56 protein-coding genes, 1 tRNA gene and 1 riboswitch (2 of these 58 running past the window's edge) are annotated in these 55,680 nt (G+C 64.9%); of the genes, 24 read left to right on the top strand and 33 right to left on the bottom strand.

Annotation, left to right across the window (positions count from 1 at the left end; all coding sequences use genetic code 11):
- The 20 genes from mce to FJW10_RS16025 form a co-directional block, all read right to left on the bottom strand.
- Positions 1–284 carry the 5' portion of a methylmalonyl-CoA epimerase gene (gene mce, locus FJW10_RS16120; protein ID WP_140829314.1) on the bottom strand. 121 nt of this gene lie to the left of the window's left edge, so the window shows 284 of its 405 coding nt (coding positions 1–284); the start codon lies at positions 282–284; the stop codon falls past the left edge of the window.
- A 133-nt stretch (positions 285–417) separates the two neighbouring features.
- Positions 418–2,088: a ribonuclease J gene (locus tag FJW10_RS16115; protein ID WP_140900846.1), complete on the bottom strand. Its 1,671-nt coding sequence runs from the start codon at positions 2,086–2,088 to the stop codon at positions 418–420.
- A 94-nt stretch (positions 2,089–2,182) separates the two neighbouring features.
- Complete coding sequence (locus FJW10_RS16110; protein ID WP_140829312.1) at positions 2,183–3,004, bottom strand: biotin--[acetyl-CoA-carboxylase] ligase; 822 nt, start codon at positions 3,002–3,004, stop codon at positions 2,183–2,185.
- Positions 3,005–3,008: 4 nt separating this feature from the next.
- Entirely contained in the window at positions 3,009–4,445 is a 1,437-nt protein-coding gene (gene nuoN / locus FJW10_RS16105) for an NADH-quinone oxidoreductase subunit NuoN (protein WP_140900845.1), read from the bottom strand.
- Positions 4,446–4,459: 14 nt separating this feature from the next.
- The gene (locus FJW10_RS16100; protein WP_140829309.1) at positions 4,460–5,965 is read right to left on the bottom strand and encodes an NADH-quinone oxidoreductase subunit M; all 1,506 of its coding nucleotides are present in this window, start codon (positions 5,963–5,965) and stop codon (positions 4,460–4,462) included.
- On the bottom strand, positions 5,965–7,938 hold the full coding sequence (gene nuoL / locus FJW10_RS16095) for an NADH-quinone oxidoreductase subunit L (RefSeq protein ID WP_140900844.1): 1,974 nt from the start codon (positions 7,936–7,938) through the stop codon (positions 5,965–5,967). The genes FJW10_RS16100 and nuoL overlap by 1 nt, the downstream gene beginning before the upstream one ends.
- Positions 7,939–7,949: 11 nt before the next feature.
- A complete protein-coding gene (gene nuoK / locus FJW10_RS16090; RefSeq protein ID WP_040982022.1) occupies positions 7,950–8,258 on the bottom strand; it encodes an NADH-quinone oxidoreductase subunit NuoK in 309 nt (102 codons plus the stop codon).
- 1 nt (position 8,259) lies between these two features.
- Positions 8,260–8,880, bottom strand: a complete 621-nt coding sequence (locus FJW10_RS16085) for an NADH-quinone oxidoreductase subunit J (RefSeq protein ID WP_041007645.1) — start codon at positions 8,878–8,880, stop codon at positions 8,260–8,262.
- Positions 8,881–9,007: 127 nt separating this feature from the next.
- Positions 9,008–9,499 carry an NADH-quinone oxidoreductase subunit NuoI gene (nuoI, locus tag FJW10_RS16080; RefSeq protein ID WP_042643165.1) on the bottom strand — a complete coding sequence of 164 codons (492 nt, stop codon included), beginning with the start codon at positions 9,497–9,499 and terminating at the stop codon, positions 9,008–9,010.
- A complete protein-coding gene (locus tag FJW10_RS16075) occupies positions 9,496–9,753 on the bottom strand; it encodes a hypothetical protein (RefSeq protein WP_140900843.1) in 258 nt (85 codons plus the stop codon). The genes nuoI and FJW10_RS16075 overlap by 4 nt, the downstream gene beginning before the upstream one ends.
- Positions 9,753–10,796 carry an NADH-quinone oxidoreductase subunit NuoH gene (nuoH, locus tag FJW10_RS16070; RefSeq protein WP_140829297.1) on the bottom strand — a complete coding sequence of 348 codons (1,044 nt, stop codon included), beginning with the start codon at positions 10,794–10,796 and terminating at the stop codon, positions 9,753–9,755. The genes FJW10_RS16075 and nuoH overlap by 1 nt, the downstream gene beginning before the upstream one ends.
- A gap of 2 nt (positions 10,797–10,798) precedes the next feature.
- Entirely contained in the window at positions 10,799–12,880 is a 2,082-nt protein-coding gene (gene nuoG, locus FJW10_RS16065; protein WP_140900842.1) for an NADH-quinone oxidoreductase subunit NuoG, read from the bottom strand.
- A gap of 73 nt (positions 12,881–12,953) precedes the next feature.
- Positions 12,954–13,634 (bottom strand): NADH-ubiquinone dehydrogenase, encoded by a 681-nt coding sequence (locus FJW10_RS16060; protein ID WP_140900841.1) that lies wholly within the window; start codon positions 13,632–13,634, stop codon positions 12,954–12,956.
- Positions 13,635–13,708: 74 nt separating this feature from the next.
- Positions 13,709–15,013: an NADH-quinone oxidoreductase subunit NuoF gene (nuoF, locus tag FJW10_RS16055; RefSeq protein ID WP_140829290.1), complete on the bottom strand. Its 1,305-nt coding sequence runs from the start codon at positions 15,011–15,013 to the stop codon at positions 13,709–13,711.
- A gap of 10 nt (positions 15,014–15,023) precedes the next feature.
- On the bottom strand, positions 15,024–16,367 hold the full coding sequence (locus tag FJW10_RS16050) for an NADH-quinone oxidoreductase subunit E (RefSeq protein WP_140900840.1): 1,344 nt from the start codon (positions 16,365–16,367) through the stop codon (positions 15,024–15,026).
- Positions 16,368–17,558 carry an NADH-quinone oxidoreductase subunit D gene (locus FJW10_RS16045; protein ID WP_140644315.1) on the bottom strand — a complete coding sequence of 397 codons (1,191 nt, stop codon included), beginning with the start codon at positions 17,556–17,558 and terminating at the stop codon, positions 16,368–16,370.
- 66 nt (positions 17,559–17,624) lie between these two features.
- On the bottom strand, positions 17,625–18,002 hold the full coding sequence (locus tag FJW10_RS16040; protein ID WP_140653640.1) for a four helix bundle protein: 378 nt from the start codon (positions 18,000–18,002) through the stop codon (positions 17,625–17,627).
- A gap of 34 nt (positions 18,003–18,036) precedes the next feature.
- On the bottom strand, positions 18,037–18,639 hold the full coding sequence (locus FJW10_RS16035) for an NADH-quinone oxidoreductase subunit C (protein WP_140900839.1): 603 nt from the start codon (positions 18,637–18,639) through the stop codon (positions 18,037–18,039).
- A 4-nt stretch (positions 18,640–18,643) separates the two neighbouring features.
- Positions 18,644–19,225, bottom strand: coding sequence for an NADH-quinone oxidoreductase subunit B (locus tag FJW10_RS16030; RefSeq protein ID WP_015317338.1), 582 nt, complete (start codon positions 19,223–19,225; stop codon positions 18,644–18,646).
- Positions 19,216–19,581 (bottom strand): NADH-quinone oxidoreductase subunit A, encoded by a 366-nt coding sequence (locus tag FJW10_RS16025; RefSeq protein WP_140644309.1) that lies wholly within the window; start codon positions 19,579–19,581, stop codon positions 19,216–19,218. Before FJW10_RS16025 ends, FJW10_RS16030 begins: the two co-directional genes overlap by 10 nt.
- Positions 19,582–19,915: 334 nt before the next feature.
- Here FJW10_RS16025 and FJW10_RS16020 point away from each other — a divergent pair, with 334 nt between their 5' ends.
- From FJW10_RS16020 to FJW10_RS15985, 8 genes are all read left to right on the top strand, one after another.
- Positions 19,916–21,115 (top strand): winged helix-turn-helix domain-containing protein, encoded by a 1,200-nt coding sequence (locus FJW10_RS16020; protein ID WP_140900838.1) that lies wholly within the window; start codon positions 19,916–19,918, stop codon positions 21,113–21,115.
- A 29-nt stretch (positions 21,116–21,144) separates the two neighbouring features.
- A riboswitch (cobalamin riboswitch) is annotated at positions 21,145–21,348 on the top strand.
- 39 nt (positions 21,349–21,387) lie between these two features.
- Entirely contained in the window at positions 21,388–21,819 is a 432-nt protein-coding gene (locus FJW10_RS16015; protein ID WP_140900837.1) for a DUF1636 family protein, read from the top strand.
- Positions 21,816–22,853: a cobalamin biosynthesis protein CobW gene (gene cobW / locus FJW10_RS16010; RefSeq protein ID WP_140829272.1), complete on the top strand. Its 1,038-nt coding sequence runs from the start codon at positions 21,816–21,818 to the stop codon at positions 22,851–22,853. Before FJW10_RS16015 ends, cobW begins: the two co-directional genes overlap by 4 nt.
- 18 nt (positions 22,854–22,871) lie before the next feature.
- The gene (gene cobN, locus FJW10_RS16005; RefSeq protein ID WP_140900836.1) at positions 22,872–26,294 is read left to right on the top strand and encodes a cobaltochelatase subunit CobN; all 3,423 of its coding nucleotides are present in this window, start codon (positions 22,872–22,874) and stop codon (positions 26,292–26,294) included.
- Positions 26,291–27,772, top strand: coding sequence for a precorrin-3B synthase (cobG, locus tag FJW10_RS16000; protein ID WP_140900835.1), 1,482 nt, complete (start codon positions 26,291–26,293; stop codon positions 27,770–27,772). The genes cobN and cobG overlap by 4 nt, the downstream gene beginning before the upstream one ends.
- A complete protein-coding gene (locus FJW10_RS15995; RefSeq protein WP_140900834.1) occupies positions 27,773–28,405 on the top strand; it encodes a precorrin-8X methylmutase in 633 nt (210 codons plus the stop codon).
- Positions 28,402–29,151, top strand: coding sequence for a precorrin-2 C(20)-methyltransferase (locus FJW10_RS15990; protein WP_140900833.1), 750 nt, complete (start codon positions 28,402–28,404; stop codon positions 29,149–29,151). The genes FJW10_RS15995 and FJW10_RS15990 overlap by 4 nt, the downstream gene beginning before the upstream one ends.
- On the top strand, positions 29,148–29,912 hold the full coding sequence (locus FJW10_RS15985) for a precorrin-3B C(17)-methyltransferase (protein WP_140644293.1): 765 nt from the start codon (positions 29,148–29,150) through the stop codon (positions 29,910–29,912). The genes FJW10_RS15990 and FJW10_RS15985 overlap by 4 nt, the downstream gene beginning before the upstream one ends.
- Here the strand turns inward: FJW10_RS15985 and FJW10_RS15980 are convergent.
- Complete coding sequence (locus FJW10_RS15980) at positions 29,876–30,643, bottom strand: cobalt-precorrin-6A reductase (RefSeq protein ID WP_140900832.1); 768 nt, start codon at positions 30,641–30,643, stop codon at positions 29,876–29,878. The genes FJW10_RS15985 and FJW10_RS15980 overlap by 37 nt on opposite strands.
- Before the next feature lies 1 nt (position 30,644).
- Between FJW10_RS15980 and cbiE the strand changes: the two genes are divergently transcribed.
- Genes cbiE through cobT form a run of 7 tightly spaced genes read left to right on the top strand, consistent with a single transcriptional unit; the run spans position 30,645 to position 36,969 of the window.
- Complete coding sequence (cbiE, locus tag FJW10_RS15975; RefSeq protein ID WP_140900831.1) at positions 30,645–31,886, top strand: precorrin-6y C5,15-methyltransferase (decarboxylating) subunit CbiE; 1,242 nt, start codon at positions 30,645–30,647, stop codon at positions 31,884–31,886.
- A complete protein-coding gene (locus FJW10_RS15970; RefSeq protein WP_140900908.1) occupies positions 31,883–32,269 on the top strand; it encodes a cobalamin biosynthesis protein in 387 nt (128 codons plus the stop codon). Before cbiE ends, FJW10_RS15970 begins: the two co-directional genes overlap by 4 nt.
- On the top strand, positions 32,266–33,030 hold the full coding sequence (gene cobM / locus FJW10_RS15965; protein WP_140900830.1) for a precorrin-4 C(11)-methyltransferase: 765 nt from the start codon (positions 32,266–32,268) through the stop codon (positions 33,028–33,030). Before FJW10_RS15970 ends, cobM begins: the two co-directional genes overlap by 4 nt.
- Positions 33,027–33,842, top strand: a complete 816-nt coding sequence (gene cobA, locus FJW10_RS15960; protein ID WP_140900829.1) for a uroporphyrinogen-III C-methyltransferase — start codon at positions 33,027–33,029, stop codon at positions 33,840–33,842. The genes cobM and cobA overlap by 4 nt, the downstream gene beginning before the upstream one ends.
- A complete protein-coding gene (locus tag FJW10_RS15955; protein ID WP_140900828.1) occupies positions 33,839–35,155 on the top strand; it encodes a cobyrinate a,c-diamide synthase in 1,317 nt (438 codons plus the stop codon). The genes cobA and FJW10_RS15955 overlap by 4 nt, the downstream gene beginning before the upstream one ends.
- On the top strand, positions 35,152–35,919 hold the full coding sequence (gene cobS / locus FJW10_RS15950; protein WP_140900827.1) for an adenosylcobinamide-GDP ribazoletransferase: 768 nt from the start codon (positions 35,152–35,154) through the stop codon (positions 35,917–35,919). The genes FJW10_RS15955 and cobS overlap by 4 nt, the downstream gene beginning before the upstream one ends.
- Before the next feature lie 24 nt (positions 35,920–35,943).
- Positions 35,944–36,969, top strand: coding sequence for a nicotinate-nucleotide--dimethylbenzimidazole phosphoribosyltransferase (gene cobT, locus FJW10_RS15945; protein ID WP_140900826.1), 1,026 nt, complete (start codon positions 35,944–35,946; stop codon positions 36,967–36,969).
- 237 nt (positions 36,970–37,206) lie between these two features.
- Here the strand turns inward: cobT and FJW10_RS15940 are convergent, their stop codons facing one another.
- From FJW10_RS15940 to FJW10_RS15930, 3 genes are all read right to left on the bottom strand, one after another.
- Positions 37,207–38,349, bottom strand: a complete 1,143-nt coding sequence (locus FJW10_RS15940; RefSeq protein ID WP_246674279.1) for a hypothetical protein — start codon at positions 38,347–38,349, stop codon at positions 37,207–37,209.
- Positions 38,350–38,435: 86 nt separating this feature from the next.
- A tRNA-Lys gene (locus FJW10_RS15935) sits at positions 38,436–38,511 on the bottom strand.
- Between the two features lie 160 nt (positions 38,512–38,671).
- Positions 38,672–39,574, bottom strand: a complete 903-nt coding sequence (locus FJW10_RS15930; protein ID WP_140900825.1) for a PhzF family phenazine biosynthesis protein — start codon at positions 39,572–39,574, stop codon at positions 38,672–38,674.
- A gap of 132 nt (positions 39,575–39,706) precedes the next feature.
- On the opposite strand from FJW10_RS15930, the gene FJW10_RS15925 reads away from it, so the two are divergent.
- Genes FJW10_RS15925 through FJW10_RS15915 form a run of 3 tightly spaced genes read left to right on the top strand, consistent with a single transcriptional unit; the run spans position 39,707 to position 42,919 of the window.
- Entirely contained in the window at positions 39,707–40,993 is a 1,287-nt protein-coding gene (locus tag FJW10_RS15925; protein WP_140900824.1) for an efflux RND transporter periplasmic adaptor subunit, read from the top strand.
- Positions 40,994–40,997: 4 nt separating this feature from the next.
- Positions 40,998–41,705: an ABC transporter ATP-binding protein gene (locus FJW10_RS15920; RefSeq protein ID WP_140900823.1), complete on the top strand. Its 708-nt coding sequence runs from the start codon at positions 40,998–41,000 to the stop codon at positions 41,703–41,705.
- Entirely contained in the window at positions 41,702–42,919 is a 1,218-nt protein-coding gene (locus tag FJW10_RS15915; protein WP_140900822.1) for an ABC transporter permease, read from the top strand. Before FJW10_RS15920 ends, FJW10_RS15915 begins: the two co-directional genes overlap by 4 nt.
- A 34-nt stretch (positions 42,920–42,953) precedes the next feature.
- On the opposite strand, the gene FJW10_RS15910 is transcribed toward FJW10_RS15915, so the two are convergent.
- Both FJW10_RS15910 and FJW10_RS15905 read right to left on the bottom strand, forming a co-directional pair.
- Positions 42,954–43,670 carry a hypothetical protein gene (locus tag FJW10_RS15910; protein ID WP_140900906.1) on the bottom strand — a complete coding sequence of 239 codons (717 nt, stop codon included), beginning with the start codon at positions 43,668–43,670 and terminating at the stop codon, positions 42,954–42,956.
- Positions 43,671–43,675: 5 nt separating this feature from the next.
- Entirely contained in the window at positions 43,676–44,788 is a 1,113-nt protein-coding gene (locus tag FJW10_RS15905; RefSeq protein ID WP_140900821.1) for an endonuclease/exonuclease/phosphatase family protein, read from the bottom strand.
- Between the two features lie 166 nt (positions 44,789–44,954).
- Between FJW10_RS15905 and FJW10_RS15900 the strand changes: the two genes are divergently transcribed.
- Positions 44,955–45,536 (top strand): BA14K family protein, encoded by a 582-nt coding sequence (locus FJW10_RS15900; RefSeq protein ID WP_140900820.1) that lies wholly within the window; start codon positions 44,955–44,957, stop codon positions 45,534–45,536.
- 187 nt (positions 45,537–45,723) lie between these two features.
- Positions 45,724–46,008 carry a PilZ domain-containing protein gene (locus FJW10_RS15895; protein WP_140900905.1) on the top strand — a complete coding sequence of 95 codons (285 nt, stop codon included), beginning with the start codon at positions 45,724–45,726 and terminating at the stop codon, positions 46,006–46,008.
- A gap of 126 nt (positions 46,009–46,134) precedes the next feature.
- On the opposite strand, the gene ilvC is transcribed toward FJW10_RS15895, so the two are convergent.
- Both ilvC and FJW10_RS15885 read right to left on the bottom strand, forming a co-directional pair.
- The gene (gene ilvC, locus FJW10_RS15890) at positions 46,135–47,154 is read right to left on the bottom strand and encodes a ketol-acid reductoisomerase (protein ID WP_140900819.1); all 1,020 of its coding nucleotides are present in this window, start codon (positions 47,152–47,154) and stop codon (positions 46,135–46,137) included.
- Positions 47,155–47,180: 26 nt separating this feature from the next.
- Positions 47,181–47,834 carry a TetR/AcrR family transcriptional regulator gene (locus tag FJW10_RS15885; RefSeq protein ID WP_140900818.1) on the bottom strand — a complete coding sequence of 218 codons (654 nt, stop codon included), beginning with the start codon at positions 47,832–47,834 and terminating at the stop codon, positions 47,181–47,183.
- Between the two features lie 120 nt (positions 47,835–47,954).
- Between FJW10_RS15885 and FJW10_RS15880 the strand changes: the two genes are divergently transcribed.
- The gene (locus FJW10_RS15880) at positions 47,955–48,389 is read left to right on the top strand and encodes a DUF1772 domain-containing protein (RefSeq protein ID WP_140900817.1); all 435 of its coding nucleotides are present in this window, start codon (positions 47,955–47,957) and stop codon (positions 48,387–48,389) included.
- An 18-nt stretch (positions 48,390–48,407) separates the two neighbouring features.
- Here FJW10_RS15880 and FJW10_RS15875 read toward each other — a convergent pair whose 3' ends face one another.
- Positions 48,408–48,863, bottom strand: coding sequence for a MarR family winged helix-turn-helix transcriptional regulator (locus FJW10_RS15875; protein WP_140900816.1), 456 nt, complete (start codon positions 48,861–48,863; stop codon positions 48,408–48,410).
- A 96-nt stretch (positions 48,864–48,959) separates the two neighbouring features.
- Here FJW10_RS15875 and FJW10_RS15870 point away from each other — a divergent pair, with 96 nt between their 5' ends.
- Together FJW10_RS15870 and FJW10_RS15865 are read left to right on the top strand one after the other, a co-directional pair.
- Entirely contained in the window at positions 48,960–49,265 is a 306-nt protein-coding gene (locus FJW10_RS15870) for a Rieske (2Fe-2S) protein (RefSeq protein ID WP_140900815.1), read from the top strand.
- A gap of 1 nt (position 49,266) precedes the next feature.
- Positions 49,267–49,986, top strand: a complete 720-nt coding sequence (locus FJW10_RS15865; protein ID WP_181177548.1) for a glutathione S-transferase family protein — start codon at positions 49,267–49,269, stop codon at positions 49,984–49,986.
- Here FJW10_RS15865 and FJW10_RS15860 read toward each other — a convergent pair.
- Together FJW10_RS15860 and FJW10_RS15855 are read right to left on the bottom strand one after the other, a co-directional pair.
- Positions 49,940–51,169 carry an NAD(P)/FAD-dependent oxidoreductase gene (locus FJW10_RS15860; protein ID WP_140900813.1) on the bottom strand — a complete coding sequence of 410 codons (1,230 nt, stop codon included), beginning with the start codon at positions 51,167–51,169 and terminating at the stop codon, positions 49,940–49,942. The genes FJW10_RS15865 and FJW10_RS15860 overlap by 47 nt on opposite strands.
- Before the next feature lie 72 nt (positions 51,170–51,241).
- Positions 51,242–51,652: a helix-turn-helix domain-containing protein gene (locus FJW10_RS15855; RefSeq protein ID WP_140829210.1), complete on the bottom strand. Its 411-nt coding sequence runs from the start codon at positions 51,650–51,652 to the stop codon at positions 51,242–51,244.
- Positions 51,653–51,820: 168 nt separating this feature from the next.
- Between FJW10_RS15855 and FJW10_RS15850 the strand changes: the two genes are divergently transcribed.
- A complete protein-coding gene (locus tag FJW10_RS15850; protein ID WP_140900812.1) occupies positions 51,821–52,714 on the top strand; it encodes an SDR family oxidoreductase in 894 nt (297 codons plus the stop codon).
- Between the two features lie 38 nt (positions 52,715–52,752).
- Here the strand turns inward: FJW10_RS15850 and FJW10_RS15845 are convergent, their stop codons facing one another.
- Positions 52,753–53,787, bottom strand: a complete 1,035-nt coding sequence (locus tag FJW10_RS15845) for an aldehyde reductase (protein ID WP_140900811.1) — start codon at positions 53,785–53,787, stop codon at positions 52,753–52,755.
- A gap of 73 nt (positions 53,788–53,860) precedes the next feature.
- Positions 53,861–55,680 carry the 3' portion of a potassium transporter Kup gene (locus tag FJW10_RS15840; RefSeq protein ID WP_140829204.1) on the bottom strand. 97 nt of this gene lie beyond the right edge of the window, so only the last 1,820 of its 1,917 coding nucleotides appear in the window; its start codon lies beyond the right edge, outside the window; the stop codon is at positions 53,861–53,863.

The following is a 55,680-nucleotide window of genomic DNA, read 5'->3' as shown; positions in this document are numbered from 1 at the left end:
TTCAAATGATCGCGGGCGGCCAGGATATCGTCGACCTCGTAGCAGACGTGATGCATGCCGCCGGACGGATTCTTCTCAAGGAACGCGGCGATGGGCGATGCCTCGCCCAGCGGCTCCAGCAACTCGATCTTGGTGTTGCCGACATCGACGAACACCACGCTCACACCATGCTCCGGCAGCGCCTGCGGCTCGCTCAACCGCGCGCCCAGTGTATCGCGATAGGCGACCATTGCCGCGGCCAGATCCGGCACGGCAAGGGCGACATGGTTCAGGCGTCCAAGCATTGGCGGTTTCCCTAGGCAGTAGGCAGTAGGCAGTAGACAGTAGACAGTAGACAGTAGACAGTAGAGAAGAAGCAAATTTGGCGAGCTAAAAAGCAATCGCTTTCCTATTGCCTACTGCCTACTGCCCTACCCTTCATCTCGTCACAAACACAGTCACCAGCGGCTTCTTGCCCCAGGCTTCGTTGGCGGCAGCGCGCACGGCACGGCGCACCGCTTCCTGCACCAGGTCGAGGTCTTTTCGGCGCTGGCGTGGAATGGAGTCCACCGCGCCGATTGCCGCATCGAGCATCAGGTCTTCCAGCGTCTCGCCGCTGGCATCGGCCTCGGCGACGCCGATCGCCACCAGGTCGGGGTCGCCGGCAAGCTCATATTTGTCGTCGAGCACGACATTGACGGCGACATGGCCGGCGAAGGAAAGCTTGCGGCGGTCGCGTATGCCCATCGCCTGGTCGGTGCCGATCAGCGAGCCATCCTTGTAGAGCCGGCCGAACGGCACCTGATCGATGATCGTCGCCGGGCCGGGCCAGAGTCTGAGCATGTCGCCGTCGCGCACCTGCGCCACCTGGCCGATGCCCGACATCGACATCAACGAGCCCTGCGCCACCAGATGCGCCGCCTCGCCATGCACGGGAACGCCGATCTGCGGCCGGACCCATTCATACATCTTGCGCAACTCGCTGCGGCGCGGATGGCCCGAGACATGCACCAGCGCATCGCCGTCCTCGACGATCTTCATGCCGAGATCGATCAGCCGGTTCTTGATCTCGAGGATCGCCTTCTCGTTGCCGGGAATGGTGCGCGAGGAAAACACAACGGTATCGCCGGCCGTCAGCGCCACCGACTTCATCTCGTCGCGTGAGAGCTTGGCGAGCGCGGCCAGCGGCTCGCCCTGGCTGCCGGTGCAGATGATCACCAGGTTCTCGCGCGGGATATAGCCGTAGTCTTCCTCGGCGATGAACTCCGGCAGGCCATCCATGTAGCCGAGCTCGCCCGCCACGTCGATGACGCGCTTCAGCGAGCGGCCGAGCACCAGGCATTGCCGGCCGGCATCGCGTGCCGCCCTGGCGATCGAGACGATGCGCCCGACATTGGAGGAGAAGGTGGTGACGGCAACGCGTCCCTTGGCTTTCTCGATGACGCCCTTGAGGCCTTCGCCGACCGCGACTTCCGAGGGCGACTCCCCTTCCCTCAACGCGTTGGTGGAATCGCAGATCAGCGCCAGCACGCCCTTGTCGCCATAGGCGCGGAAACGCGCCTCGTCGGTCTTCGGGCCGACCGTCGGCGCCGGGTCTATCTTCCAGTCGCCGGTGTGGATGACGGTGCCGGCGGGCGTGGTGATCGCCAGCGACATCGGTTCGGGGATCGAATGCGCCACTGGAATAGCTTCGATCTCGAACGGTCCGACGGTGAATGTCTCGCCGGCCCGGTAGATCGACGCCGGAATCTTCGGGGCATTCTGCTCGCCCTGCCGCTTGGCCTCGAGCAGGCCGGCGGTGAACGGCGTCATCCAGACAGGGACTTTAAGCTTCGGCCAGATATCGAGCAGCGCGCCGTAATGGTCCTCATGCGCATGGGTTATGACGATGCCGCGCAGGCCGTCGAGATTCTCCTCGATGAAGCGTGTATCGGGCAGGATGAGATCGACGCCGGGATGTGCCGAGTCAGGAAAGGTGACGCCGACATCGACGATGATCCATTCGCGCGCGTCGGCAGGCCCATAGCCGTAAAGGGCGAAGTTCATGCCGATCTCGCCAACGCCGCCCAGCGGCGCGAAAACGAGCTCGGCGTTTTCCTTATTCGCCATGAATTCTTTCCTTCCTGGTCGTCAGACCAAGCCGTTGGAGCAATTCCGGGAAAAGCGTGTCACGGTTTTCCGTTCGGAATTGCGCAAAACAAAATTATACTCGAGCCGAGGCGACAGCGCCGAAATGCACGTCGCCGGCCGCGATCGTCAAAACCGATCCCTCATCGTCGCGGATCACGAAACGGCAGTCCTCGTCAATGGTCTCGAAGACGCCGCGCACCACATTGCCGTCAACTCTGACAGCAACCTCGCCGCCGAGGCCCGCTGCGCGGCCAAGCCAGCGCTTTCTGATGGCATCGAGCCCGCGCCCGTCATCCCACAGCCGGGCATTCTCGCTCCAGGCATCCGAAAGCGCCAGGAACAGGGTTTCGGCGTCGCACTGGGCGCCCAATGCCTGCAGCGATGTCGCCGGATAAGGCAGATCTTCCGGGTAGGCCACGACATTGACGCCGATGCCGACGGCGACCGCGAAGCGGCCGCCTTCCAGCATCGCCGATTCCAGCAATATGCCGGCGAGCTTGGCGCCCGAGGCCAGCACGTCGTTCGGCCATTTCAGCTCGAAGCGGTTGCGGCCCTGGCTCGCGCCGTCGACGGCGACGGCGATCCGGCCCTTCGGCACGACGGCGTCGAGCGCGTCGGCCAGCGCCAGCCCCGCGACAAAGCCGAGCGTCGCGGCAAGCCGCAGCTCGCCGCCCGGAACCAGAAGCAGCGTCGCCGCAAGATTGCCTTCGGGTGTGGCCCAGACACGGCCACGGCGGCCGCGGCCGCTTTCCTGCTTCTTCGAAACGACCCAGAGCTTGCCGGGATCGCCGGCGCGCGCGTGTTCCAGCGCCAGCGCGTTGGTCGAGCCGACGCTGTCATGCGCTTCGAGCCGGAACCCATCCGACGCCGCGGTTGGAGCCAGTCGAAATGCCATCCCGTCAGAAGAAAGTCTTGGCGGCGGCTTCGGCATAGCTGCCGATCGGCCCGCCGATCAGCACATAGAACAGCACGAAGGCGCCGCTGACGCCGAGCACCAGGCGCAACTCGCTGGCCATCGGCACGAAGCCGCCGACCGGCTCGTCGAACCACATGATCTTGATGATGCGCAGATAGTAGTAGGCGCCTACCACCGAGGCCAGCACGCCGATGATCGCCAGCGCGTAGAGATGCGCGTTGATGGCGGCCAGGAACACGTACCACTTCCCCCAGAAACCCGCGAGCGGCGGTATACCGGCCAGCGAGAACATCAGGATGGTGAGGATGGTGGCCATGATCGGGTTGGTCGAGGAAAGGCCGGCGAGATCGGCGATCTGCTCGACATTGCCTTCCTTGCGCCGCATGGCGAGGATGAAGGCGAAGGTGCCGAGCGTCATCACCAGATAGATCAGCATGTAGATGGCGACGCCGCGCACGCCGGCCTGGCTGTTGGCGGCAAGGCCGACCAGCGCGTAGCCCATATGGCCGATCGAGGAATAGGCCATCAGGCGCTTGATGTTGGTCTGGCCGATGGCCGCGAAGGCGCCGAGCGCCATCGAGGCGATCGAGATGAAGACGATGATCTGCTGCCAGTCCGAAGCGATCGGCTTGAAGGCGCCCATGGTGACGCGCACGATCAGCGCCATCGCCGCCATTTTCGGCGCGGCGGCCAGGAAGGCGGTGATCGGCGTTGGCGCGCCCTCGTAGACGTCCGGCGTCCACATATGGAACGGCACGGCCGAGATCTTGAAGGCAAGGCCGGCGAGCACGAACACCAGGCCGAAGACGAGGCCAAGCTGGCGCTCGCCGCTGGAGAGCGCCGACGCGATCTCCTGGAAACCGGTATTGCCGGTGTAGCCGTAGACGAGGCTGATGCCGTAGAGCAGCATGCCCGACGACAGCGCGCCGAGGACGAAATATTTCAGGCCCGCCTCGGTCGAACGCAGATTGTCGCGGTTGATCGCCGCGAGCACGTAGATCGCCAGCGACTGCAGTTCGAGCCCGAGATAGAGGCCGATCATGCCGTTGGCCGAGATCATCAACAGCATGCCGAGCGTGCAGAGCAGGATAAGAACCGGGAATTCGAACTTGTCGAAATGCTCCTGGCGGGCGAAGCGCATCGACATGACCAGCGACACCGCGGAGCCGATCAGCGCCAGCATCTTCATGAAGGCGCTGAAGGAATCCTGGACGAAGGCGCCGCCATAGGCATCGCCCCGCCCGCCGGAGAAAGCGAGCCACAGGCCGGCCACCACCAGCACGACGACGGCCAGGCCGGTCACGGTCATGGTGTTGTTGGAGCGCGAATAGGCTCCGATCATCAGGAGCACCAGCGCGCCGACGGCCAGGATCAGTTCCGGCGTCGAGAGCGAAAGGCTGGAGAGAAGGTCCGGCGTCATGGTCTATTCCCCAGTCAGTTCGCCGCCGCGGTCTGCGCGGAATTGATGGATGCGGTGACGTTGGTGACGAGCGTCTTGACCGAAGCAGCCGTCGCGTCGAACACCGGCGCCGGGTAGACGCCGAAGAAGATCACCAGCACCACCAGCGGATAGACGATCGCCTTCTCGCGCGGCGACAGATCGAGCAGGTTCTTCAGGCTGTCCTTGGTCAGCGCGCCGAAGATCACCCGGCGATAGAGCCACAGCGCATAGGCCGCCGACAGGATGACGCCGGTGGCGGCGAAGAACGCCACCCAGGTGTTGACCTTGAACACGCCGAGCATGGTCAGGAATTCGCCGATGAAGCCGCTGGTGCCCGGAAGGCCGACATTGGCCATGGTGAAGATCATGAACACGGTGGCGTATTTCGGCATGTTGTTGACGAGGCCGCCATAGGCGTCGATCTCGCGCGTATGCATGCGGTCGTAGATGACGCCGACGCACAGGAACAGCGCGCCCGAGACGAGGCCGTGGCTGAGCATCTGGAAGATCGCGCCCTGCACGCCTTCCTGGTTCATCGCGAAGATGCCCATGGTGACGAAGCCCATGTGGGCTACCGACGAATAGGCGATCAGCTTCTTCATGTCCTCCTGCATCAGCGCCACCAGCGAGGTGTAGATGATGGCGACGACCGAGAGCGTGAACACCAACGGCGCGAACATCGCCGATGCCTCCGGGAACATCGGCAGCGAGAAGCGCAGGAAGCCGTACCCTCCCATCTTGAGGAGGATGCCGGCCAGGATGACCGAACCGGCGGTCGGCGCCTCGACGTGGGCGTCGGGCAGCCAGGTGTGCACCGGCCACATCGGCATCTTCACCGCGAAGGAGGCGAAGAAGGCGAGCCACAGCCAGGTCTGCATGCTGGCAGGGAAATTATGCGTCAAAAGCGTCGGGATATCGGTGGTGCCCGACTGGAAGAACATCGCCATGATGGCGAGCAGCATCAGCACCGAACCGGCGAGCGTATAGAGGAAGAACTTGAACGAGGCATAGACACGGCGCTTGCCGCCCCAGACGCCGATGATGATGAACATCGGGATCAGGCCGGCCTCGAAGAAGACGTAGAACAAGACGATGTCGAGCGCGCAGAACACGCCGATCATCAGCGTCTCGAGGATCAGGAAGGCGATCATATAGGCCTTGACCCGCTTCTCGATCGCTTCCCAGGAGGCCAGGATGCAGAACGGCATCAGGAAGGTGGTCAGGATGACGAACAGCATCGAAATGCCGTCGACGCCCATGTGGTAGGAGATGCCCGAATCCAGCCAGGCGTGCTTCTCGACGAACTGGAAGCCGGCCTGCGAATTGTCGAAGCCCGTCCAGATGAACAGCGAGATGACGAAGGTGAACGCCGTCGTGATAAAGGCGATGGCGCGGATGTTGCGGCGCGCGTTCTCATTGTCATCGTTGATGAACAGGATGAGCAGAACACCAACCAGCGGCAGGAAGGTGACCAGCGAGAGGATTGGCCAGTCGGTCATCAGAGCATCATCCAGGTGACGAGAGCGGCCACGCCGATCAGCATGGCGAAGGCGTAGTGATAGAGGTAGCCGGTCTGCAGCTTGACGACCCGGTTGGTGACGTCGACGACGCGCGCCGAGATGCCGTCCGGACCGAGCCCGTCGATGATCGTGCCGTCACCGGTCTTCCACAGGAAGCGGCCGAGGCGCTTGGCCGGCTGCACGAACAGGAAGTCGTAGAGCTCGTCGAAATACCACTTGTTTAGCAGGAAGGTGTAGAGGCCGCGATGCTGCGCCGCCAGTTCCTTCGGCGCCTCCGGCTTGCGGATATAGAACTGCCAGGCGACCAGCAGGCCGATCACCATGGCGACGAACGGCGCCAGTTCCACCCAGAGCGGCAATTCGTGGATCTCGTGCAGGATGTGGTTGTCCGGCAGCGTGAACAGCGACGCCTTCCAGAACTCGGCATAACCCTCGCCGATGAAGGCGCCGCGGAAGATGATGCCCGCGAACAGCGCGCCGGCCGCCAGCACATAGAGCGGCACCAGCATCACCGGCGGCGATTCATGGACGTGGTGCATGACCTCGTGGCTGGCGCGCGGCTCGCCGTGGAAGGTCATGAAGATCAGCCGCCAGGAGTAGAAGCTGGTGAAGCAGGCGGCGACCACCAGCAGGATAAAGGCGAAGCCGGCGACCGCATTATGGCTGGCAAACGACATCGAGATGATGGCGTCCTTGGAGAAGAAGCCGGCGGTGCCGATCACCGTCGCCGGAATGCCGACGCCGGTCAGCGCCAGCGTGCCGATGACCATCATCCAGTAAGTCTTCGGGATCAGCTTGCGAAGGCCGCCCATCTTGCGCATGTCCTGCTCGTCGGAGACAGCGTGGATGACCGAGCCGGAGCCCAGGAACAGCAGCGCCTTGAAGAAGGCATGCGTGAACAGGTGGAAGATCGCCGCGCCATAGGCGCCGACGCCGAGCGCCACGAACATGTAGCCGAGCTGCGAGCAGGTCGAATAGGCGATGACGCGCTTGATGTCGTTCTGGACCAGGCCGACCGTCGCCGCGAAGAAGGCGGTGAAGGCGCCGATGAAGGTGACGACGGTCAGCGCCGTATGCGACAGCTCGAACAGCGGCGACAGCCTCGCCAGCATGAACACGCCGGCGGTCACCATGGTCGCCGCGTGAATGAGCGCGGAGACCGGCGTCGGGCCTTCCATGGCGTCCGGCAGCCAGGTGTGCAGCGGCACCTGCGCCGACTTGCCCATGGCGCCCATGAAGAGCAGCAGGCAGACCACGGTCAGCGCTGACTGCTTGTCGAGCGCATGGCCGAGGAAAGTGAGCACGGCAGCGCCCGCCGGCGCGCCTTCGGCCGGCAGGAAGGAGGCCGCGTTGGCGAAGATGGTGCCGAGATTGACCGAGCCGAACAGCACGAAGACGCCGAAGATGCCTAGCGCGAAGCCGAAGTCGCCGACACGATTGACGACGAAAGCCTTGATCGCCGCCGCATTGGCCGACGGCTTCTTGTACCAGAAGCCGATCAAGAGATAGGAGGCGAGACCGACGCCCTCCCAGCCGAAGAACATCTGGATGAGGTTATCGGCCGTCACCAGCATCAGCATCGCGAAGGTGAACAGCGACAGATAGGCGAAGAAACGCGGACGGTTCGGATCGTGGTGCATGTAGCCGATCGAGTAGATATGGACCAGCGCCGACACCGTGTTGACGACGACCAGCATCACCACCGTCAGCGTATCGATCCTGAGCGCCCATGACGCGTCGATGCCGCCCGACTGGATCCAGCGCAGCACCGGCACTGTGAACACCTCGCCATGGCCGAAGCCGACGGTGAAGAAGGCGATCCACGACAGCACCGCCGCGATCACCAGGAAGCCGGAGGTGATGTATTCGGAAGCCTTGGCGCCGAGCGAATTGCCGAACAGGCCGACAATCAGGAAGCCGAGCAGCGGAAGGAAGACGATAGCCTGATACATGATGGTTCCCGTCAACCCTTCATCGCGCTCACGTCTTCGACCGCGATCGAGCCGCGGTTGCGGAAGAAGACGACAAGAATGGCAAGGCCGATCGCGGCCTCGGCGGCCGCGACCGTCAGCACGAACAGGGCGAAGACCTGTCCGACGAGATCATGCAGCGCCGCCGAGAACGCGACGAAGTTGATGTTGACCGCAAGCAGGATGAGCTCGACCGACATCAGGATGACGATGATGTTGCGGCGGTTCAGGAAGATGCCGAACACGCCGAGCGTGAACAGGATCGCCGATACGGTCAGATAATGTGCAATGCCGACGACCATCTCAGATGCCCTCGCCCGATTTGACCTTACGGATTTCCATGCCCGTCGCCGGCGTGCGGCCGACCTGCGCGGCGATCGACTGCCGCTTGACGCCTTCCTTGTGGCGCAGCGTCAAGACGATGGCGCCGATCATGGCGACCAGCAGCACCAGGCCGGAAATCTGGAAATAATAGAGGTAGTCCGTATAGAGGATGTCGCCGAGCGCCGCCGTGTTGGAGCGCGTGGCGAGATCCGGCGTTGCCTTGGCGACGGTCGAGGCAAGCTGCGGCGCGAATGTGTAGCCGCCGAGCACGATGATCAGCTCCGCCGCCAGGATCAGCCCGACCAGCGCGCCGATCGGCGCATATTGTAGCGCGCCCTGCTTCATCTCGGCGAAGTCGACGTCGAGCATCATGACGACGAACAGGAACAGCACCATCACCGCGCCGACATAGACGACGAGCAGGATCATCGCCAGGAACTCGGCGCCGGTCAGCATGAACAGGCCGGCGGCGTTGAAGAAGGTGAGGATCAGGAACAGCACGGAATGCACGGGGTTGCGCGACGAAATGACCATGAAGGCCGACGCCACGGCGATAAAGGCGAAGAGGTAGAAAAAGGCCGCCTCTAGTCCACTCAGCATGGGTTCCCCCGGGTTCCTGTCGGATTGGACATTCGCCCTCTCCGTTGTCTCTGGCTTGGTTCCGCATCCGGTAGCGAAGCCGCGTGTTCCTTAGACGAGGCCCCTCGCCCCGTCCATGCGTCAAATGTCAGCGATAAGGCGAGTCGAGCGCGATGTTGCGCGCCAGCTCCCGCTCCCAGCGATCGCCGTTCGCCAGCAGCTTTTCCTTGTTGTAGTAAAGCTCCTCGCGCGTCTCGGTCGCGAATTCGAAATTCGGCCCCTCGACGATGGCGTCGACGGGGCAGGCTTCCTGGCAGAAGCCGCAATAGATGCATTTCACCATGTCGATGTCGTAGCGCACGGTGCGGCGCGTGCCGTCATTGCGGCGCGGCCCGGCTTCGATGGTGATGGCCTGCGCCGGGCAGATCGCTTCGCAGAGCTTGCAGGCGATGCAGCGTTCCTCGCCGTTCGGATAACGGCGCAGCGCATGCTCGCCACGGAAGCGCGGGCTGGTCGGCCCCTTCTCATGCGGATAGTTGATCGTTTCCTTCGGCGCGAAGAACTGGCGCATCGAAAGGAAGAAGGCGCTGACGAAATCCTTCAGCAGCAGCGACTTTGCGGCCTGGGCCAGAGCACTCATTCAGCACCCCCAAATAATTGAATTGCGGCGACAGCGCCAACAAACCCGAACAGGATCGGCATCAGAAAGCGATACGCAACTCGCGTGAGCGACGCCACTTTCCGCATGTCCCAACCAAATACGGGAACTTGATAATTTGCGGAGATCCTCTGTCCCTGCTGTCGCAACACGTAAGGCAGCACAACAACATTGCCGAAAAAGGCAACAAGTAAGCCAGCAACAGCTCCCACAAAACCTGCGGAGATATCGCTCATCACGCAAACCCTGTGATCTTGAGGAAGGCCGCGGTGGCCACGACCATGAACAGCGAGATCGGCAGGAACACTTTCCAGCCCAGCCGCATCAGTTGGTCGTAGCGGTAGCGCGGCACGAAAGCCTTCACCATCGAGAACATGAAGAACATCAGGCAGATCTTCAGCACGAACCAGATAACGCCCGGTACCCAGGTGAAGGGCGCGAAGTTGAACGGGGGCAGCCAGCCGCCGAGGAACAGGATGGTCGCCAGCGCGCACATCAGGACGACGGCGACATACTCGCCGAGGAAGAAGAGCAGGAACGGCGTCGACGAATATTCAACCATATGGCCGGCGACGAGTTCCGATTCCGCCTCCACAAGATCGAAAGGTGGGCGGTTGGTCTCGGCCAGCGCCGAGATGAAGAACACCACGAACATCGGCAGCAGCGACAGCCAGTGCCAGTCGAGGAAGGTGTTGGGCAGGCCGAGCTTGGTGCCGAGACCGTCCTGCTGCGACATGACGATGTCGGAGAGGTTGAGCGAACCGACGCAGAGCAGCACGGTGACGATGACGAAGCCGATCGAGACCTCGTAGGACACCATCTGCGCGGCCGAGCGCAGCGCGCCCAGGAACGGGTATTTGGAATTCGAAGCCCAGCCGCCCATGATCACGCCATAGACCTCGAGCGAGGAGATGGCGAAGACATAGAGGATACCGACATTGATATTGGCGATCGCCCATCCCTCGTTGACCGGAATGACCGCCCAGGCCGAGATCGCCAGCACCGCCGACACCAGCGGCGCCAGGAGGAACACGCCCTTGTTGGCGCCCGACGGGATCACCGGCTCCTTGAAGACGAATTTCAGAAGATCGGCAAAGGCCTGCAGCGTTCCCCACGGACCGACGACGTTCGGGCCGCGACGCAATTGCACCGCCGCCCAGATCTTGCGGTCGGCATAGAGCAGGTAGGCGACGCCGATCAGAAGCACGACGATCAGCACGACCGACTTCAGAAGGATCAGCAGCGCCGGCAGCACATAGATTGAGAGGAAGGTGTCCATGCTTATTCCGCCGCCTGCTTGAAGCCGCTCTTGGCCAGCGCCGAGCACTCGGCCATCACGGCCGACGCCCGCGCGATCGGGTTGGTGAGATAAAAGTCCTTCACCGGCGAGGTGAAAGTGCCCTTGTTCAGGCGGCCGCCGAGCTTCGCCACCTTGGCGATGTCGTCGCCGCTGCCCGCCTGCACCTGGTCGATGCGGGCGAGATGCGGGAATTCGCCATAGAGCTTGGCGCGCAACTGCGCCAGCGAATCGAAGGGCAGCTTCTTGCCAAGCACGTCGGAGAGCGCCCGCAGGATCGCCCAGTCCTCGCGCGCCTCGCCAGGGGCGAAGCCGGCGCGGTTGGTCTGCTGCACGCGGCCTTCCGTGTTGACATAGGTGCCGGACTTCTCGGTATAGGCGGCGGCCGGCAGGATGACATTGGCGCGATGCGCGCCGGCATCGCCATGCGTGCCGATATAGACGACGAAGGCGCCGCCGGTCCTGGCCATGTCGATCTCGTCGGCGCCGAGCAGGAACAGCACATCGGTATCGCCCAGCATGCCGGCGACATCCTTGCCGCCCTCGCCCGGCACGAAGCCGACATCGAGGCCGCCGACTCTTGCCGCGGCGTTGTGCAGCACCGCAAAACCGTTCCAGTCGGCGGTGACCGCGTTGACGGCGGCCGCGAGCTTTGCCGCCTGGCCGAGCACCGCCGCGCCGTCCGTGCGCGCCAGCGCGCCCTGGCCGACGATGATCAGCGGATGCGTGGCCTTGCTCAGCACATCGAAGAATTTGCCGTTGCCGTCGGCCAGGCCCTTCAGGGATTCGGGGCCGGCGCCGATCAACTCATAGTCATAGCGGGTGTCGCCGATCTCGCCGATCACGCCGACCGGCAGGTTGCCGACGCGCCAGCGCTTGCGGATGCGGGCGTTGAGCACCGAGGCCTCGAAGCGCGGATTGGCGCCGATGATCAGCACCGCGTCGGCCTGCTCGATGCCTTCGATGGTCGGATTGAAGATGTAGCTGGCGCGGCCGAGCGACGGATCGAGCGCGGCACCATCCTGGCGACAGTCGATGTTCTTCGAGCCGAGCGCCGCCATCAAAAGCTTGAGCGCGTAGATTTCCTCGACCGCCGCGAGGTCGCCGGCGATCGCGCCGATCCGCTCGGGCGTCGCCTTGCCCACCTCGTCCTTGATGGCGGCGAAGGCTTCCGCCCAGCTTGCCGGCGCCAGCTTGCCGTTCTTGCGCACATACGGGCGGTCGAGGCGCTGCGTGCGCAGACCGTCCCAGATGAAGCGGGTCTTGTCGGAAATCCACTCCTCGTTCACCGCCTCGTTGACGCGCGGCAGGATGCGCATCACCTCGCGACCGCGGCTGTCGACGCGGATCGCCGAGCCGACTGCATCCATGACGTCGATCGATTCCGTCTTGGTCAGTTCCCACGGCCGCGCCTGGAACGCGAACGGCTTTGAGGTCAGCGCGCCGACTGGGCAAAGGTCGATGACGTTGCCCTGCAGCTCGGAGGTCATCGCCTGTTCGAGATAGGTGGTGATCTCGGCATCCTCGCCGCGGCCGATCAGTCCGAGCTCGGAAATGCCGGCGACCTCGGTGGTGAAGCGGACGCAGCGCGTGCAATGGATGCAGCGGTTCATCACCGTCTTGACCAGCGGGCCGATATACTTGTCTTCGACCGCGCGCTTGTTCTCGTGATAGCGCGAGGAATCGACGCCGAAGGCCATCGCCTGGTCCTGCAGGTCGCATTCGCCGCCCTGGTCGCAGATCGGGCAATCGAGCGGATGGTTGATCAGCAGGAATTCCATCACGCCTTCGCGAGCCTTCTTGACCATCGGCGTGTTGGTGAAGATTTCCGGCGGCTCGCCATTCGGGCCGGGGCGCAGGTCGCGCACGCCCATGGCGCAGGACGCCTGCGGCTTGGGCGGGCCACCCTTCACCTCGATCAGGCACATGCGGCAATTGCCAGCGATCGACAGCCGCTCGTGGAAGCAGAAGCGCGGCACTTCCGCGCCGGCGTCCTCAGCCGCCTGCAGCAGCGTGTAATGGTCGGGTACCGTGATCTCTTTCCCGTCGACCTTTAGCTTTGCCATTCGCCTCAAACCCCTGCGGATGTCCGCAATCTATCTTTCCGGGCGCGACTCTAGGCGCGCCCGGTATTTCAATTCACTTAGCCGCGAGCGCCGCCGCTTGCGCAGTCCAGTCGTCGCGGCCGATGCGGCCGGCGAGCGACAGGTAATCTTCCACCCAGGCGATCTCTTCCGACGTCCAGGCGGCGATCTGGCCGTAGGTCCAGATGCCGAGACCGTTGAGCACCTTCTCCAGCTTCGGTCCGATGCCCGCAATCGCCTTCAGGTCCGACGGCTTCGCAGGCTTGTCGACCGCCTTCGGCTGCCTGAAATCCTCCGGCATCAGCCCGCTCGCGGCCGGTTGGGCGACAATATTGGCCCCGGTCGCGTCGAGCGCCTTCTCGGTCGCGTTCGCCGCGATATCGGTCACGTCCCGGGCGAAGGTCTGCGCCCTGGCGATCAGCGTCTCGGTCGCCTTGCGCGCCTTGGACGCGTTGGCGGCCGCTTCGCTTTGCGCCTCGAGATCGTCGAGGAACGGCTGGAACATGCGCTGCGAAGCTTCCAGCGCGCCGGTGAAGGCGCCCATCCACATGCCGACGGCATGGTTGGCGAGACCGATGCTGAGCGCCGACATCGCCGCGGCACTCGCGACCGGATGCGCCAGAAGGTTGACGGCGCTTGCCATCTCCTTCGGCATCATCTTGGTCAGGTCCTGGTTCATCTTCTCGAGTTGGTCCAAATCAGGCATGAACGAGTAGGGTATCGAATACGGCGCCATAGAAATCTCCTGGTCGTTTCTTCGTGTGCCCGCCCCTGCTGTCAGTCTTGGGCTTGCGCCCCTATTTCAAAGTCCTATTCCGCCGCCACCATCACCGGCTCGACCCGGTGCGCGTTGCGCGAAAACTCGTCGATGCGGCGCTCCACCTCGCCGCGGAAATGCCGCATCAGGCCCTGGATCGGCCAGGCGGCCGCGTCCCCCAGCGCGCAGATCGTGTGACCCTCGACCTGCTTGGTGACGTCGAGCAGCATGTCGATCTCGCGCTTCTGCGCCTCGCCGCGCACCAGACGCTCCATCACCCGCCACATCCAGCCGGTGCCTTCTCGGCACGGCGTGCACTGGCCGCAACTCTCATGCTTGTAGAAGTAGGAAAGCCTGGCGATCGCCTTCACGATATCCGTCGACTTGTCCATGACGATGACAGCCGCCGTGCCGAGGCCGGATTTCAAGTCGCGCAGCGCGTCGAAATCCATCGGCGCGTCCATGATCTGCTCGGCCGGCACCAGCGGCACCGAAGCACCGCCCGGGATGACCGCGAGCAGATTGTCCCAGCCGCCGCGGATGCCGCCGCAATGCTCCTCGATCAATTCGCGGAACGGGATCGACATCGCTTCTTCGAAAGTGCACGGATTGTTGACGTGGCCCGACACGCAGAACAGCTTGGTGCCGGCGTTGTTCGGGCGGCCGAAGGACGAGAACCAGGCGGCGCCGCGGCGCAGGATGGTCGGCGCCACCGCGATCGACTCGACGTTGTTGACGGTGGTCGGGCAGCCATAGAGGCCGACATTGGCCGGGAATGGCGGCTTCAGCCTCGGCTGGCCCTTCTTGCCCTCCAGGCTTTCGAGCAGCGCGGTCTCCTCGCCGCAGATATAGGCGCCGGCGCCGTGATGCATGTAGACTTCGAAGTCGTAGCCGGAGGTGTTGTTCTTGCCGATCAGCTTGGCCGCGTAAGCCTCGTCGATGGCGCGCTGCAGCGCCTCGCGCTCGCGGATGAACTCGCCGCGCACATAGATGTAAGCGGCGATCGCGCCCATGGCGAAGCCGGCGACCAGCGCGCCCTCGACCAGCGTGTGCGGATCGTTGCGCAGGATATCGCGGTCCTTGCAGGTGCCCGGCTCGGATTCGTCTGCGTTGATGACGAGATAGCTCGGTCGGCCGTCGCTCTGCTTCGGCATGAACGACCATTTCAATCCGGTCGGGAAGCCGGCGCCGCCACGGCCGCGCAGGCCGGACGCCTTCATCTCGTTGACGATCCAGTCGCGCCCCTTGGCGACGAGGCCGGGCGTATCGTCCCAGATGCCGCGCGACTGCGCGCCGGCCAGCGACTTGTCGAACAGGCCGTAGATGTTGGTGAAGATGCGGTCTTTGTCCTGAAGCATTTCTCGTCCCTCAGACCGGCTTCTTGCCGAAGACGCGGATGTATTCGGCGACGCCGCCCTTGGCGAGCGCCTTGGCCTGTTTCACCCAGTCGTCGCGATCGATGCGGCCGTGGAAGCTGAGATAGCTGTCGACCCATTCGCGCTCGGCTTTCTTCCAGGAGGCGACCTGCGCGAAGGTGTAAATGCCCAACGAATGCAGGGTGCCTTCGATCTTCGGGCCGACGCCGGAGATCAGCTTGAGATCGTCGACCGTTGCCGGGCGCTCGATGCCGGCGGGCCGGTTTTTGTCGTCGAGCGAAGGTTTCGCCGTCTGGGCGACAGGCTGCTTGGTTTCCGGCGCCTTGAAAGCGGTGGCCGGTTCGGCCTTCGTCTTCGGCCCGCTGCGTGGCTTGGAAACCGCCTCGACTTCCGGATCGGCCTGGTTGGCGTTGGCGGCCGAATGGCGCGGCGCCCTGACGCTGGCGCCGTTCTCGGTGGCCGGGGCGACTTTGACCGGCGACGGCGTGTTGAGCGCCGGGCTGGTTTCAGCCGCATGGGTCTTCGGCTTGCTGGATTTTGACGGCGCAACCGGGCCTGAGGCGGCCGGCGCCGAAGCTGCTGGCGCAGCGGATGCCGGGGCCGCGGCAGGTGCCGCCTGCGAGACGACGGCGACAGGACCAGCAGCCGGCGCTGCCGCCGCGGCATCCTTGGCGACTTTCGCCGCCGCCTTGGCTTCCTTGTCACGCGTCGATTTCAGGATCGCCTTTTCGCTGGTCAGCGTCTTCAAGCCACCGGCCGGCTCGGAGCCATGGCGGCCGTTCTGCGGTCCAGGCTTGACCTCGGCGCCCTTGCCGGCGTCATAGAGATCGATGATCTCTGCCAGCCGCTCGGGCGTCAGGTCCTCGAACGTGTCCTTGAAGATCATCACCATCGGCGCGTTGACGCAGGCGCCGAGGCATTCGACCTCCTCCCACGACAGCGTGCCCTTGTCGTTGGTGTGGAACTGGTCGTGATGGATTTTCGAACGGCACACATCCATCAGCGCTTCCGAGCCGCGCAGCATGCAGGGCGTGGTGCCGCAGACCTGGATATGGGCGCGGGTGCCGACCGGATTGAGCTGGTACTGCGTGTAGAAGGTCGCGACTTCGAGGCCGCGGATGCGCGGCATGCCGAGCATGTCGGAGATCTTCTCGATCGCCGCCTTGGTGACCCAGCCTTCCTGCTCCTGCGCGATCATCAGCAGCGGGATAATGGCCGACTGTTCGCGCCCCTTCGGGTATTTGGCGATCCACTGCTGCGCCGCCGCCGCGTTCGCCTTGTTGAAGGCAAAGGAGGCTGGCTGGACGCTGGCATCTGCGAGACGGCGGACTGACATTTAGCGATCGACCTCACCAAACACGATGTCGAGGGAGCCAAGCACGGCGGTGACGTCGGCCAGCATGTGGCCGCGGCACAGGAAGTCCATGGCCTGCAGATGCGCGAAACCGGGCGCGCGCAGCTTGCAGCGATAGGGCTTGTTGGTGCCGTCGGAGACCATGTAGACGCCGAACTCGCCCTTCGGCGCCTCGACGGCCGCATACACCTCGCCGGCCGGCACGCGATAGCCCTCGGTGTAGAGCTTGAAGTGGTGGATGAGCGCTTCCATCGAACGCTTCATCGCCTGGCGCTTGGGCGGAACCACCTTGCCGTCGAGGTTAGACACCGGGCCGGCGCTTTCCTTGCCGAGCAGGAGATCGACGCACTGGCGCATGATCCTGGCCGACTGGCGCATCTCTTCCATGCGCACCAGGTAACGGTCGTAGCAATCGCCGTTCTTGCCGATCGGGATGTCGAAATCCATCTCGGAATAGCATTCATAGGGCTGCGACTTGCGCAGGTCCCAGGCGGCGCCCGAGCCTCGCACCATCACGCCCGAAAAGCCCCAGGCCCAGGCGTCGGCCAGCGACACGATGCCGATATCGACATTGCGCTGCTTGAAGATGCGGTTGCCGGTCAAAAGCGCATCGAGATCGTCGATCGACTTCAGGAACGGATCGATCCACTTGCCGATATCCTCGACCAGCTTCTGCGGCAGGTCCTGGTGCACGCCGCCCGGCCGGAAATAGGCCGCATGCATGCGCGAGCCGGAGGCGCGCTCGTAGAACACCATCAGCTTTTCGCGCTCAACGAAGCCCCACAGCGGCGGCGTCAGCGCGCCGACGTCCATCGCCTGTGTCGTCACATTGAGGATGTGCGACATGATGCGGCCCATCTCGGAATAGAGCACGCGGATCAACTGGCCGCGCTTCGGCACCTCGATGCCGAGCAGCCGCTCGGCGGCCAAAGCGAAGGCATGCTCCTGGTTCATCGGCGCGCAATAGTCGAGCCGGTCCAGATAAGGCACGGCCTGCAGATAGGTCTTGGCCTCGATCAGCTTTTCGGTGCCGCGGTGAAGCAGCCCGATATGCGGATCGACGCGGTCGACCACCTCGCCATCCAGCTCCAGCACCAGCCGCAAAACGCCATGCGCCGCAGGGTGCTGCGGACCGAAGTTGATGTTGAAGTTGCGGACGGAGGTTTCAGCCATTGTGGCGCCTCTGGCGAAGAGTCAGTAGTGAGTAGTGAGTAGTGATCATCAATCTCAATGCCTGCTTCATTCCGCCTGCTTGGCCTGCACGGTTCTGATCAGAGATCGCGTCATTTTTCCAATCTCTTCGCACCGCAGTAGCAGTTCAGTCTCGTTGTCTCTTGCCAGCATACCGATCCGGCACGCCAGCAATATGTGTGTTTCCAGTTCCTTCAACGAACCCTGTGCCATGCGCAGAAATTGAACGAAAGAACCTCTATTCTCGCGACCGTACCCCTCAGCGATATTCGCGGCGATAGACACCGCCGAGCGGCGCATCTGGGAGGTCATTCCATAGATCTCGTCTCTCGGAAAACCTTTGGTGACGCGGTAACAATCCTCGGCAAGGACCATCGCCGATTGCCACACCACCAAGTCGCGATAAGATTCGATCTTTTTTCCCAATTCCTTCCCTACTGACTACTCACTACTTCCGTACTCACTGCTTCGCCTTCTCATCCCCGGGCAGGACGTAGTCCGTCCCTTCCCAAGGAGAAAGAAAATCAAAATTGCGGAATTCCTGCTTGAGCTCGACCGGCTCGTAGATGACCCGCTTGGCCTCGTCGTCGTAACGAACCTCGACGAAGCCGGTCAGCGGGAAATCCTTGCGCAGCGGATGGCCCTCGAAACCATAGTCGGTGAGAATGCGGCGCAGGTCCGGATGGCCCGAAAACAGCACGCCGTAAAGGTCGTAGGTCTCGCGCTCGAACCAGTCGGCACCGGGATAGACGCCGGTCAGCGACGGCACCAGCGTCTCTTCGTCGGCCTGGACCTTGAGCCGGATGCGCACATTCTGCTTCGGCGACAACAGGTGATAGACGACGTCGAAGCGCCTGGCGCGCGACGGGTAGTCCGCTCCGCAGACGTCGATGATCGAGATGAATTGGCAGCGCGGATCGTCGCGCAGGAAGGTCGCCACCTCGATGAGATTGCCCGGCTCGACGGGCACGGTCAGCTCGCCATAAGCAAGCACGGCTTCGCCAATGCGGCCGGAGAGCTTCTCGCCGAGATAGGTGGAGAGTTCGTTCAACGCCAGGGTCATCGGCTCACCGCTCGATCGTGCCGGTGCGGCGGATCTTCTTCTGCAGAAGGAGAATGCCGTAGAGCAGCGCTTCCGCGCTCGGCGGACAGCCGGGCACATAGATGTCGACCGGCACGACGCGGTCGCAGCCGCGCACCACCGAATAGGAATAGTGGTAATAGCCGCCGCCATTGGCGCAGGAGCCCATCGATATGACGTAGCGCGGCTCCGGCATCTGGTCGTAGACCTTGCGCAGCGCCGGCGCCATCTTGTTGGTCAGCGTGCCGGCGACGATCATGATGTCGGACTGGCGCGGCGACGCGCGCGGCGCGACGCCGAAACGCTCCGAGTCATAGCGCGGCATCGAGGTGTGGATCATCTCGACCGCGCAGCAGGCGAGACCGAAGGTCATGAACATCAGCGAGCCGCTGCGCGCCCAGGTGATCAGCGCTTCGGTCGAGGTGACAAGGAAACCCTTGTCGGCCAGCTCATTGTTGATTTCGAGGAAGAAGGGATCGTCCTCCCCCACCGGCCTGCCGGTATTGGGGTCGATGATGCCCTTGGGCTTCGGCGCGACGAGGGTGCCTGAACTGTCGTTCAATCCCATTCCAGCGCTCCTTTTTTCCATTCATAGGCAAAGCCGATGGTCAGCACCGCCAGGAACACCATCATTGACCAGAAGCCGAGCATGCCGACCTTGGAGAAGGAGACCGCCCACGGGAACAGGAAGGCGACCTCGAGATCGAAGATGATGAACAGGATCGACACCAGGTAGAAGCGGATGTCGAATTTCATACGGGCGTCGTCAAATGAGTTGAAGCCGCATTCGTAGGCGGAAAGCTTTTCCGGGTCGGGATTGCGGTAGGCCACCAGGAACGGCGCTATGAGCAGCGCAAGGCCGACGACCAGCGCCACGGCGATGAACAGGACGATCGGCAGATATGAACTCAGGAGTGCGCTCATGCGGCGGCTTTCCTTAGGCGGGCAGTTCACTTTGATTACAGCAACGAACTCTAATGCGGAAGCGTGACAGTTTAACCGCTGAACCGTTTTAAGGGGGCCCATGCTGCAACGCGGCGAGGGTTAGCGCAGCGGTTTCGGTGACGCAAGTCAAACCTTGTTCAAATCGCGGCCCTGGACGCCTTATCGGAAGAAACTGGTCCGATCCGCTCCTGTTTGATTTCCTTCGCTTTTTACTCCACTTTTCTCTCCTGACATATCTCCCGCCATTTGCCTGCTAGCATCGTCGGAATCACCGGCTAAAAATGCGGCAAATGATCAGGGCAAGGACGCCTCGATGAAGGACAAGATTTCGCTGGCCATGGCGAGGCGCATTGCGCTCGGAGCGCAGGGATTCAACGACCCTAGGCCCGGCGGCGTTCCGGATCGCCGCCACCTTGCTCGCGTGCTTTCACGAACCGGCCTGTTGCAGATCGATTCCGTCAGCGCCGTGGTGCGTGCTCATTATATGCCGCTCTATTCTCGCCTCGGCCCCTACCCGCTTGCGCTGCTCGACAACGCCGCGGTCAGCCGCAAGCGCGCGGTCTTTGAATATTGGGCGCATGAGGCGTCGTTCCTGCCTGTCGAAACCTACCCTTTGATGCGCTGGCGCATGCTGCGCGCCGAGCAGGGCGACGAGATGTATCTCGGCCTGGCGAAATGGGGCCGGGAGCGCAAGGCGATGATCGACGAGATTTATGCGCAGGTCGCCGAACGCGGACCGATCGCCGCGTCCGACATCGAAGGCCACAAGGGCAATGGCGGCTGGTGGGGCTGGAGCGAGGCCAAGCACGCATTCGAATGGCTGTTCTGGGCCGGACGCATCACCACCGCCTACCGGCGCGGCTTCGAACGCTATTACGACCTGCCCGAGCGCGTTTTGCCGCAGGCTGTGCTCGACCTTCCCGTACCCTCGGTCGAGGACGCGCATCGCGAATTGCTGCGCATCTCGGCCCGCGCCCATGGCATCGCCACCTATGGCGACCTCCGCGACTATTTTCGTCTCGCGCCGGGCGATACGAAAGACCGCATCCAGGAACTGGTCGAAGCGGGCGAACTGCTGCCTGTGACGGTGGAGAGTTGGGACAAGACCGCCTATCTCCACAAGGACGCCCGCTTTCCGCGTCGGATAGAGGCACGCGCCCTGCTCGCCCCGTTCGATCCATTGGTTTTCGAACGCACGCGCACCGAAAAGCTGTTCAATTTCCGCTACCGTATCGAGATATACACGCCGGCCGAAAAGCGCCAATACGGCTACTACGTGCTGCCCTTCCTGCTTGGCGACCGCATCGTCGCCCGCGTCGATCTGAGGGCCGATCGGCCGGCAAGCGTGCTGCGCGTCCATGCCGCCTACGCCGAGACCGGCGCTCCCGCCGAAACGGCGGTCCAACTCTTCGACGAACTGCAGCAAATGCAGGGCTGGCTCGGCCTGGGAGCGATCGAAGTGACGCCGGCCGGCGACCTGGGACCGGCGCTGGCCGACATCGTGATGTCGTAGCCGTGCGTTGACAGGCACCCGGCCGTAAGCCTAAATCCGCCGCAGACGGTCTTCTCCCGGCAAAGGGAGGAGCCAAGAGGGAATGCGGTGCGGGCCAACACCCAAATCCGCGGCTGTCCCCGCAACTGTAAGCGACGAGCCCCGGCCGAAAACCACTGGGATGTTCCCGGGAAGGCGGCATTCAAGGCGACGACTCGCGAGCCAGGAGACCTGCCGTCTGAGACTTTAAGTATCCGAATGCCCGGCGGGTTTTCCGGGCAAGGAGCCTGGTTTTGGATCGCAACGGCAGTTTCCCGGCAAATAGTGCGGATATTTCGTCCGAGCCCGACGCGCTGGCCGGCGTGACCGTCATCGTGTGCTCCTCCTGCCGCGACGAAACCGGCTCGGATGCCCATCCGCGTGCCGGCGCGCTGCTCGCCGAGGACACGCGCCGGGCTGCCTCCGGCGAAAACATCAACATCCGCACCGTTGAATGCCTCGGCAATTGCAAGCGCCGGCTCAGCGCCGCGCTGCTGCGCGACGGCTGCTGGAGCTACGTCTTCGGCGATCTGAATGCCACCAGCGGCACCGACCTCGTTGCCGGCGCGAAACTCTTCGCCACCTCGACCGACGGCCTGATTCCCTGGCGCGGCCGGCCCGATTCTCTCAAGCGCGGCCTCGTTGCCCGCATCCCGCCCCTCGACATGCTGAAGGACCGACCATGAACGCTTCCGTTTCCCGCGTGCCCTGTACCGTCGTCACCGGCTTCCTCGGCGCCGGCAAGACGACGCTGATCCGCAACCTGCTGGAGAACGCCAAGGGCAAGCGGCTGGCGATCATCGTCAACGAGTTCGGCGATGTCGGCATCGACGGCGAGATCCTGAAAGGCTGCGGCGTCGACACCTGCCCGGAGGAAAACATCGTCGAGCTCGCCAATGGCTGCATCTGCTGCACCGTCGCCGACGATTTCGTGCCGGCGCTCGACCAGATCCTGTCGCTCAACCCCAAGGTCGATCACATCCTGATCGAGACCTCCGGCCTCGCTTTGCCGAAGCCGCTCGTCCAGGCTTTCCAGTGGCCGAGCGTGAAGAGCCGCGTGACGGTCGATGGGGTCATTGCCGTGGTCGACGGTCCGGCGCTGGCCGACGGCCGTGTCGCTTCCGACATGAATGCCCTGCAGGCGCAGCGCGCCGCGGACGTGACGCTCGACCATGACGATCCGGTCGAAGAGGTATTCGAGGACCAGATCGCCTGCGCCGACCTGATCATCCTGTCGAAGAGCGACCTGATGGATGCGGCCGGGTCGCAGCGTGCGAACGCCGTCATCGGCAAGCATGTCGCGCGCGCCGTGAAGGTCGTTCCGACCGCGCAGGGCAAGGTCGACCCGTCGGTAATGCTCGGCCTCGGGCTCGCCGTCGAGGACGACATCGAGAACCGCAAGACCCATCACGACGACGAGCTCGACCATGAGCACGACGATTTCGATTCCTTCGTCATCGACATCCCGTCGGTCGCCAATCCCGACGAGTTGGCCGAGCGCGTCGCCCTTGCCGCCGAGCAGGAAAACGTGCTGCGCGTCAAAGGCTTCGTCGAGGTTGGCGGCAAGCCGATGCGGCTTTTGCTCCAGGCCGTCGGCCCGCGCGTCAACCACTATTACGACCGCGCCTGGACGGCCGAGGACGACCGCCGCTCGCGGCTCGTCGTCATCGGCCTCAAGGGACTGAACCGCCCGGCGATCGAGCGTATCCTCGCCGGCTGAGGCCAACACCAAAAAACGATGCACATCCTCGCCACCACATCCGCTTCGCTCGACGATCTCGCCGAGCCGATCGACCTCAGGCAGACGCCTGCGGATGTCGTGGCCCTGTCCTTCACCGACAGCGATCTCGCCGGTCTGGCCACCGCCTGGAAGGCCGATGCGGAGCGGCTACCCTCGATGCGGCTGGCGGCCCTTCGCGACCTTCGCCATCCGATGTCGGTGGATCTGTGGATCGACAGCGTCGCCCGTCACGCCAAGGTCGTCCTGGTGCGCATCCTCGGCGGCTTTGAGTGGTGGCGTTACGGCTGCGACCAGCTCGCCGCGGTCGCGCGCGACCGCGGCATCAAGCTGGCGCTGCTGCCCGGCGAAAGCCATGACGAGGACCAGCGGCTGATCGAAGCCTCGACCCTGCCGCGCGCCGAGATCGACGCCCTGCTCGGCTATTTCCGCGAGGGCGGCCCGGCCAATATGAGCGCGCTGGTGCAAAGGCTGGCGCGACTTGCCGGGTCGGATGCGGCCGTGGCCGAACCGGTCAAAGTGCCGAAGGCGGGGTACTATCGGCCGGGGCTGGGAGTCGTGGAGAAGCCTGAGATCATCGATGTCGGCGATCCGTCGCCCCCCTCTCTGTCCGGCCGGACAGAGAGGGGGGCGACGGAACTCGGCGCTGGCAACCTCGTCGTCCCCATCCTCTTCTACCGTTCCATGCTGCTTGCCGCAGACATCGCGCCGATCGACGCGTTGGCCGAGGCGTTACATTCGCAAGGCATGGTCCCTGTGCCGATCTTCGTTTCCAGCCTCAAGGATCCGGCGTCTCTCGCCTTCGTCGAAAACGCGATCGCCTCGCTGAATCCCGCCGCCATCGTCACCGCCACCGCCTTCGCCTCCGGCGCGGAACCCGGCGCCGAAACCCTGTTCGACCGTGCCGGTGTGCCGGTGTTCCAGGTCATCGTCGCCACGACAAGACGCGAGGTCTGGGAGAAGAACCAGCGCGGCCTGGCGCCTGCCGATCTCGCCATGCATGTCGTGCTGCCCGAGCTCGACGGCCGTATCCTTGCCGGCGCGATCTCGTTCAAGGGCGAGGTCGAAACCGACCCGGCGCTCGCCTTCCGCGCCTTCGCCAACCAGCCCGAAGCGGACCGTGTCGCGCAGGTTGCCAAGCGGATCGCGGCGTTTATCCGCCTGCAACGCACGGAGCGGGTCGAGCGCAAGCTGGCCATCCTGATCCCGGATTATCCGAGCGCGCCCGGGCGGACCGGCTATGCCGTCGGGCTTGATGTGCCGTCAAGCGTGCTCGCCATGCTGCATGACCTGAAGGAACAGGGCTACGTGGTTGAGGGGATTCCGCAATCACCACGGGAGTTGCTGGATGTGTTGGAGGTTGGTGGGTTTGGCCTTGCCCTGCAGGACTACCTCGACCTTTCGGACGAACTCCCGGGGGTAGCGCGTGATGCAGTAGAGGCGGCATGGGGCAAGGCAGAACGGATAGATTGGCGCCAGGCGCCGGCCTCGGCAACCTTCCCCTTCCGCGCCGCAACCTTCGGCAATGTCACCGTGGCACTGGCCCCCGACCGCGGCCGCTCGGCCGACCGCCGCGCCGACTATCACGACCCGACGCTCCCCCCGCGCCACGAGTTGATCGCCTTCGGCCTCTGGCTGCAAAAATCGCTCGGCGCGGATGCCATCATCCATGTCGGCGCGCATGGCACGCTGGAATGGCTGCCAGGCAAGACCGTCGCGCTCTCCGGAACCTGCTTCCCCGAGATCGTCACTGGATCGTTGCCGGTCATCTATCCCTTCATCGTTTCCAATCCCGGCGAGGCCGCTCAGGCCAAGCGCCGCATCTCGGCCGTCACCCTTGGCCATCTGCCGCCGCCGCTGACCGGCGCAGGCCTCGACGAGGTCCAACAGAAGCTGGAGCGCTTGGTCGATGAATATGCCCAGGCCGACGGCCTCGACCGCCGTCGCCGCGACCGTCTGGCTAGGCTGATCGTCGAGACGGCGCAAAAGACCGGCCTGGCCTCTGAAGCCGGCGTTGCCGGCACAGACGCTCCGGACGAAGCGCTGCGCCGCATCGACGCCTGGCTCTGCGACCTCAAGGATTTCGCCGTCAAGGATGGGCTGCATGTCTATGGCCGCGCGCCGGAGGACGAGGCCGATCCACTACGCCGGCAAAGCGCCGAAGCCGAGAAGTCTGCGCTGCTCGCCGCGCTCGATGGCCGCCACATCAAGGCAGGCCCCGCCGGCGCGCCGGCGCGCGGCCGCTCCGATGTCCTGCCCACCGGCCGCAATCTCTTCACCTCCGATCCGCGCACCATGCCGACGCCGACTGCCTATGATCTCGGCCAGGTGGCGGCGGAAGAAGTGGTGCGCAGCTATATGCAAAGCCACGGCGACTGGCCGCGCTCGCTGGTCATCGATCTTTGGGGTTCCGCCTCGTTGCGCACGGGCGGCGAGGAGATCGCGCAGGGCCTGGCGCTGATGGGCTGCCGGCCGCAATGGGATGCCGCCACGGGCCGCGTCACCGGCATCGAGGTGCTGCCCCCGGCGGCGCTCGGCCGCCCGCGCGTCGACGTCACCTGGCGCATCTCCGGCCTGTTCCGCGACATGTTTCCGACCCAGATCGCGCTGATCGACGCCGCCGCCAACGCCGTCGCCAGCCGCGACGAGGACGATACCGAGAACCCGCTCGCCGCGGCGACACGCGTTCAGGGCAAGATCGGCCCCCGCATTTTCGGCACTTCGCCCGGCACCTATGGCGCCGGCATCGAGGACCTGCTGTCGCGCGGCGAATGGGGCGCGCGCGAAGAGATCGGCCGCGCCTATCTCGACGCGACATCGCACGCCTATGGCGGCGCCGACGGCGAAGCGATCTCCGCGCCCGGCGCCTTCGAGGGTCGGATCGCGGAAGCCGATCTCCTCGTCCACACCGGCGACGATCCCGGCCGCGACATCCTCGAGGGCTCGGCCGACGTCGCCTTCATCGGTGGCTTTTCGGCCGCCCTTGCCACGCTTGGCCGGAATGCCGACGTCATCGTGCTCGACACGACCGATCCGAAGAAGCCGAAACCGCGCTCGGTCGGCGAAGCTGTGTCCCGCGTGGTCCGCGCCCGCGCCGTCAACCCGCGCTTCATCGCCGGCCAGATGCGCCATGGCCCGCGCGGCGCCTCGGAATTCGCCGAGACCGTCGATCGGCTGGTCGGCTTCGCCGAAACCACGCATGCCATATCAGGCGCGCTGATCGAGGCCGTACACGACGCCTATGTCGGCGACCCGGACGTGCGCGCCTTCCTGCTGCGCGAGAACCCGGCCGCCGCCAAGGCCATCGCCGAGCGCTTTCTCTCAGCGCGGCGGCGCGGCCTCTGGCATCCGCTCAGGAATTCCATCGACGACGATCTCGCGGCCCTGATTGCCGAGGCCCAGGCAAGCGGGGTGGCGGCATGAACGCCTTTTCGCGCCGCGGCGCCTGCCCTGCGCTGAGCGCACCGATGCAAACCGGCGACGGGCTTTTGGTGCGGCTCAATCCGGTTGCTGGAGGACTTGCCCCGAAGTCGCTGATCGGACTCGGCGAATCCGCCTTGCGCCACGGCAACGGCATCATGGAAGTGACCGCGCGCGGTAGCCTGCAGATCCGTGGTTTGACGGCGGACAGCGCGCGGCTGCTGGCGGCGGAGGTGGATGCGCTTGGCATTGCCGTGCGCAGCGGCGTGCCGGTCGAAGTCGGGCCGCTGGCGGGAATCGATCCGCAGGAGATTGCCGACCCGCGCCCTCTGGCTGAGCGGATGAGGGTGGCGATCGAAGAGGCCGGGCTGACGGCAAGGCTGGGACCGAAGGTGTCGGTGGTTGTCGATGGCGGCGGGCAGTTGAGCTTGGATGCCGTGACGGCCGACGTGCGGCTGAAGGCGGTGGGGGCTGGAGGCGATGTTCTTTGGAGCGTGTCGGTTGCTGGCGACGGGCGCAGTTCAAGGCTGCTCGCGACGGTCGATGCCGATACATCCCGCGACATCGCTGTGGCGGCACTACGGATGGTTGCCGAAAAGGGACGCGAAGCGCACACGCGCGATTTGTCGGAGAGACAGCTTATTTCACTCGCAAGTTGGCACTCCGTCACCCCCCTCTCTGTCCTGCCGGACATCTCCCCCTCAAGGGGGGAGATTGGCAATTCCCGCGCCGGCTCTCCACTTTTAGCGTTGGAGATTGGCGAAAGCCGAGATGACAATGCAATCTCCTCCCTCGAGGGGGAGATGTCCGGCAGGACAGAGAGGGGGGCGCAGGAACGCCGGCCCGTGGGACGTCCCATTGGCCTATTCAGTCTAGGCAGCAACACCGCCCTCGGTATCGCCCTGCCCTACGGCAGCATGCCGGTCCAAAATCTCATCGACCTCGCCAGCGAAGCCTCACACCTCGACGCCACCGAAATCCGCCTCGCCCCTGGCCGTGCCATGCTCTTCCTCGGCCTCTCTGCATCCGCCTGTTCCTCCCTCCAAGGCTCCTCATCCGCCCTAGGCTTCGTTACCGACCCCGCCGACCCCCGCACCCGCATCGCCGCATGCCCGGGCGCACCGGCCTGCGCATCCGGCCGCATCGCCACGCGCGCCATCGCCGAGACGATCGCGGCGCAGAACGCGGACCTCATCGATACCTCGCTTACCCTCCACGTTTCCGGCTGCGCCAAGGGCTGCGCGCATCCCGGCGCGGCGGCACTGACCTTGGTCGGCGACGAAAACGGAGCCGGACTTGTCGTGGACGGGACGGCAAAAGCCCTTCCTGCCGCGTACAGGCCGGGCTATGACGCCGCGCGCGGCATCGCCGGCATCCTTGCCGCGCTGCGCGCGCAACGACATCAGGGCGAAACCGCCGCCGCCTGCCTGGCAAGGCTTGGCGCGGCCGGCATCGCTGAACTCTATCGACGGAACCAGTGAATGGCCGCCTACGACTATATCCATGACGGGATGGCGATCTACGAGCGCTCTTTCGCCATCATCCGCGCCGAGGCGGACCTGTCGCGCTTCTCCGAGGCCGAAGCCGATGTCGCGATCCGTATGATCCATGCCTGCGGCCAGGTCGAAGCCGCCAGCCATTTCGTCTTTTCCGACGGTTTCGTCGATGCGGCCCGCGCCGTACTCGCCGCCGGCGCGCCGATCTTCTGCGATGCCGAGATGGTGGCCCACGGCGTCACCCGCGCCCGGCTGCCGGCCGGCAACGAGGTGATCTGCACGCTGCGCGACCCGCGCACGCACGACATCGCCAGGGAAATCGGCAACACCCGCTCGGCCGCCGCGATCGACCTCTGGGGCGAGCGCATGGGCGGTTCGGTCGTCGCCATCGGCAATGCGCCGACCGCGCTCTTCTATCTGCTCGAAAAACTGCGCGACGGCGCGCCGAAGCCCGCCGTGATCATCGGCATGCCGGTCGGCTTCGTCGGCGCCGCCGAATCCAAGGATGCGCTGGCCGAGAATTCTTACGGCGTGCCCTATGCCATCGTGCGCGGCAGGCTGGGCGGCAGCGCCATGACCGCCGCCGCGCTCAATTCGTTGGCGAGGCCGGGCCTGTGAACGCGATTGTAAAAGGCCGTCTTGTCGGCGTAGGCACCGGCCCCGGCGACCCCGAACTGCTGACGCTGAAAGCGGCGCGCGCGCTGGCCGAGGCCGACGTCGTCGCCTATTTCGCCAAGCGCGGCAACAACAGCAATGCCCGCGCCATCGTCGAGGCGCGCTTCCGGCTGGACATGATCGAGCTGCCGCTGCTTTATCCGGTGACCACCGAAATCGACAAGGACCATGACGACTACCGCTCGCAGATCGCCGATTTCTACGAACAGTCGGCCGAACAGGTCGCCGGGCATCTCGGCGCCGGCAGGATGGTCGCGGTGCTGTCGGAAGGCGATCCGCTCTTCTACGGCTCGTACATGCATCTGCATGCGCGGCTTGCACACCGGTTCCCGACGGAAGTCATCCCCGGCATCACCGCCATGTCCGGCTGCTGGTCGACCACTGGCCTGCCGATCGTCCAGGGTGACGATGTGCTGACCGTGCTGCCGGGCACGATGAGCGAGTTCGAGCTGACCCGCCGCCTCGCCGACACCGATGCCGCGGTGATCATGAAGGTCGGCCGCAACCTGCCGAAGATCCGCCGAGCGCTGGAAGCGACCGGCAAGCTGGCCAAGGCCGTCTATGTCGAGCGTGGCACGATGCCGGGCAGCATCTCGATGCCGCTTGCCGAAAAACAGGACGACAAGGCGCCCTATTTCGCCATCGTGCTCGTCGCGGGCTGGTCGGCGCGCCCCGGAGCCAAAGCATGAGCGGCCGCCTCACCGTCATCGGTCTCGGTCCGGGCAATGCCGACCAGGTCACCCCGCAGGCAAGCCATGCGGTGGCCGAAGCTTCGTTCTTCTATGGCTACAAACCCTACCTCGACCGGCTCGAATTGCGGCCGGACCAGACCCGTATTGCCTCCGACAACCGGGAGGAACTCGCCCGCTCCAACGAGGCGCTGGCCAAGGCGGCCGAAGGCCACAGCGTCGCCGTCGTTTCAGGCGGCGATCCCGGCGTCTTTGCCATGGCCGCGGCCGTCTGCGAGGCGATCGAAGCCGGGCCCGACGAATGGCGTTCGATCGACCTGTCGGTCGTACCCGGCGTCACCGCCATGCTTGCGGTCGCCGCCCGTATCGGCGCGCCGCTCGGCCACGATTTCTGCGCCATCTCGCTCTCCGACAATCTGAAGCCATGGGACCTGATCGAGTTGCGCCTGCTGGCGGCGGCCGGAGCCGGCTTCGTCATCGCGCTCTATAACCCGATCAGCAAGGCCCGCCCCTGGCAGCTCGGCCGCGCCTTCGAATGCCTGAAGGCGATCCTGCCCGGCACCACGCCGGTGATCTTCGGCCGCGCCGCCGGGCGCCCCGACGAGCGTATCGAGGTTTTTCTGCTGGCAGACGCCGATGCGGAAAAGGCCGACATGTCGACCTGCATCATCATCGGCTCGCCCGAGACCCGGATCATCAAGCGCGGCGAACGGCCGGCGCTGGTCTACACGCCGCGTTCGGCAACGGGCTCGAAAAGATGATCGACTTTTGCCGCCAGCGCATCGACGGTTTCGGCCGAGGGCACGTCAAGCAGCGCCGGCCGGCGGATCATGACCACTTCGATGCCGAGCGCCCGCGCAGCAGCGATCTTGCCATAGGTCGCCTCGCCGCCGCTGTTCTTGGAAACGACCGCGTCGATTGCGTATCTTTCGAGCAGCGTTCGTTCGTCCGCCTCCGGAAACGGCCCGCGCGCCAGCATGTAGAGCGCATCGGGCACCGCGAGCTTCGGCTCGACCGGATCGACGCTGCGGATCAGGTAGCGATGCTGGGGCGCGGCCTCGAAGGCCCCGGCTTCCTGCCGGCCGATCGCCAGGAAAACGCGGCGCGGCGCCGTGCCGAGGGCACTTGCCGCCTCGGCGACGTCGTCGACCAGCGTCCAGTGGTCGCCTGCGACAGGCTCCCAGCCAGGACGACGCAGCGCAAGGATCGGCACGCCGGACCGCATGGCCGCCTCGGCGGCATTGGTCGAGATACGGGCGGCGTATGGATGCGTTGCGTCGACCAGCAGATCGACATGCTCTTCGTGAAGATAGGCAGCCAATCCCTCCGCGCCGCCAAAACCGCCGACACGCATCGGCACGCCTTGCGCGGCCGGGCTTTCGGTGCGGCCGGCAAGCGACAGCGTGACCGCAAAATCCTTGCGACGGGAAAGCCTTCCGGCCAGTTGCCGGGCTTCCGTGGTGCCGCCGAGGATCAGGATATGGTGGGTCATCATGCCTGCTAACGGTCCGCGCGCCGCCAAGCCAGCCTCAAAATGGCTGACCGTCGTCGGCATCGGCGAGGACGGTGTAGCGGGTCTCGGCGACGAGGCCAAGCAGTGCGTTGCCGAGGCTGAAGTCGTGTTCGGCGGCAAGCGGCATCTTGCGCTGGTCGCATCCCTGGCCAAGGGCGAGGCGCGCCCGTGGCCGACGCCGTTCGATGCCGAAATGCGCGACGTGCTGGCGCTCAAAGGCAGAAAAATCTGCGTGCTCGCGTCCGGCGACCCGTTCTTCCACGGCGTCGGCGTCACGCTGGCGCGCAAGGTCAAGCCGGATAAGATGCTCGTCCTCCCGGCGCCCTCGTCCCTGTCGCTGGCCGCCTCCCGTCTCGGCTGGGCGCTGCAGGACGTCGAGACCATCTCGCTGCACGGGCATCCGATCGACCTGATCCGGCCATTGCTCCACCCCGGTGCGCGCATCCTTGCCCTGACATCGGACGCCGACGCGCCGGCGGCCATCGCCTCACTGCTCGACGAACTCGGCTTCGGCCCGTCGCGGCTGACGGTTCTCGAAGCGCTCGGCGGTGCCGATGAGGCGCATCGAACTTCCCGCGCCAGCGCCTTCAATCTCAAAAACATCAACCCGCTCAATGTGCTGGCGCTCGACATTGAAACGACGCCGGATGCGCGCGTCCTGCCGTTGACCGCCGGCCTTGCCGACCATCTGTTCGAGCATGACGGCCAGATCACCAAGCGCGAGATCCGCGCCATCACGCTGTCGGCGCTGGCGCCGCGCCGTGGCGAGCTGTTGTGGGATATCGGCGCCGGTTCCGGCTCGATCGGCATCGAATGGATGATGGCTCATTCCTCGCTGCGCGCCATCGCCATCGAGGCCGACGGCGAACGCGCCGCCCGCATCCACCGCAATGCCGCGCATTGCGGCGTGCCCGGCCTTGTCGTGGTCGAAGGCGCCGCGCCCAAGGCGTTCGCCAAGCTCGAAACGCCGGATGCGATCTTCATCGGCGGCGGCGGCAGCGATGCCGGCGTGCTGGAGAAGGCGATCAAGGCGCTCCGCCCCGGTGGCCGATTGGTCGCCAACGCGGTGACGCTGGAGATGGAAGCGCTGCTACTCGACCAGTACAATAGCCGCGGCGGCGACCTTACCCGGATAGCGCTGTCGCGCGCGGCAGCTGTCGGATCCATGCAGGCGTGGCGGCCGGCCATGCCGGTGACGCAGTGGAGCTGGGTGAAACCATGATGGTTGCGGGCATCGGCAGCCGCAAAGGCGTGAGCGTCGAGGAAGTACTGGCGGCGATCGAGACCGCGCTCGAAGCGCATGGCCTGGCGATGACGGCGCTTTCTGCGCTGGCGACGGGCGAAATCAAGCGCGACGAGCCGGCGATCTTCCTTGCCGGCCGAGACCTCGACCTCCCCGTGCTCATCATGTCCGACGCTGCGCTGCAATCCGTCTCGTCCGGCACGGTCAGTCGGTCCGAAGCGTCGCAGGCCCAGGCTGGCACGCCTTCGGTTTCGGAAGCCTCGGCTCTGGCCGCGACCGGAAAAGGTGCGAAACTGCTTGGGCCGCGCATCGTGCTCGGTCCTGTGACCTGCGCTATCGCTCTTGGCGGAGGTACCGCATGACCGTCCATTTCATCGGCGCCGGTCCGGGTGCGGCCGATCTCATCACGCTGCGCGGCGCGCGGCTCCTCGCCAGTTGCCCGGTCTGCCTCCATGCCGGCTCGATCGTCGCGCCGGAACTGCTCGAACATTGTGCGCCCGGCACCAAATTGATTGATACCGCCCCGATGTCGCTCGACGAGATCGAGGCCGAATATGTCGCCGCGCATAAGGTCGGCCAGGATGTAGCGCGCCTGCATTCCGGCGACCTCTCCGTTTGGAGCGCGGTGGCCGAACAGATCAGGCGGCTGGAAAAACACGGCATCCCTTATACGCTGACCCCAGGCGTGCCTTCCTTCGCGGCAGCCGCGGCCGCGCTGCGCCGTGAGCTCACCATCCCAGAACTGGCGCAAAGCCTGGTGCTGACCCGTGTTTCCGGTCGCGCCTCGAAAATGCCGCCGGGCGAGACGCTTGCCGGTTTCGGCCGTACCGGCGCCACCCTCGCCATCCATCTTGCCATCCACGCCGTCGACCGCATCGTCGCAGATTTGACGCCGCTTTATGGCGCCGAATGTCCGGTCGCGGTCGTCTTCCGCGCTTCCTGGCCGGACGAGCGCATCTTGACCGGCACACTGGGCACTATCGAAGAGCAATTGGCGGAAAACCCGATGGAGCGCACGGCAATCATCTTCGTCGGCAGCGCGCTTGCAGCGCAGGATTTCAGCGAAAGCTCATTGTACGACGCCCACTACCAGCGGCGGTTTCGCGGACGGGACGGATTGTGAACGGCAGCGCCAATACGAACGGACGGGCAACGGTGGAACAGGCGCTGGCGCGCCTGAACTTCAAGCCGCGCGAGCTGGAGCCTGGCCATGTCTGGCTGGCCGGCGCCGGCCCCGGCGATCCCGGCTGCCTGACGCTGGAGGTGCTGGCGGCGCTCGGGCAATGCGACGCGCTGGTCTATGACGCGCTGGTCTCGCCCGATGTCGTGGCGGTCGCTCAAGGCGCCGAGCTTTTCTACGCTGGAAAACGTGGTGGCCGGCCCTCGATGAGGCAGGACGACATCAACGCCTTGCTGGTACGGTTGGCGCGCGAAGGCCGCCGTGTCGTGCGGCTCAAGGGCGGCGACCCTTATATTTTCGGCCGCGGCGGCGAAGAGGCCTTGGCACTCGCGGGCGAAGACATTCCGTTCCGGGTGCTTTCCGGCCTGACCTCCGGTCTCAGCGCATTGGCCGCCACCGGCATTCCCGCCACCATGCGCGGCATCAACAAGGCCGTTATCCTGGCTACCGGCCATGCGGCCGGCACCGATGACGACATCGACTGGGCGGCGATCGCCCGCACCGGACAGCCGGTCGTCATCTATATGGGCATGGCCAATCTGCCGGTCATCGCGGCAAAGCTGCTGAGCGGCGGCCTCGCGCCATCGACACCCGCGGCTGTGATCGTCGCCGCGACGACGCCGCAGGAGCGCATCGTCGTCGCCACGCTCGCCACCATCGCGGACGAAGCCGCGGCCGCCGGGCTCGCCTCCCCGGCGCTGATCGTAGTTGGCGGCATCGTCGCCATGCGCGCGGCACTGGCTGGCGGCGCATGACGGCGCGCGCGATCATCATCGGCGCGCCGCGGTCCGGCTCAGGCAAGACCAGCGTCACCATCGGCCTGTTGCGCGCGCTCGCCCGGCGCGGCCTGAAAGTGCGCGGCGCGAAGTCCGGACCGGACTATATCGACCCGGGCTTCCACGCCGCCGCCACCGGCCTGTCCGGCGTCAACCTCGACAGCTGGGCAATGCCGCCTGCCCTGCTCAACGCGCTGGCCAGCCAAGCCGCCGATGATGCCGAATACGTCATCCTCGAAAGCGCGATGGGCCTGTTCGACGGCATCCCCGCGCCGGAAGGCCGCTCTGGCTCGGCCGCCGATCTCGCCCGGCTCTACGGCTTGCCTGTGCTTTTGGTGCTCGACGTTTCCGGGCAGTCGACCACGGCGGCGGCGGTGGCCAAGGGTTTTGCCACCTACGATCCCGATGTGCGCATGGCCGGCGTCGTGCTCAACCGGCTCGGCAGCGAACGCCACCGGCGGCTGTCCGGCGACGCCATCGAGGCGATCGGCCTGCCCGTGGTCGGCGCCATCCTGCGCGATCCGACGCTCAACCTGCCGGAGCGGCATCTCGGCCTCGTCCAGGCCGGCGAATACGAGAACCTGATGGCGCATCTCGACCGGCTGGCCGACATGGTCGAGAAGTCGCTCGACATCGACGCCATCCTGGCGCTGGCGACCCCGCTGGAGCCGGGAGCCGGCGACTTCGGCGATGCCTTGCAGCCGCCGGCGCAGCGCATCGCGCTGGCCGAGGACGCCGCCTTCACCTTCCTCTATCCGCATGTCGCCGCGCATTGGCGCAAGGCCGGCGCCGAGATCGCCCCCTTCTCGCCGCTCGCCGACGAAGCGCCGGGCCAAGATTGCGAGGTCTGCTGGCTGCCCGGCGGCTATCCCGAACTTCATGCCGGCAAGCTCGCGGCCGCGACGAACTTCCGGGCGGGAATGGCGCGCTTCGCGGCGACGAAGCCGGTTCACGGCGAGTGCGGCGGCTTCATGGTGCTGGGCGAAGTGCTGGAGGATGCGGACGGCGAGAGCCACAGGATGCTCGGCCTGCTTGGCCATTCGACCAGCTTCGCCAAACGCAAGATGAACCTTGGTTATCGCGAGGCGCGGCTGCGCGCCGCCTGCCCGTTGGGGCCGGAGGGCACGCTGATCCGCGGCCATGAATTCCACTATGCGCAGATGACCGCCACGGGCAATGACGAACCTTTGGCTGACCTTGCCGATGGCCAGGGCAATCCGCTCGGCGCCTCCGGCTACCGGCGCGGCCATGTCAGCGGCACCTTCTTCCATGCCATAGCGAGGGGCGCATGAGCGGTCCTTCCGCACCGAAGCAATTGCTCGACGATATCGGCCTCAGCCTCGTCTTCTTCACCCGGCTGAGATTGCCATCGAGCGATTTCGGCGGCCGCAACCTTGCCGACGCGATTTGGGCGGCGCCCTTTGCCGGTCTCGCGGTGGCGATCATCGGCGCGCTGGTCTACGCCATCGCCACAGTTCTCGGCCTCGCCACCGGGCCGGCCGCCGCGCTCACGCTCGCCGCGACGATGCTCGTCACCGGCTGCCTGCATGAGGACGGGCTTTCCGACATCGCCGACGGCTTCGGCGGTGGCCGAACACGCGACAGGAAACTGGAGATCATGCGCGACAGCCGCATCGGCGCCTATGGCGCGGCAGCGCTCGGTGTCTCGCTGCTCATCCGCTGGAGCGCGCTGTCCGAGCTGACCGGTCCCGGCCACGTCGTCCTGGCGCTGCTCGCCGCGCATGCGGCCTCGCGCGGCCTGTTCGGCGCCTTCATGCATCTTCTGCCGCCGGCGCGAGCCGACGGCCTGTCGGCGGGCGCAGGCACCGTCACCGCCGAAACCGCAGCCATCGGCGCGGCGCTCGGCGCGGTGGCGCTGCTGGCCCTCGGCCTTGGCGGCGCGATAGCAGCACTCGTCCTGCTCGGCCTGATCTTCATGGCCTTCCGCGCGCTTTGCCTCAGCCAGATCGGCGGCCAGACCGGCGACACGATCGGCGCGCTGCAGCAGCTCGGCGAGATCGCCGTGCTGCTCGTCGCATCCGTCTGCCTTTCCTGATTCTCTTTCGGAGACCTTGCCCCCATGTCCCCCCAAACAACGTCGTTCAAATCGCTCGAAGACCTTCGCGCCGCTTGCCTCGATCTTCCCGCCGGCAGCGATGCGGCCGCCGGCGCCGTCGCAAGGCGCCAGGACACGCTGACCAAGCCGCCTGGCAGCCTCGGCCGGCTGGAAACCATCGCCGCCTGGCTCGGCCGCTGGCAGGGCCGCGACATGCCCAAACTCGATGCTGTGAAAGTCTTCGTCTTCGCCGGCAATCACGGCGTCACCGCGCAAGGCGTCTCGGCCTATCCTTCGGAAGTCACAGTACAGATGGTGGCGAATTTCGCCGGCGGCGGTGCGGCCATCAACCAGCTTGCGCGCGTCGCCGGCGCCGAGCTGGACGTCATCCCGCTCGATCTCGAGCATCCGACCGGCGACTTCACGCAAGAGCCGGCGATGGACGAGCAGGCGTTCCTCGCCGCCGTTTCGGCCGGCTACGGCGCCGTGACCAAGGACCTCGACCTCGTCTGCTTCGGCGAGATGGGCATCGGCAACACGACGCCGGCCGCGGCGATCTCGACGGCGCTGTTCGGCGGCGGCGCGGAAAAATGGACCGGCCGCGGCACCGGCGTCGACGATGCCGGCCTGCAGCGCAAGGTCGTGGCCATCGAGGCGGGCCTCAAGCGCCACGCCGATTCGCTGTCCGACCCGCTGAAGATCGCTGCCGCCCTTGGCGGGCGCGAGCTGGCGGCGATCCTCGGCGCCACCCTTGCCGCGCGCAAGAACAACGTGCCGGTGCTGCTCGACGGTTTTGTCTGCACCGCCGCGGTCGCGCCATTGGCAAGGCTGCACCCGACCGGCCTCGCCCACACCGTCGCCGCCCACGTCTCGGCCGAAGCCGGCCACCGCCGCCTGCTCGAAGCGCTCGGCCTGCCGCCGCTGCTCGATCTCGGCATGCGGCTCGGCGAAGGCTCCGGCGCCTGCCTTGCCGTCAACATCATCCGTTCCGCTTTGGAATGCCACGCGAAGATGGCGAGCTTCGCCGAGGCCGGCGTTTCGGAGAAGTAGACGACAACCCGGATTGCATGCGATGCACCCGAAGCGCCGGTGAAGCGTTGTTTCTTCCGATCGCTGACGGCCTTCCGGTCAGAGCGATTCCAGCAAAAGTGTGAGCGGAATTGCGCTAGACCAGAGAGATGGGGCGTTTCGCCGTTTCCGTGAAAAGGTGAAACGCCGCAGTCCGTCTTCGAAGGATCGAAGGCGCAATGTCGCCCGGTTACGACGCAGGCGACCGAGCGAACAGGTTCATTGCGAGGCGGCGAACCCGCATTGCTTCTGTTCCATCTCGATCTGCTTCGTGATGCGGATGGCGTTCTGCGCGTAGGCCTCGGTCACGGAGCCGCTGTTCACGGTCTTGTCCTTCAACGGACTCACCGCGGCGCAGAGATGGAAAACATGCGGTTCGGAGGACTTCGCGGCTCCGTTTTCCGGTGCGATCCAGTACACGACATCCTGACCGCCAGGGTGACTCGCGTCCTTCGTCGCCGCGGTCACCGAAGCAGTATCCGTGGCGATCTCCTGAGCCTGCGCGGCGACTTCTGGCGAACAGGCCGTGGTCGGCTGTCCCGCCCTGATCTGGGCCGCGCACGAGTTCATGTCCTGGGTGTACTGCTCGACCGACGGGGGCTTGAAGCTGACGCCCATTACAGTCGCAAGCACGGCCAGCGCAGCACCCACCCCACCGGCGACCTTCTTGGTCTGCGGATCCATGTTCTTGTCGGTGAGAATAAGGAAGATCAACGGGAGGAAGGCGATCAGCGTGATGATCGCGCCGAGCTGGTTTTGGAAGAAGAACCTGGCCGTGTCGGATGCCCGGGCCGGATCGTGCCGGTTGGCAGCCTTCCACAACAAGTTACCGGCGATTGCGAAAATCGCGATTCCGACCAGAATGCCGATCAGCAGCGGCAGGTTTCCCTGGTCGAACTTGTGCTTGTAGAACAAAACGATCCCGGCAATCTCGCCGCCAATGGCGATAATCCACGAGAGCGCCGCGAAAAGGCGGAGGCGCGAGGCGGCGGACTTCTGGCCCTGCGTTGCTTGCCAATCCTTGGTGACGTCTGCGCCCGGCTTGTTGTCGGTCATGACCAGTTCCCCTGAAATCGACACTTTGCAGGGCGGCTTCAATCGAAAGGCCAACTCGCCCGGCGCAGCGTCATTGAACGAACGTCTCGTCGTCTGCCTTCGCGACGCAGCGAAAATGTGAGCGCCGCGACAGGCCACATCCCCATCCATATTGCGCACGAGCGAAAGCGTCCATACCCACGGGGCGGACTCTGGTGTGGCGGTGCCTTTGCTCTTCTTTATCTCCGGCTCGAGCGTGATGCCGCCTTCGCCGGCGATTTTGCGGGAGCGGCCGTGATCACAGGACTGGCCGAAGCAACCCCACACCCATGCCTCCGAGCAGCGACCTGCTAAGGCCCGGAAAAGAGGAGTTTTCCGCAGACGTAAAATACCAGCAAAAACAAGGGACTACTTGGTGGGTGTGCACAGGATCGAACTGTGGACCCGCTGATTAAGAGTCAGCTGCTCTACCAACTGAGCTACACACCCACGCCGCTGGAAAACCAGCGTCGGCGGCGCATATAGCCGCCGCTTTCGGTGATGTCCAGCCCTGCCGGATCATTTCCCGACAAATCGACATGGCATGAACCCGAAAAGTGGATTCCGGTTTTCGGAAAAGATCATACCAGCTCCAAAAACGCCGCAGGCGTCAGACAAATAGCTTGCCTTCAGCCATCTTGATCGCATGGCCGCCGATGCGCGCGGAGGCCAGTTTCCCGCCATCGACATTGAGCTCGAGGCGGATGCGCGACGGCCGGCCCATTTCCAGCCCCTGCTCGATCCAGAGCTGCGAGATGCCGTCGGTCGGGGCGTCGAAATGCATGATGGCGCCGGCAAAGGCCGCCGCGGCCGAACCCGTGGCCGGATCCTCGTAGGAAGGCGTGCCGGGCACGATCATGCGCACATGGAAGGCGCTGTCGTGGTGGACCCGCTCGCGGCAGTAGACATAGGGGCTGGCAAAGGCCCAGTCGCTCTTGCGCGGCGCAAGTTCCGACCACGCCTGGTTATCGAGCCTGATCTTGGCTGCCGCTTCAAGGTCCGCGACCGGAATGGTCACGTAAGGCACGCCGGCGGACCAGAAGGCGACGCGGTGATTCTCGAAGCCGATCTCGTGCGGGGCAAGGCCGAGCGCGGCGCCGATTGCTTCCGGATCGGCCTTGAGCTCCAACGATTCCGGCAGTTTCGCCAGATCGAACTCGGCGAAGGTCGAGCCGTCATGCTTGCTCACCGCGCAACGCACCGGCCCGATATTCTCCTCCAGCACGAAGATGCCGGTCGCCTCCCCGGCGAGTTCCGCAAGCGCGATCGCCGAGCCGACCGTCGGATGGCCGGCGAACGGCATTTCATAGTCGGGCGTGAAGATGCGGATACGATTGCGATGCTTTGGATTGTCTGGAGGCAGCACGAACACCGTCTCGGAAAGATTGAATTCGCGCGCGATCGCCTGCATGCCGGCAGTGTCGAGCCCATTGCTGTCGAGCACCACCGCAAGCGGGTTTCCGGCCAGCCTTTCGGTGGTAAACACATCGTAAAGCAAGTAATTGCGCGCCATGGAGAAAACCTTTCACCTCGCCCCGAATTTCTGCCTCAATCCCAACATGAGGGAAATTTAATTTGAAATTCGAACCTTAAGGCCTGATTTGTGCACGGACAGGGACATCAATTTTCAGCATAGGGGTCCGGCGTGGACCAGCTTGTCAATCCGCCAAACGCGGAATCGGATACTTCCATAGAGGCGGCCCTCGGGCTCGACCGCAAGGGCGTAAGCCGCAAACGACGCCGCTTCTGGCTCTACGCGCTGCTGGCGATAGCGATCGTCGCGGCCGCCATTGCCCTCTATCGATGGTATGCCGCCGCACCTCCCAGGATTGAATACACCGCCGTGCCCGCGGCGATCGCCGACCTCACCGTCGAGGTATCGGCCACCGGCACGCTGCAGCCGCTGACCCAGGTCGACATCTCCAGCGAGCTTTCCGGCATCGTCCGCTCGGTCGCGGCCAATGAAAACCAGCAGGTCAAGAAGGGCGACGTGCTGGCGACGCTCGACACCGCCAAGCTGGAGGTCCAGATCGAGCGCGCCACCGCCTCTGCCAAGGCGGCGGCAGCGGCCGTCGAGGACGCCAAAGTGACCTTGCGGGAGAACGACAACGCGGTGGTGCGCGCCAACGCGCTCACCAAGCGCGGCATGGCGACGGACCAGTCGCTCGAGGCGGCGACCGCGACCCGCGATCGTTCCAAGGCGGCGCTCGACAGCGCCGAAGCCAATCTCGCCATTGCCCAGGCCGACCTCAAGGCGCAGCAGACCGATCTTGCCAAGAGCACCATCTATGCGCCGATCGACGGCATCGTGCTCACGCGCTCGGTCGATCCCGGTCAGACGGTCGCGTCCTCGCTGCAGGCGCCCGTTCTCTTCGTCATCGCCGCCGACCTTCGCAACATGGAATTGCAGGCCGCGGTCGACGAGGCCGATATCGGCCAGGTCAAGCCCGGCCAGCATGCCCGTTTCACCGTCGACGCCTTCCCGGACCGACCCTTCGATGCCGAGATCCGCGATATCTCCTACGCCTCGGTCACCACCGACGGCGTCGTGACCTACAATGCGCGCCTCGAAGTCGACAATGGCGAGCTTCTCTTGCGGCCCGGCATGACGGCCACGGTCTCGGTCGTGACCCGGCAAGCCAAGGGCGTGCTTACCGTCCCCTCGACCGCCTTCCGCTATCGGCCGGCGCCGCCCGTCGCCCGCGCGTGGAGCCTGCGCGACCTCTTTACCGGCCGCATGGGCCGCCCCAACCGGCAGCGCGAGGCGACGAAGGCGCCGACCGACGGCTCGCGCACGCTTTACCTGCTGGAGAACGGCCGGCCGCATCCGGTCAACGTCAAGATCGGCTCGACTGACGGCGAGTTGACCGAGATCACGTCCGGCCTCGACGAGGGCGCGCAAGTCATCACCGGCGCGCAGCAGCGGAGCTGACGAAATGTCGGCTGCCCTGCTCATCACTTTCGACAAGGTCTGGAAAAGCTATGGCGAGGGCGAAGCCCGCGTGCATGCGCTGGCCGGCGTCGATCTCGCCATCCGCGGAGGTGAATTCGTCGCCATCATGGGCCCCTCCGGCTCGGGCAAGTCGACGGCGATGAATATCATCGGCTGCCTCGACACGCCGACGGCCGGGACCTACTCCTTCATGGGCGTCGACGCGGGCCGCCTCGACCGCAACCGCCGCGCGCTTTTGCGCAACCTCTATGTCGGCTTCGTCTTCCAGGGCTACAATCTGCTGCCGCGCACGACCGCCGCCGAAAATGTCGAGCTGCCGCTGATCTATCGCGGCGTTGGAGCGCGCGAGCGCCGCGATCTCGCCATGCAGGCGCTGGCCGAGGTCGGGCTTGTCGGGCGCGAGCACCACACGCCGGCCGAGCTTTCGGGCGGCCAGCAGCAGCGCGTGGCGATCGCCCGCGCCATCGTCACCAGGCCGACGCTGCTCGTCGCCGACGAGCCCACCGGCAATCTCGACACCGCGCGCACGCACGAGATCATGGGTCTGCTGACCAGGCTCAACGCCGAGCTCGGGCTCTCGATCGTCATGGTCACGCATGAGGCCGATGTCGCGGACTATGCCGGCCGAACCATTCGCTTCCTCGACGGCCATGTCGCCTCCGACACCTTGAAAGCGGAGGAAGCGGCATGATCTGGGAGACCGTCCGCCTCTCGCTGCGCTCGATCCGCCGCAACGTATTGCGCTCGTTCCTGACGCTGCTTGGTATCGTCATCGGCGTCGCGGCCGTCATCGCCATGCTCACCATCGGCTCCGGCACGACGGAGAAGGTCAAGGCCGACATTTCCAAGCTTGGCAGCAACCTTCTCGTCGTTCGCGCCGGCCGGCCCGCGGGACCCGGCGGACCGGGAGGTCTCGACCAGGCGGTGCGGCCGCTGGCCGAAAAGGATGTGACGGCGCTTGTCGCGCATCTGAGCGGCGCGCGCGCGATTTCGCCTGCTTCGCAAAAGCAGGTCCGCGTCATCTTCGGCACTGAAAGCCTGACCTCGGGCGTCACCGGCACCGACAGCGCCTATCTCGACGCCCGCGACTGGAAACTGGTCTCGGGACGGCCGTTCAGCGATTCCGAAACGCGCGCCGGCGCCGGCGTTTGCCTGATCGGCGAAACCGTGCGCCAGCAATTCTTCGGCGCCGGCGATCCGGAGGGCGAGATCATCCGCGTCAACCGCACCTCCTGCAAGATCATCGGCCTGCTCGAGCCCAAGGGCTATACCGGCTTCGGCCAGGACCAGGACAATGTCGTGCTGATGCCGCTGCACGCCTATCAGCGCCGCATCGCCGGCAACCGCGACATCGACAACATCTATATCGCCGCCGACGACCGCACCCCGACCACCGAACTGCAGCCGCGCGTCGAGGATATCTTGCGGGACACGCGCCGCATCACGCCCGACCGCGATCCCGATTTCGCCATCCGCGACATGACCCAGATCGCCGATGCGATGACCAGCGCCACCACCACCATGACCGGCATGCTGGGCGCCGTCGCCGGCGTCAGCCTCCTGGTCGGCGGCATCGGCATCATGAACATCATGCTGGTCTCGGTCACCGAACGCACGCGCGAGATCGGCGTCAGGCTGGCGATCGGCGCGCATGAAAAACACATCCTCATCCAGTTCCTGGTCGAGGCGACGGTGCTGTCGCTCTTCGGCGGCATCATCGGCATCCTGATCGGGCTGTCACTGGCCGGCCTCGCCTCGATGGCGCTGACGATACCCTTCGCGCCAAGCCCCGCCGTCATCCTCCTCGCTGTCGGCTTTTCGGCGCTGATCGGCATGGTGTTCGGCTTCTTCCCGGCGCTGCGCGGCGCACGCCTCGATCCGATCGACGCGCTGCGGCATGAATAGCCAGCGACTGCTGACGTCCGAACGTCCAGCGTGGTTAGTCGTGGCCGGCGAAATGCCACTCGATCAGCGGCTTCATGTGCGGCATCAGACCGTCGGGCAGATCGGCGGTATCGCGGATGATGACCGGCCCCTCGATCTCCGGCTCCGCCTCGGCGGCGACGAAGGCATTGATGCGCCGTGCAAGCTCGCCGGCGGGCTCGGCGACCCGATAGCGACGGAAGATCACCGTGCCGCTCGCCGTTGACAGCGCGTGATAGCGCTGTCCGCGTTCGGCCGTCGAAAGATCAAGCCCGGTCTCTTCCCCCACTTCGCGGATCATGTTGAAGTCGACATCGACCAGCCCGTCGCGGAAATCGATCGGCTCGAACGAGCCGGCGGCGAAGTAGACGCGGCCGGCATTGACGGTGTGCGACCCCATGCGGATCGCCACCAGCGCGTTGTCGCCGGCCACCAGCATGGCATGCGCATAGGCATGCTCGGCGCCGGAATTTTCGCGCCGCTTGCGCCATAGCATGAAGGTCGAATAGTTGACCGCATGGCAGCGGCCGACGAGGCGCCCGCCCCGGTAAGCAAGCTCGGAAAGCAGCACCACGGTGCCGTCGAACAGGGCCGGATTGGCCGCTGTTTCCTGCCGCCAGTTCTCCGCGATCGCCGCCGTATTGCTCAGCGCGAAGGGATGCGGGCCGGGATCGAGACGGACGTCGACCGCATCGACGGGCAGGATGACATTGCGCGGCAGGTCGAAACTCAAGACGGTCACGCCATATCCAGCGTGATCGCCACCGGGCAGTGGTCCGACGCTTTCGGCCTGTCCCAGCCGGCGCGCGGGAAACGCTCGACCTCCTGTCCGGGCGGAAAGATGGTGCGCCAGGGCTGGCCGTTGCGGATGACGTCGGGAACGGCGGTGGCGTTCTTCGCGGCCAGCGCCTTCGACAGCAGGATATAATCGAGCTGACAGAGATGTCGCTCCCCCGGGCCGCGCGTGTGGTAGAAGCTCCAGCGATCCATCTCCGGCCGCCGTTCGACGACATTCTCGCAAAAGCCGCCGGCGGTAAGCACGTCGATCGAGGACCGGGCTTCGTCGACAACCTCGAAACGGTAGCCATCGATGGCGTCGCCGTCGATCTTCACGCGTTGCCGGTAGTCGTTCAGGTCGCCGCAGACCGCCCAGTGCTTGTCGGCGGCATGGCCCTTGCCAAAATGCTCCTCGATGATACGACGCACCGCCTGCGCCTCGGCGATGCGCAGCGGCATCGACGCCTGGCGGCCGTCCAGCCCGTTGCGCGGCGGGCCCATGGATTTGAAATGCACGAGATAGAGCGTCAGCGGCGCGCCGCCGATCCTCAGGTCGATCTCCAGGCAGTCACGGCGAAATATCCGTTCATTGGCGAGATGGCCGAGCCCGGCGAGCTCCGGCGTGAACAGCCCGAACTGCTCGAAAGTGACATAGGCGTGGCTGGTCATACGCACGAACTCGATCGGCTGTCCTTGCGCGGTCTCGTTGCGCATCATCACGGCGACATCGATGCCGCGCGTGTCGTTGCCGGCGGTGGTGTATTTCTGCCGGTAGCCCTGCCCGACCATCTTGAACAGATAGCCGTATTCGAACGCCTTCAGCGCCTCGATATTGTCGACCTCCTGCATGCAGATGACGTCTGCGCGGGTGGCCGCGATGGCGAGCGCCGTCAACTGGCGGGTGTCGTCGGACTGGGCGATCGCGCGGGCCTGCTCGAGGATGCGGTATTCGGCCTCGCTCTGGATGTCGAACAGCGCCAGCGTGCGGTCTTCATTGAGCTGGTTGCGATAGCCCGAGAAATCGAACCTGTTCATCAGGTTCTCGACATTGAAGGTGGCGAGGCGCAGCGACATGGCCGTGACCTTTGCCTGCAAGCGAGGGCGAAAACAAGGGTCAGGCCGATACTCGTCCTGGTTGATGGAACCTTTCCGTTCATCCCCCGTTCAGACGGAAAGTTCCAACAATAGGCCTTTCCCCGGGGGTGTGCTGGGCGTGGGGCCTTACTCCTTGGAGAGTGAAATGAAACCGCTTTTTTCTTCCCTGAGATCCGGACTTCTGGTCCTGGGCCTCGTTACCGGCGTGACGGCGCCATCGGTCGCCGGACCGATCCTGCAACCCGATCTTGGCGTCGCGACGAATACCGCCGCGCCGCAGGTCATTCCCGTGCGCGACGGCTGGGCCGGCAACAACAACGGCGGCAGCTTTCAGGACTGGCGTTGGCGTAACCGCGGCGGCGACTTCAGGTGGCGCGGCGGCAATCGACACTTCTCGCGCAACTGGGATGGCGGCAGGTGGAATGGCGATGGCGATTGGCGCTGGCGGCACCACCACCGCCGGCATTTCCGAGGCGGGGACGCGGCGATCCTGGGGCTGGGCCTCGGCCTGGGCTTGGGCAGCATGGCCTATGGCAACTACTACGATCCCTACTATTACGATCCCTATCCGCGTTACGCTCAGCCGCGGCGCATTTACCGGACCGGGCGGCTGTCCAGCGCGCATGTCCGCTGGTGCTACGACCGCTACCGGTCGTATCGCGCCTGGGACAATACGTTCCAGCCCAACTACGGTCCGCGCCGGCAGTGCCGCTCGCCCTATATCTGAGCGGCCTGTCAGCACGGACAACGAAACGGCGCCCTTCGCGGGCGCCGTTTAATTTTGCCGCAACCTGTGGCTACGACGGATGGCTACGACGGGCGATAACGCTAAATTCATCGGCGGCTTCTATCCATTCATGCCGATCTCCCCCAACATGACGACTCGCGGGACCAGGTTGCAGGACGCGCCCGCCATGGCCGAAAACGAACACAGAAACCAACACAGGCACCGCGTGCTGAAAGGCGCGGCGATCCTGACCGGCATCAACAATTCCGAGGTGAGATGCACGGTGCGCAACATGCATGCGAATGGCGCTGAGCTGAAAGTGCCCATCGATGCGCGCGTGCCGGACGAATTCCTGCTCTATGTGCCGGTCGACGGCATCGGCTACAAGGCCGTGGTGCGCTGGCGCCGCGAGGACCGCATCGGCGTCGAGTTCACCGGCACCGAGCCCAAGCCGCATTGGCACTACGGCTGAAATCGCGTCCGTTTCGCGGAATAAAAAGCCGGCGGATTTCTCCGCCGGCTTGACGCTGCAGCAACCGGAAGCCTGAAGACAATTCACCCTGCCGATGGCCGGCAGGGTAGAATTGGCACAGGCTTCTTAGTTCTTGGCCTTGTCGACCAGCTTGTTCTTGGCGATCCACGGCATCATGGCGCGCAGCTTGGCGCCGACTTCCTCGATCTGGTGGCTGTCGTTGCCACGGCGGATACCCTTGAAGCGCGACATGCCGGCGCGGTATTCCTGCATCCATTCCGAAGTGAACTTGCCGGTCTGGATGTCCTTCAGGATGCGCTTCATCTCGGCCTTGGTGTCGGCGGTGATGATGCGCGGACCCGAGACATATTCGCCCCATTCGGCGGTGTTCGAGATCGAATAGTTCATGTTGGCGATGCCGCCTTCATAGATCAGGTCGACGATCAGCTTCACTTCGTGCAGGCACTCGAAATAGGCCATTTCCGGCGCGTAGCCGGCTTCCACCAGCGTCTCGAAACCGGCGCGGATCAGTTCGACCAGACCGCCGCACAGCACCACCTGCTCGCCGAACAGGTCGGTCTCGCATTCCTCGCGGAAGTTGGTCTCGATGATGCCGGAACGGCCGCCGCCGACGCCGCAGGCGTAGGAGAGCGCGAGATCGAGCGCGTTGCCCGAAGCGTCCTGGTTGACGGCGACAAGGCACGGCACGCCGCCGCCCTTCTGGTATTCGCCGCGCACGGTGTGGCCCGGGCCCTTCGGCGCGATCATGACGACGTCGACCGAAGCCTTCGGTTCGATCAGGCCGAAATGCACGTTGAGGCCGTGCGCGAAGGCGATCGCGGCGCCGTCGCGGATGTTCGGGGCGATTTCCGATTTGTAGATGTCGGCCTGCAATTCGTCGGGCGTCGCCATCATCATCAGGTCGGCCCACTTGGCGGCGTCCGCCACGCTCATGACCTTGAGGCCGTCGGCCTCGACCTTCTTGGCGGTCGCCGAGCCGGCCTTGAGACCGATGGCGATCTCCTTGACGCCGGAATCCTTGAGGTTGAGCGCGTGCGCCCGGCCCTGGCTGCCATAGCCGATAATGGCAACCTTCTTGCCCTTGATCAGATTGAGATCGGCGTCACGATCGTAATAGACACGCATTTGGGTGTTCCTTCCCGTTTTGAAGATCAGAGGGCCAGCAGCCCGGTTTTTGCTCCGAAGAGAGCGAGAAACTGTTGCGTCGCGCGCGCGGCATCGCCGCCGATCGTCGCCGCAGTCAATTCCACCCGGTCGCCGAGCAGCAGACGTATCTGCACGTCGCGGCCGACCAGACCGAAAAAGGTCCTGAACGCCGTCTCGGCGTCCTCGAAATCGAGCAGCCCGGCCTGCAGACCGGCTTCAAGCACCGGCTTCAGGCGCTTGGCAAGAGCGAAGCGGCCATTCTGCAGCACGATCGCGCCGAGATCGTCCTTGCCGGAACCGGCATGGCTGACTGCCACACGGTTCAGCGCGATCGAAGTGTCGCTGGAGATAACCTTCAGCCAATCTGAAGCGAAACGCTCCAGGCTCGCTGTGAGCGAACCGATATCCAGTCTCTCGCGGTCGATGGCCGCGACACGCACCTTGGACGCCTGCCACTGCACCGTGGCGTTGAGCAGTCCGTCGCGGTCGCCGAACCATTTGTAGAGCGTTTCCTTGGAACAGCTTGCCCGCCGCGCCACCGCCGTCATGGTCAGGTTGTCGCCCTCTTCGACCAAAAGGCGAAGTGCCGCATCCAGAACGGCCTGCTGGCGCTCGGTGAGCGTTTCGCTGTTGTCGATATCCTGCACGCTGTGCAACACGTTTGCCCTCGGGTACGTCGATAAGACCGATGCGTACCGTACGTTACGGTTCGGGTTCTATGCCGTATTGCCCGAAGTCATGCAAGCCCTATTTTTCCATTTCCTTGCCGGAGGGATAAGATGCTTGTCGGTCTGCTCGCCCTGGCCGTAGCCGCCGCCTTCACCGGCGCCGCTGTCTATGTCAGCGTCGCGGAGCAGCCGGCGCGGCTTGGCCTCGATGACCAGGCGTTGCTGCGCGAATGGCAGCCCTCTTATAAGCGCGGGGCCGCCATGCAGGCCTCTATTGCCATGGTCGCCTGCGTTCTCGGCCCGTTCGCCTGGTGGCTGACCGGCGCGTCAGCCTATCTTGCCGGTGCGCTGTTCATCATTCTGCCTTGGCCATGGACGCTGCTGGTGATGATGCCGACGAACCGGATGCTGGAGGCGATGGATGTCGAGGCCCGCAATTCTCAGGCGAGGTCATTGATCGTCAGATGGGGCAAGATGCATCTGGTCCGTGTCGCGCTGGGCGCGCTGGCGACGATCGCATTTCTGTGGGCCTTGCGCCTGCCCTGAAGGGTCGTCGTCGTGATTTCAGTCCGCGACCGGCGGATCGCGCAGCCGCCCGAGCAACCCGGCAAGCATCCCCAACTCCTTGGCGGAAAGCCTGTCGCCCATCAGTTCCGCGATCGAAGCGCCGTAGACGGTCCAGATGCGGCGGCGCATGTTCCGGCCGCTTGGCGTGATGCGCACGGTCTGGCCCCGGCCGTCGTCTGAGACGGGCAGCTTTTCGACCAGACCATCCGCCTCGAGCCGGGCCAGCAGCCTTGAAACGCCGTACTGTGCCAAGAGAAGGCGATCCATCAGCTCGAACGGTCGCAGCCCCCCCTCGCCCGCCTCCGCAAGCTCGTGCAGCACATCATACCAGGCGAGCGGCGGCAGCCCGCCGGCTTTCAGTGCATCCTCGGTCCTTTCGACCAGTTGGCGCGAGACGCGCATGAGGCGCGCCCAGGCGATGACGGCTTCGGGTGATGGTGATGTTTTCGTCATCGGGCCAGCCTAAGCGATAGATGCAATTGCATCAAGCTTGACGATCGATGCAAACGCATCCATATAGATGCAAATGCATTTATATGGAGAGAACCGATGAGACATGAAATCTGCAAGATCGCCGATATCCCGCAGACCGGCAGCTTGATCGCGCCTTTCTTCGGCCGAGAGGTCCATGTCTGGCGCAGCGGCGAGCGCATCCGCGCCGCGGCCAATATCTGCCTGCATTTCGGCGGACCGCTGGACTGCAAGGACGGCGCTTTCGTCTGCCAGTGGCATGGCGCGAAATTCGACATGGCAAGCGGCGAGCGCCTGGAAGGCCCGGCCCCGAACGGCTCGCGCCTGATGTTCCTGTCGACCCGCGTCGAGGATGGCGCGCTCAATTATGTCTGGGGAGAGTGAGATGACCGAAAGGCTCACCCTCGTCAGCCATCATTTGTGCCCCTACGTCCAGCGCGCGGCGATCTCGCTTGCCGAAAAAGGCGTGCCGTTCGAGCGGGTCTATGTCGACCTCTCCAACAAGCCCGACTGGTTCAAGGCGATCTCGCCGCTTGGCAAGGTGCCGCTGCTGCGCGTCCGGCACGGCAATGCGCAGGATGTGATTTTCGAATCCGCCGTCATCCTCGAATTCCTCGAGGAGACCGAGGCCAATCCCTTGCACCCGGCCGATCCGCTGGCGCGGGCCAGGCAGCGCGCCTGGATCGAATTCGGCTCGGCCATCCTCAATGCCATCGGCCGCTTCTATTCCGCTGCCGACGAAGCCGCTTTGCTCCATGAAAGCAGCGGCTTGTCCGAGATGTTCGCGCGTGTGGAGGCGGAACTGTCGGCAAGGCAAAGCGGTCCGTGGTTCGCCGGCGATCGATTCTCGCTGGTCGACGCCGTTTACGGGCCGGTCTTCCGCTATTTCGACACGTTCGACCGCATCGGCGATTTGGGCATTCTGGACGGCAAATCGCTCGTCCAAGCCTGGCGCGAGGCCTTGAGCGAACGCCGGTCGGTGACCGAAGCCGTCAGCCCGGACTATCCGCGGCGGCTGCATGCCTTCCTTCTGGCAAAGCAATCTTATCTGTCTGGGATCATCCGGCGGCAGGCCATTGCAACTCCGCAAGCCCGATCCGCCTGAACGGGTCGATCACCGTGCCGGCGACCATGGCGGCGAGGAATTGCGGCCCCGGCGGAATCCTCGCCAGCGCCGCCACCATGCGGTCGCGGACAAAGGGCAAGGCCGCGGAATCCGATTGGTAGAACGGCGTCAGCGACAGCGACAGCGCCTGGAATACGCGCACGTGCCAACGGCGCGCGCTCGCATAGGCCTCCAGCGCGCCGTCGATGCCGTTCGTCCGCGCCAGCGCATGGCTGAGCGCGGCGGCGTCGAGCAGCGCCATGTTCGCGCCTTGCCCGAGTTGCGGGCTGGTCGAGTGCGCGGCGTCGCCGATGACGGCAAGCCGTCGGCCGGCCGGCAGCGTCATCGTGTGGTGGCCATAGCGGGCGAGCGAGAGCTGCTCGAAACTGTCGATCTGACTGGTGAAAACCTCGCACTCAGGCCATACCGAAACCACCCTCGCCTTCCAGGCGTCGAGCCCCTTCGCCTTCACCTGTTCGGCGTCGGCCGGCTTGAGGCTCCAGAAGAACGCCGCCATGTCTTCCGCGCCGGGCTCAGGCCGGCCGATCGGCAGCACGCCGACCATGATACTTGCCTTGTCGTAGCGCTGCAGCAGCGCGTGCCCGTCGAAGCCGTCGCGCCAGCCGAGCGACGCCCAGAATGCCCCATAGGTGAGCGGCTGCGGCATCGCGGCATCGCCGAGGTAATGCCGCAGCTTCGAGCGCGCGCCGCTGGCATCGACGATGAGGTCGAATGGGCCGAGCCGCCTGCCGTTGCCGCAGACGAGCGTCGCGCGCTCGGCCGCCTCCAGCATCTCGACCTCGACATTGGTTTCGATGGCGATCGCTTCGCGCAAGGCAGCGCGGTAGAGCACGCCGAACAGCGCCGCCCTGTGCACCGCGAGGCCGAAGCGGCGGCCGCGCCGCGCGTCGTAGCGGACTTCGAGCACGGTGCGTCCGCTGCCGGCGTCGGTGCCGTGCAGCCGCTCGATCCGGCTGCCAAGCGAAAGGATCTCGGCGAGCAGGCCGAGATCGGCGAGCACGGTCAGCCCGGTCGGCTGCAGGATGAGGCCGGAACCGACCGGCTTCGGCTCATCGAAGCGTTCGAAAATCGTGACTTTGTGCCCGGCCCGCTTGAGATAGAGCCCTGCCGCCAGCCCGGCCGGACCGGCGCCGGCAATCGCGATGTCGTAGGATCTGATCATTGCCCGCCAAGCCAAGCCGGCGCGACAATCCCCCAACACAGCGGTCAAATCAAGTTGGCGCTTTGACGCTCGTCAGGGTTGGGCTGCGTCGAAGGCGGCGCGTGCCTCGCGCACGGCGTCATGGTTGAGCTCAGCCCACTGGATCAGCATCTGCAGGGGTGCGAACATCGAGCGCCCAAGATCGGTCAAGCTGTATTCCACGCTCGGCGGCTTGGTCGGAAACACTTCGCGATGCACATAGCCATCGCGCTGCAGGTCGTGCAGCGTCTGCGTCAGCATGCGCTGTGAGATGTCGGGAACCAGCCGTCGCAATTCGCCGAACCGATAGGGCTTCTCGGCCAGCGCCATGACCAACAGCGAACTCCATTTGCCGCTGATGCCCTGGATCACGTCGCGAACCGGACAGTCGGCGAAATTGGCGCCATCCGTCATGGCCTTGTAAATCTCGAGCTTGGCTTTCAGATTGAAGATCTTGCTGTCCATGGCGACATCCGCTGGTCGAAGTTCGGCTGGCCTGAGTGGTTCCCTCGCCGTGCCTACCTCCCGAAAAACTGCCTTCTTTACGGCTTGAGGTCAATTCCTATTTTAGTGCTGGTCTCTTTTTGAGACTAACCGCAGCACCCGCCAATCGGCGCAATTCAGGAACCTCCCATGACCGAAACACTCCTCGTCACCGGTGCCTCCGGCCAGCTTGGCCGCGCCGTCATCGATCACTTGCTGGAAGCGCAGAAAATTGCGCCGGAAAGCATCATCGCCACCACGCGCAATCCCGAAAACCTCGCGGATCAAGCGGCGCGCGGCGTTACCGTCAGGGCCGCCGATTTCAACGACAAGGCCTCGCTCGAGAAGGCATTCAGCGGCGCCGACCGGGTGCTGATCATCTCGACCGGCGACCTTGACCTCAAAACCGGCCGGCGCCTGAGGCAGCATGAGACCGCGGTGGCGGCGGCCAAGGCGGCAGGCGTTTCGCATTTGCTCTACACCTCCATGCCCAATCCGGAGCCCGGCTCGCCCGTGCTGTTCGCCGGCGATCACTACGGCACCGAGCAGGCGATCAAGGCAAGCGGCATCCCCTACACTATCTTCCGCAACGGCTGGTACCAAGAGAACCTGTTCATGGCGCTGCCGCACGCCATTTCGTCGGGCAAGTGGTACACGTCGGCCGCCGACGGCCGCATCGCTCACGGCGCGCGCGACGACATGGCGGCCGCCATTGCCGCCGGCCTCGCTTCCGGCACGAAAGAGAGCAGGATCTACACGCTGACCGGTCCGCAGGCCCATACGGTGGGCGAGATCGCCGCTCTGGTGAGCGAAGTCACCGGCAAGCCGCTGGAAGTCATCCAACTGCCGGACGAGGCGCTGACCGAAGGGGTGAAAGCGGCCGGCGTTCCCGAAGATTTCGCCCGCATCATCGTCTCCTTCGACGCCAACACCCGCGCCGGCCGCATTGCAGAGGTGACCGATGCCGTCGAAAAACTCTCTGGCCGCAAGCCGCGGACGCTGAAGCAGTTTCTCGAGACGAACAAGGCTGCCCTGCTCGGCTGAAGTCTTGCGCGCCTGGGGGAAGCCGCCCCAGGCGCGCCTCAATTCGTTTTCTTGAGCAATCCGAGCCGGACCAGGCTCTCGCCCGTCGCCACAAGCGCGTCCTCGCGCGATCGCGGCGCCCAGCCGAGCATGCGCACGGCCTTGGCGCTCGTGGCGTTTCTCGGCTTGTCCAGTTCCGTCACGATCTGGGCCGCTTGCCCGTCGAACAGGCCGACGATCCGGACCAGCCAGTCCGGCAGCACTCTGGTCGTAATGCGCGATCCTGCGTTGCCAAGCCTCGCCTTCAGCGTCTGCGCGATCTCGAGCATCGTCATGAAGTCGCCGCTGATTGCCAGGAACCGTTCGCCCCTGGCGGCGGGATTGGTCATGGCGCGCAGATGCAGGTCGGCGACATCGCGCACGTCGACCACGCCGAACGCCATGCGCGGCAGGCCGGGCATCTCGCCATCCATCAAACGCCTGATGAAGTCCGTCGAGGTCGAATGATCCGGCCCCAGGACCGGCCCGAAGATGCCGACCGGATTGACGACCGCCAACTCCAGTGACCCGCCTTCGCGATCGATGAAATCCCAGGCCGCACGCTCGGCAAGCGTCTTCGATTTCACATAGGCGCTCACCTTCTGCGACAGATCGGTCCAGTTCTCTTCCGTGAACGGATGGCCGGCAACCTGGCCATAGCCGATGGCGGCAAAGGACGAGGTGAGCACGACCCGTTCGACGCCGGCATCGCGCGCGGCGCGCAGCACGCGCAACGCCCCTTCCCTGGCCGGAACGATCAGGTCGTCCTCGTGCTTCGGTACGCCGGGCGGAAAAGGCGAAGCGACGTGCAGGACATATCGGCATCCGGCAACCGCTTCGGGCCAGCCCTTGTCGCTCATGAGATCGGCATAAGCGAAGGAGAGCGCATCGCCCGGTTCGACGCCGCCGACCTTCAGCATGGCAAGAACATCGGCTTCGCGCTTGGCCGAGCGCACCGTCGTGCGCACGCGGTAGCCCGCGTTCAAAAGCGATAGGATGCAATGAGCGCCAAGGAAGCCGGACCCGCCGGTCACAAGCACCAACCCGTCGCCCATGCCCCGCCTCTTTCGAAAGCAACTGCGTCTTCCATCCGCAATTGCGGGACGTCAGCCTATGCGGCGCAGTCTGTCAGATCGCGACCTGCGTGCCAATCTCCACCACGCGCCCGGTGGGTATCTGGAAATACTCGGTCGCGTCCGCCGCCGTTTTCGCCAGGCCGATGAACAGCCGGTCCTGCCAGATCGGCATGCCGGAATTGGGCGACGCCTTCAGCGAGCGCCGCGACAGGAAGAACGATGTCGTCATGATGTCGAACTTCCAGCCCTGCTTGCGGCAAATCGCCAGAGCACGCGGGATGTTCGGCTGCTCCATGTAACCGAAGGTCAAGGTCACGCGCATGAACAGCTCGTTGACCGTCTCCAGCTTCACGCGCTCGCTGTCGGGCACCACCGGTTGCGGCGCCGTCACCACCGACAGGATGACGTTCTTTTCATGCAGCACCTTGTAGTGCTTGAGGCTGTGCATCAGCGCGGTCGGCGCGCTCAGCGGATCGCTGGTCAGGAACACCGCGGTGCCGGATACCAGTTGCGGTTTCTTCTTCAGAAGGTTCCCCGCCAGGAAATCGAGCGGGATCTCGTTGCGGCGGGTCTTCTCGAACAGATAGCGGCTGCCGCGCACCCAGGTCCACATGCCAAGGATGATGGCGAAGGCGACCGCGAGCGAGGCCCAGCCACCTTCGAACACCTTGACGATGTTGGAGGCGAAGAAGCCGATATCGATGAAGGCGAACAGCGCGGTCAGCGCCGCCGCGCGCCACAGCGGCCACTTCCAGATGCGGGTCATGACGACGAAAAGCAGCACGGTCGTCACCAGCATGTTGCCGGTGACCGAGATGCCGTAGGCCGAAGCGAGCTTGCTGGATTCGCCGAAGCCGACCACCAGCAGCATCACCACCAGCGCCAGCAGCATGTTGACGCGCGGCATGTAGACCTGACCGGACTGCCTTTCGGACGTATGCAGGATCTCGAGCCGCGGCAGCATATTGAGCTGCACCGCTTGCCTGGTCAGCGAATAGGCACCGGAAATGACCGCCTGGCTGGCGATGACCGTCGCCGCCGTCGCCAGCACCACCATGGGGATGAGCGCCCAGCCCTCATTCATTTCGAAGAACGGATGGCCGACCGTGCCGCCCTTGGCAAGCACATAGGCACCCTGCCCGGCATAGTTCAAAAGCAGGCAGGGAAACACGATCGCCAACCATGCCAGCACGATCGGCTTGCGTCCGAAATGGCCGAGGTCGGCATAAAGAGCCTCGGCCCCGGTGACGGCGAGGAAGATGGCGCCGATGGTGACGAAGGCGACGTCGGGCGAATGGATCAAGAAGGCGACGATATAGTGCGGGCTGATCGCCCACAGGATCTCCGGATCGGCGATGATGTGGTTCAGCCCGGAAAGGCCGATGGCCAGGAACCAGACGGCCGTGATCGGACCGAAGATCAACGCGACGCCGCCCGTGCCGAACCGTTGCACGGCAAAGAGGATCGCGAGGATAAGCAGAGTCAGCGGAACGACATAGGGTTGGAAGGCCGGAGTGACGACATTCATGCCTTCGACCGCGGACAGGACGGAGATGGCCGGCGTGATGACGGCGTCGCCGAAGAACAGCGATGCGCCGGCAATGCCCACCCCGAGTATGATTGCCGAGCGGGTCGAAAAACTGCTGCGCGCCAGCGCCATCAGCGACAGGACACCGCCCTCGCCGCGATTATCGGCGCGCAGGACGAACAAGATGTACTTGATCGTGACGATGATCGTCAGCGACCAGATGATCAAGGACAGCACGCCCAGAATGTCGCCGCGGTCGGCGACCTCGCCGTGCGACGATGCCACCAGCGCCTCGCGAAACGCGTAGATCGGGCTGGTGCCGATGTCGCCATAGACCACGCCGA

Origin of the sequence: Mesorhizobium sp. B4-1-1 (assembly GCF_006439375.1) — a bacterium.
Lineage (GTDB): Bacteria > Pseudomonadota > Alphaproteobacteria > Rhizobiales > Rhizobiaceae > Mesorhizobium.
The sequence above is the reverse complement of the archived record's forward strand: the minus strand, read 5'-3'. Positions and strand labels throughout refer to the sequence as shown.

What these genes read in the sequence shown, in the direction of transcription:
- cobT (WP_140900826.1), top strand. Translation starts at nt 35,944, where the DNA reads ATGTCCCCCCAAACAACGTCGTTCAAATCGCTCGAAGACCTTCGCGCC.
- FJW10_RS15905 (WP_140900821.1), bottom strand. Translation starts at nt 44,788, where the DNA reads ATGTCGCTGCGCCTCGCCACCTTCAATGTCGAGAACCTGATGAACAGG.
- nuoF (WP_140829290.1), bottom strand. Translation starts at nt 15,013, where the DNA reads ATGCTTCAGGACAAAGACCGCATCTTCACCAACATCTACGGCCTGTTC.
- cobM (WP_140900830.1), top strand. Translation starts at nt 32,266, where the DNA reads ATGACCGTCCATTTCATCGGCGCCGGTCCGGGTGCGGCCGATCTCATC.
- FJW10_RS15850 (WP_140900812.1), top strand. Translation starts at nt 51,821, where the DNA reads ATGACCGAAACACTCCTCGTCACCGGTGCCTCCGGCCAGCTTGGCCGC.
- nuoI (WP_042643165.1), bottom strand. Translation starts at nt 9,499, where the DNA reads ATGAGTGCTCTGGCCCAGGCCGCAAAGTCGCTGCTGCTGAAGGATTTC.
- FJW10_RS15985 (WP_140644293.1), top strand. Translation starts at nt 29,148, where the DNA reads ATGAGCGGCCGCCTCACCGTCATCGGTCTCGGTCCGGGCAATGCCGAC.
- nuoL (WP_140900844.1), bottom strand. Translation starts at nt 7,938, where the DNA reads ATGTATCAGGCTATCGTCTTCCTTCCGCTGCTCGGCTTCCTGATTGTC.
- FJW10_RS15880 (WP_140900817.1), top strand. Translation starts at nt 47,955, where the DNA reads ATGCTTGTCGGTCTGCTCGCCCTGGCCGTAGCCGCCGCCTTCACCGGC.
- FJW10_RS15955 (WP_140900828.1), top strand. Translation starts at nt 33,839, where the DNA reads ATGACGGCGCGCGCGATCATCATCGGCGCGCCGCGGTCCGGCTCAGGC.
- FJW10_RS15895 (WP_140900905.1), top strand. Translation starts at nt 45,724, where the DNA reads ATGGCCGAAAACGAACACAGAAACCAACACAGGCACCGCGTGCTGAAA.
- ilvC (WP_140900819.1), bottom strand. Translation starts at nt 47,154, where the DNA reads ATGCGTGTCTATTACGATCGTGACGCCGATCTCAATCTGATCAAGGGC.
- nuoN (WP_140900845.1), bottom strand. Translation starts at nt 4,445, where the DNA reads ATGACGCCGGACCTTCTCTCCAGCCTTTCGCTCTCGACGCCGGAACTG.
- FJW10_RS16110 (WP_140829312.1), bottom strand. Translation starts at nt 3,004, where the DNA reads ATGGCATTTCGACTGGCTCCAACCGCGGCGTCGGATGGGTTCCGGCTC.
- FJW10_RS15980 (WP_140900832.1), bottom strand. Translation starts at nt 30,643, where the DNA reads ATGACCCACCATATCCTGATCCTCGGCGGCACCACGGAAGCCCGGCAA.
- FJW10_RS15995 (WP_140900834.1), top strand. Translation starts at nt 27,773, where the DNA reads ATGGCCGCCTACGACTATATCCATGACGGGATGGCGATCTACGAGCGC.
- cobS (WP_140900827.1), top strand. Translation starts at nt 35,152, where the DNA reads ATGAGCGGTCCTTCCGCACCGAAGCAATTGCTCGACGATATCGGCCTC.
- FJW10_RS15860 (WP_140900813.1), bottom strand. Translation starts at nt 51,169, where the DNA reads ATGATCAGATCCTACGACATCGCGATTGCCGGCGCCGGTCCGGCCGGG.
- nuoK (WP_040982022.1), bottom strand. Translation starts at nt 8,258, where the DNA reads ATGGTCGTCGGCATTGCACATTATCTGACCGTATCGGCGATCCTGTTC.
- FJW10_RS16060 (WP_140900841.1), bottom strand. Translation starts at nt 13,634, where the DNA reads ATGGCGCCGTATTCGATACCCTACTCGTTCATGCCTGATTTGGACCAA.
- FJW10_RS16030 (WP_015317338.1), bottom strand. Translation starts at nt 19,225, where the DNA reads ATGGGATTGAACGACAGTTCAGGCACCCTCGTCGCGCCGAAGCCCAAG.
- cobG (WP_140900835.1), top strand. Translation starts at nt 26,291, where the DNA reads ATGAACGCCTTTTCGCGCCGCGGCGCCTGCCCTGCGCTGAGCGCACCG.
- cobW (WP_140829272.1), top strand. Translation starts at nt 21,816, where the DNA reads ATGAACGCTTCCGTTTCCCGCGTGCCCTGTACCGTCGTCACCGGCTTC.
- FJW10_RS16050 (WP_140900840.1), bottom strand. Translation starts at nt 16,367, where the DNA reads ATGTCAGTCCGCCGTCTCGCAGATGCCAGCGTCCAGCCAGCCTCCTTT.
- FJW10_RS15875 (WP_140900816.1), bottom strand. Translation starts at nt 48,863, where the DNA reads ATGACGAAAACATCACCATCACCCGAAGCCGTCATCGCCTGGGCGCGC.
- FJW10_RS16045 (WP_140644315.1), bottom strand. Translation starts at nt 17,558, where the DNA reads ATGGCTGAAACCTCCGTCCGCAACTTCAACATCAACTTCGGTCCGCAG.
- FJW10_RS15900 (WP_140900820.1), top strand. Translation starts at nt 44,955, where the DNA reads ATGAAACCGCTTTTTTCTTCCCTGAGATCCGGACTTCTGGTCCTGGGC.
- FJW10_RS15920 (WP_140900823.1), top strand. Translation starts at nt 40,998, where the DNA reads ATGTCGGCTGCCCTGCTCATCACTTTCGACAAGGTCTGGAAAAGCTAT.
- FJW10_RS15865 (WP_181177548.1), top strand. Translation starts at nt 49,267, where the DNA reads ATGACCGAAAGGCTCACCCTCGTCAGCCATCATTTGTGCCCCTACGTC.
- FJW10_RS16115 (WP_140900846.1), bottom strand. Translation starts at nt 2,088, where the DNA reads ATGGCGAATAAGGAAAACGCCGAGCTCGTTTTCGCGCCGCTGGGCGGC.
- cobN (WP_140900836.1), top strand. Translation starts at nt 22,872, where the DNA reads ATGCACATCCTCGCCACCACATCCGCTTCGCTCGACGATCTCGCCGAG.
- nuoH (WP_140829297.1), bottom strand. Translation starts at nt 10,796, where the DNA reads ATGGACACCTTCCTCTCAATCTATGTGCTGCCGGCGCTGCTGATCCTT.
- FJW10_RS15930 (WP_140900825.1), bottom strand. Translation starts at nt 39,574, where the DNA reads ATGGCGCGCAATTACTTGCTTTACGATGTGTTTACCACCGAAAGGCTG.
- FJW10_RS16035 (WP_140900839.1), bottom strand. Translation starts at nt 18,639, where the DNA reads ATGACCCTGGCGTTGAACGAACTCTCCACCTATCTCGGCGAGAAGCTC.
- FJW10_RS16020 (WP_140900838.1), top strand. Translation starts at nt 19,916, where the DNA reads ATGAAGGACAAGATTTCGCTGGCCATGGCGAGGCGCATTGCGCTCGGA.
- FJW10_RS16085 (WP_041007645.1), bottom strand. Translation starts at nt 8,880, where the DNA reads ATGCTGAGTGGACTAGAGGCGGCCTTTTTCTACCTCTTCGCCTTTATC.
- cbiE (WP_140900831.1), top strand. Translation starts at nt 30,645, where the DNA reads ATGCCTGCTAACGGTCCGCGCGCCGCCAAGCCAGCCTCAAAATGGCTG.
- FJW10_RS15845 (WP_140900811.1), bottom strand. Translation starts at nt 53,787, where the DNA reads ATGGGCGACGGGTTGGTGCTTGTGACCGGCGGGTCCGGCTTCCTTGGC.
- FJW10_RS16025 (WP_140644309.1), bottom strand. Translation starts at nt 19,581, where the DNA reads ATGAGCGCACTCCTGAGTTCATATCTGCCGATCGTCCTGTTCATCGCC.
- FJW10_RS16100 (WP_140829309.1), bottom strand. Translation starts at nt 5,965, where the DNA reads ATGACCGACTGGCCAATCCTCTCGCTGGTCACCTTCCTGCCGCTGGTT.
- FJW10_RS16075 (WP_140900843.1), bottom strand. Translation starts at nt 9,753, where the DNA reads ATGAGCGATATCTCCGCAGGTTTTGTGGGAGCTGTTGCTGGCTTACTT.
- FJW10_RS15870 (WP_140900815.1), top strand. Translation starts at nt 48,960, where the DNA reads ATGAGACATGAAATCTGCAAGATCGCCGATATCCCGCAGACCGGCAGC.
- FJW10_RS15915 (WP_140900822.1), top strand. Translation starts at nt 41,702, where the DNA reads ATGATCTGGGAGACCGTCCGCCTCTCGCTGCGCTCGATCCGCCGCAAC.
- FJW10_RS15970 (WP_140900908.1), top strand. Translation starts at nt 31,883, where the DNA reads ATGATGGTTGCGGGCATCGGCAGCCGCAAAGGCGTGAGCGTCGAGGAA.
- FJW10_RS15855 (WP_140829210.1), bottom strand. Translation starts at nt 51,652, where the DNA reads ATGGACAGCAAGATCTTCAATCTGAAAGCCAAGCTCGAGATTTACAAG.
- nuoG (WP_140900842.1), bottom strand. Translation starts at nt 12,880, where the DNA reads ATGGCAAAGCTAAAGGTCGACGGGAAAGAGATCACGGTACCCGACCAT.